Annotated in this window: 41 protein-coding genes; 16 read left to right on the plus strand and 25 right to left on the minus strand. The window is 50.8% G+C overall.

Annotation, left to right across the window (positions count from 1 at the left end; all coding sequences use genetic code 11):
* Positions 1-270: 270 nt before the first annotated feature.
* From ACN4EG_RS15040 to ACN4EG_RS15055, 4 genes are all read right to left on the minus strand, one after another.
* Positions 271-1158, minus strand: coding sequence for a transglutaminase family protein (locus tag ACN4EG_RS15040; protein ID WP_431630607.1), 888 nt, complete (start codon positions 1156-1158; stop codon positions 271-273).
* 262 nt (positions 1159-1420) lie between these two features.
* Entirely contained in the window at positions 1421-1603 is a 183-nt protein-coding gene (locus ACN4EG_RS15045) for a hypothetical protein (RefSeq protein ID WP_431630608.1), read from the minus strand.
* A gap of 99 nt (positions 1604-1702) precedes the next feature.
* Positions 1703-2653, minus strand: a complete 951-nt coding sequence (locus ACN4EG_RS15050; RefSeq protein WP_431630610.1) for an alpha-E domain-containing protein — start codon at positions 2651-2653, stop codon at positions 1703-1705.
* Positions 2654-3009: 356 nt separating this feature from the next.
* On the minus strand, positions 3010-4443 hold the full coding sequence (locus ACN4EG_RS15055; protein ID WP_431630611.1) for a circularly permuted type 2 ATP-grasp protein: 1434 nt from the start codon (positions 4441-4443) through the stop codon (positions 3010-3012).
* Positions 4444-5137: 694 nt separating this feature from the next.
* On the opposite strand from ACN4EG_RS15055, the gene ACN4EG_RS15060 reads away from it, so the two are divergent.
* The 4 genes from ACN4EG_RS15060 to ACN4EG_RS15075 all read left to right on the plus strand — a co-directional run bounded on the left by ACN4EG_RS15060 (position 5138) and on the right by ACN4EG_RS15075 (position 9950).
* On the plus strand, positions 5138-6214 hold the full coding sequence (locus tag ACN4EG_RS15060; protein ID WP_431630612.1) for a GDSL-type esterase/lipase family protein: 1077 nt from the start codon (positions 5138-5140) through the stop codon (positions 6212-6214).
* A 214-nt stretch (positions 6215-6428) separates the two neighbouring features.
* A complete protein-coding gene (locus tag ACN4EG_RS15065) occupies positions 6429-8060 on the plus strand; it encodes a 2-isopropylmalate synthase (RefSeq protein WP_431630613.1) in 1632 nt (543 codons plus the stop codon).
* A 189-nt stretch (positions 8061-8249) separates the two neighbouring features.
* Positions 8250-9050: a class I SAM-dependent methyltransferase gene (locus ACN4EG_RS15070; RefSeq protein WP_431630614.1), complete on the plus strand. Its 801-nt coding sequence runs from the start codon at positions 8250-8252 to the stop codon at positions 9048-9050.
* A 63-nt stretch (positions 9051-9113) separates the two neighbouring features.
* A complete protein-coding gene (locus tag ACN4EG_RS15075; RefSeq protein ID WP_431630615.1) occupies positions 9114-9950 on the plus strand; it encodes a carbohydrate ABC transporter permease in 837 nt (278 codons plus the stop codon).
* Between the two features lie 7 nt (positions 9951-9957).
* Here the strand turns inward: ACN4EG_RS15075 and hetR are convergent, their stop codons facing one another.
* The 4 genes from hetR to ACN4EG_RS15095 all read right to left on the minus strand — a co-directional run bounded on the left by hetR (position 9958) and on the right by ACN4EG_RS15095 (position 14510).
* On the minus strand, positions 9958-10857 hold the full coding sequence (gene hetR / locus ACN4EG_RS15080) for a heterocyst differentiation master regulator HetR (RefSeq protein ID WP_431630616.1): 900 nt from the start codon (positions 10855-10857) through the stop codon (positions 9958-9960).
* 640 nt (positions 10858-11497) lie between these two features.
* Positions 11498-11764 (minus strand): hypothetical protein, encoded by a 267-nt coding sequence (locus ACN4EG_RS15085; protein ID WP_431630617.1) that lies wholly within the window; start codon positions 11762-11764, stop codon positions 11498-11500.
* Between the two features lie 222 nt (positions 11765-11986).
* The gene (locus ACN4EG_RS15090) at positions 11987-13774 is read right to left on the minus strand and encodes an FAD-dependent oxidoreductase (RefSeq protein WP_431630618.1); all 1788 of its coding nucleotides are present in this window, start codon (positions 13772-13774) and stop codon (positions 11987-11989) included.
* Positions 13775-13838: 64 nt separating this feature from the next.
* Entirely contained in the window at positions 13839-14510 is a 672-nt protein-coding gene (locus ACN4EG_RS15095) for a GIY-YIG nuclease family protein (protein ID WP_431630619.1), read from the minus strand.
* 87 nt (positions 14511-14597) lie between these two features.
* Between ACN4EG_RS15095 and ACN4EG_RS15100 the strand changes: the two genes are divergently transcribed.
* Positions 14598-14825: a hypothetical protein gene (locus tag ACN4EG_RS15100; RefSeq protein ID WP_431630620.1), complete on the plus strand. Its 228-nt coding sequence runs from the start codon at positions 14598-14600 to the stop codon at positions 14823-14825.
* Positions 14826-15149: 324 nt separating this feature from the next.
* On the opposite strand, the gene ACN4EG_RS15105 is transcribed toward ACN4EG_RS15100, so the two are convergent.
* From ACN4EG_RS15105 to ACN4EG_RS15145, 9 genes are all read right to left on the minus strand, one after another.
* On the minus strand, positions 15150-16097 hold the full coding sequence (locus tag ACN4EG_RS15105; protein ID WP_431630622.1) for a F0F1 ATP synthase subunit gamma: 948 nt from the start codon (positions 16095-16097) through the stop codon (positions 15150-15152).
* 75 nt (positions 16098-16172) lie between these two features.
* Entirely contained in the window at positions 16173-17684 is a 1512-nt protein-coding gene (gene atpA / locus ACN4EG_RS15110) for a F0F1 ATP synthase subunit alpha (protein WP_431630623.1), read from the minus strand.
* 101 nt (positions 17685-17785) lie between these two features.
* The gene (atpH, locus tag ACN4EG_RS15115) at positions 17786-18343 is read right to left on the minus strand and encodes an ATP synthase F1 subunit delta (protein ID WP_431630625.1); all 558 of its coding nucleotides are present in this window, start codon (positions 18341-18343) and stop codon (positions 17786-17788) included.
* The gene (locus ACN4EG_RS15120; RefSeq protein WP_431630626.1) at positions 18344-18901 is read right to left on the minus strand and encodes a F0F1 ATP synthase subunit B; all 558 of its coding nucleotides are present in this window, start codon (positions 18899-18901) and stop codon (positions 18344-18346) included.
* A 106-nt stretch (positions 18902-19007) separates the two neighbouring features.
* Positions 19008-19430, minus strand: a complete 423-nt coding sequence (locus ACN4EG_RS15125) for a F0F1 ATP synthase subunit B' (protein ID WP_431630628.1) — start codon at positions 19428-19430, stop codon at positions 19008-19010.
* Positions 19431-19536: 106 nt separating this feature from the next.
* Entirely contained in the window at positions 19537-19776 is a 240-nt protein-coding gene (gene atpE, locus ACN4EG_RS15130) for an ATP synthase F0 subunit C (protein ID WP_190571775.1), read from the minus strand.
* A 157-nt stretch (positions 19777-19933) separates the two neighbouring features.
* Entirely contained in the window at positions 19934-20689 is a 756-nt protein-coding gene (gene atpB / locus ACN4EG_RS15135; RefSeq protein WP_190571777.1) for a F0F1 ATP synthase subunit A, read from the minus strand.
* Positions 20690-20755: 66 nt separating this feature from the next.
* A complete protein-coding gene (locus ACN4EG_RS15140; protein WP_431630629.1) occupies positions 20756-21196 on the minus strand; it encodes an ATP synthase subunit I in 441 nt (146 codons plus the stop codon).
* 226 nt (positions 21197-21422) lie between these two features.
* A complete protein-coding gene (locus ACN4EG_RS15145) occupies positions 21423-23177 on the minus strand; it encodes an aldehyde dehydrogenase family protein (protein WP_431630631.1) in 1755 nt (584 codons plus the stop codon).
* A 962-nt stretch (positions 23178-24139) separates the two neighbouring features.
* On the opposite strand from ACN4EG_RS15145, the gene ACN4EG_RS15150 reads away from it, so the two are divergent.
* Positions 24140-25288 carry a tetratricopeptide repeat protein gene (locus ACN4EG_RS15150; protein WP_431630632.1) on the plus strand — a complete coding sequence of 383 codons (1149 nt, stop codon included), beginning with the start codon at positions 24140-24142 and terminating at the stop codon, positions 25286-25288.
* Positions 25289-25290: 2 nt separating this feature from the next.
* Here the strand turns inward: ACN4EG_RS15150 and ACN4EG_RS15155 are convergent, their stop codons facing one another.
* Positions 25291-25482: a hypothetical protein gene (locus ACN4EG_RS15155; protein WP_431630634.1), complete on the minus strand. Its 192-nt coding sequence runs from the start codon at positions 25480-25482 to the stop codon at positions 25291-25293.
* Positions 25483-25525: 43 nt separating this feature from the next.
* Complete coding sequence (rpsD, locus tag ACN4EG_RS15160; protein ID WP_431630636.1) at positions 25526-26137, minus strand: 30S ribosomal protein S4; 612 nt, start codon at positions 26135-26137, stop codon at positions 25526-25528.
* A 193-nt stretch (positions 26138-26330) separates the two neighbouring features.
* On the opposite strand from rpsD, the gene ACN4EG_RS15165 reads away from it, so the two are divergent.
* Positions 26331-26588 (plus strand): CRR7 family NDH-1 assembly protein, encoded by a 258-nt coding sequence (locus ACN4EG_RS15165; RefSeq protein ID WP_431630637.1) that lies wholly within the window; start codon positions 26331-26333, stop codon positions 26586-26588.
* 148 nt (positions 26589-26736) lie between these two features.
* Here the strand turns inward: ACN4EG_RS15165 and ACN4EG_RS15170 are convergent, their stop codons facing one another.
* Positions 26737-27285, minus strand: coding sequence for a DUF2854 domain-containing protein (locus ACN4EG_RS15170; protein ID WP_431630639.1), 549 nt, complete (start codon positions 27283-27285; stop codon positions 26737-26739).
* A gap of 82 nt (positions 27286-27367) precedes the next feature.
* Between ACN4EG_RS15170 and ACN4EG_RS15175 the strand changes: the two genes are divergently transcribed.
* The 3 genes from ACN4EG_RS15175 (at position 27368) to ACN4EG_RS15185 (ending at position 28511) form a co-directional block, all read left to right on the plus strand.
* A complete protein-coding gene (locus ACN4EG_RS15175; RefSeq protein ID WP_431630641.1) occupies positions 27368-27529 on the plus strand; it encodes a hypothetical protein in 162 nt (53 codons plus the stop codon).
* Between the two features lie 342 nt (positions 27530-27871).
* Complete coding sequence (locus ACN4EG_RS15180) at positions 27872-28132, plus strand: hypothetical protein (protein WP_431630642.1); 261 nt, start codon at positions 27872-27874, stop codon at positions 28130-28132.
* 43 nt (positions 28133-28175) lie between these two features.
* Complete coding sequence (locus ACN4EG_RS15185) at positions 28176-28511, plus strand: thioredoxin family protein (protein WP_431630644.1); 336 nt, start codon at positions 28176-28178, stop codon at positions 28509-28511.
* A 78-nt stretch (positions 28512-28589) separates the two neighbouring features.
* Here ACN4EG_RS15185 and ACN4EG_RS15190 read toward each other — a convergent pair whose 3' ends face one another.
* A complete protein-coding gene (locus tag ACN4EG_RS15190; protein WP_431630645.1) occupies positions 28590-30833 on the minus strand; it encodes a S8 family serine peptidase in 2244 nt (747 codons plus the stop codon).
* A 114-nt stretch (positions 30834-30947) separates the two neighbouring features.
* On the opposite strand from ACN4EG_RS15190, the gene ACN4EG_RS15195 reads away from it, so the two are divergent.
* Entirely contained in the window at positions 30948-31763 is an 816-nt protein-coding gene (locus tag ACN4EG_RS15195; RefSeq protein WP_431630646.1) for a hypothetical protein, read from the plus strand.
* 103 nt (positions 31764-31866) lie between these two features.
* On the opposite strand, the gene hisC is transcribed toward ACN4EG_RS15195, so the two are convergent.
* Entirely contained in the window at positions 31867-32922 is a 1056-nt protein-coding gene (gene hisC, locus ACN4EG_RS15200; protein ID WP_431630649.1) for a histidinol-phosphate transaminase, read from the minus strand.
* 69 nt (positions 32923-32991) lie between these two features.
* Entirely contained in the window at positions 32992-34392 is a 1401-nt protein-coding gene (locus ACN4EG_RS15205; RefSeq protein WP_431630651.1) for an SPFH domain-containing protein, read from the minus strand.
* A gap of 248 nt (positions 34393-34640) precedes the next feature.
* Between ACN4EG_RS15205 and ACN4EG_RS15210 the strand changes: the two genes are divergently transcribed.
* On the plus strand, positions 34641-35150 hold the full coding sequence (locus ACN4EG_RS15210; RefSeq protein WP_431630652.1) for a DUF1648 domain-containing protein: 510 nt from the start codon (positions 34641-34643) through the stop codon (positions 35148-35150).
* Between the two features lie 45 nt (positions 35151-35195).
* On the opposite strand, the gene ACN4EG_RS15215 is transcribed toward ACN4EG_RS15210, so the two are convergent.
* Entirely contained in the window at positions 35196-36182 is a 987-nt protein-coding gene (locus ACN4EG_RS15215) for a glycosyltransferase family 2 protein (RefSeq protein WP_431630653.1), read from the minus strand.
* Positions 36183-36254: 72 nt separating this feature from the next.
* On the opposite strand from ACN4EG_RS15215, the gene ACN4EG_RS15220 reads away from it, so the two are divergent.
* The 3 genes from ACN4EG_RS15220 (at position 36255) to ACN4EG_RS15230 (ending at position 41292) form a co-directional block, all read left to right on the plus strand.
* Complete coding sequence (locus ACN4EG_RS15220; RefSeq protein ID WP_431630654.1) at positions 36255-37487, plus strand: glycosyltransferase family 4 protein; 1233 nt, start codon at positions 36255-36257, stop codon at positions 37485-37487.
* A gap of 27 nt (positions 37488-37514) precedes the next feature.
* Positions 37515-39386, plus strand: coding sequence for a hypothetical protein (locus tag ACN4EG_RS15225; protein ID WP_431630655.1), 1872 nt, complete (start codon positions 37515-37517; stop codon positions 39384-39386).
* 304 nt (positions 39387-39690) lie between these two features.
* Positions 39691-41292, plus strand: a complete 1602-nt coding sequence (locus ACN4EG_RS15230; protein ID WP_431630657.1) for a calcium-binding protein — start codon at positions 39691-39693, stop codon at positions 41290-41292.
* 566 nt (positions 41293-41858) lie between these two features.
* Here the strand turns inward: ACN4EG_RS15230 and ACN4EG_RS15235 are convergent.
* A complete protein-coding gene (locus tag ACN4EG_RS15235) occupies positions 41859-44234 on the minus strand; it encodes a vWA domain-containing protein (RefSeq protein ID WP_431630658.1) in 2376 nt (791 codons plus the stop codon).
* Positions 44235-44791: 557 nt separating this feature from the next.
* Between ACN4EG_RS15235 and hsdR the strand changes: the two genes are divergently transcribed.
* Positions 44792-48151: a type I restriction-modification system endonuclease gene (hsdR, locus tag ACN4EG_RS15240; RefSeq protein ID WP_431630659.1), complete on the plus strand. Its 3360-nt coding sequence runs from the start codon at positions 44792-44794 to the stop codon at positions 48149-48151.
* The last annotated feature ends 277 nt before the right edge of the window (positions 48152-48428 follow it).

Raw genomic sequence — 48428 nt, forward strand, 5'->3', positions numbered from 1 at the left:
CACCATCCGACAGCGACTCAAGGTCTTGGTAGCTCATCTTCTCTCCACAGAAATGTTGAGGGCAACATTCTTATTCTCCTACCTCCTGCTCTAACTGGCACATCACTCCACTATTCATGCAGGAGGTCTATTGGCGTGTGTGTATTGGCGTGTGTGTACTGGCGCTGTAGATGGTTGAAGTTATAGCACTTTATAGGCTAGCAAATAGGCTAGCCAATCTTTAGTCTTGCAGTCCTATCAGCATCGCAACCCTCTAAGCCTCAACATTCTTTACATTGCAAATCCCTGGGCGGTCTCGGCTACGTCAATCTTCAATTGGTAGGTCAACTCAGACTGAACGCCCCCCGCACAATGAACCCGTCCCGCCACTGGAGAAGTATAGGCCGGCAGGGCACTGGCTACCAAGGCGATGTGCCGATCGCTCACAACCAAGCCATGGGTGGGATCATAGCCCCGCCAGCCCGCACCGGGCAGATAAACCTCCGCCCAAGCATGGAGATGGCGATCGTTAGAATCTGGATCCCCTTCTTGGTAACCACTGACAAAGCGTGCGGCCAAACCGACCGATCGGCAAACTTCCATGAACAGCACCGCGAAATCTCGGCAGGAGCCTTTCTTTTCCCGCCACGTCACCCCTGCGGCAAAGGGATGCCCTGTTTCGCGAATGGTGTATTGGCATTCCGTGTAGATTCGCTGATTCAGTTCATTGAGAAACTGGACAATCTTCCCATTGCTCGTTTCATCAATTTCCTGGGCAAGTTCTACCGCGACGGGATCGAGACTTGCTTGGCCTTCAGCCCGTCCCAAATAGGGCTGCAATTGGCTCCAGAGGGATTTGGGGTAGTCAAAGGGCAGTTCGATCGCCCAGGGTTCCAACAAGTAAACAAAGGGATTGGCCTGATGGGTTTCTACGTGGGACTGGATTGCGATCGTCAACTGTTGCACCGCTTGCATTGGATCGAACCACAGTTTGATGAGTCCATTGCCATCCAGATCGGTGATGTAGGACTGGGCTTGTGGTTCCGGCGTGACGGTGATGGCAAAGCTCTGCAACGTTTGCCAACTATCCGATCGCGGTCGCAGCCTCAGCAGATGGGGCTGCAAGGTCACTGGTTGACTGTAATTGTAGACAGTCGTATGAGAAATTCTGTAGTGCATGGTGGTGTGAAGAGAGGAAACCAGCAAGCTCTAGGATAGTACGAGATTATCCAAGCCGATCAGCGTATTGCTCAGAACCCGATCGCAATGAGTTGCTGTTTTCCGGCAATTCATTCGCTGAACACCTAGGCCACAGCTAACCGTAGCGATCGGTTAAACAATCCGATCGTTGACAGATTGGTTAAGAGTTGCTCACCTGTTGCTCACCTAAGGACAGGGTGAGTCAGATGACGTGACGTGAGTTCGACCAGCAAAATTGTCCTTACACAAATCCCCCCTGCTTGGACGCAGAATTCCCTGGAGTGCCGGGGGAGTAGAGTCCCCTGACAGCAGCAGGCAAGGCAGTTGCCCTAACGCCATGCCAGAGAAAACTGCCTTGAGGGAAGACGGTCTCCGATCGCTGCTGCGCCGCAGTCCCGACATTCGATCCGTACCATGAATTCATCGAACTCACATATCAAACTCACATTAAGATTGGCGATTCCTATCCTATAGATCACCCTTGTCTAGGCCAACTGCAACTTGCTACACTGGCTGCAACTTTCTACACTGGCTGCAACGCAAAAAAGGTTTCGTAAATGCTGGTGTCCACGGCATTGGTGCGTGACTGGATACTATCTAGAAATTCATGCAACCCAGAATCAATCACTTCATCAATCACGAGGTAATCTAAATCCGCCCGTAGTTTCCCTAAAGTGCGTTCCACAGGACTATTCCAGGTGCCACGCGGGGTTCCGGTAATTTCCTGGAGCGATCGCTCCGCCTGTTGCACACAATAGCGAATCGATCGGGGAAAGGTGCGATCGAGCAGCAGAAACTCCGCAACGGAGGTGGGCGTAATACGGTGGGCACCCCGCTTTCGGTACATTTCATAGGCACTCGCTGACTTGAGCAACGCCATCCATTGCAACTCATCTAAGGCAGAACCCACATCCCGCAGCGATGGCAGCAGAATGAAATACTTCACATCAAGAATCCGCGAAGTTTTGTCCGCCCGTTCCAAGAAGCGACCAATTTGCCCAAAATGCCAGCCTTCATTGTGGGTCATCGTGGCATCAGCAATGCCAATAAACAAATGGCTGGCCGATTTTACTTCCTCAAAAAAGGCAAACCAATCCGCCACCGATCCAGCCTTTGCTGTGTCTTGCACAAGATGATAGAAGGCATTGATCTGTTGCCACATTTCCGAAGAAATAATTTCGCGCACCGATCGGGCATTTTCTCGCGCCAACTGCAAACAGGACAAAATCGAGTTGGAATATTCACGATCGAAGGTCAGAAATTGAATGACATTTTCTTCCGTGGCCTCACCATAACGCTCCCGAAATAACTTGGCATCTCCAGTCGTCGCAATAACCGGTTCCCACTGCTGAGTCATGCCAGCAGGCGAATCTAGCACTAGATTCAAATTCACATCAATAAATCGTGCAATATTTTCTGTGCGTTCAATGTAGCGATTGAGCCAGTAAATTGAATTTGCAACGCGACTTAACATAGGATTTGACTAATCAGTGAAGTGAATTAAACGATCGGGCAAACCAAGCACTAAAACCCCTAGCGATCCTTAAAAACCACTCGGTCAAAACCACTCGGTCAAAACCACTTGTAGATTTCTAGGGGTTATATCATTTCTGGGAACTGTCTGTTTTCTTAAACACATCCCTACGATAGTTTAGGGGGTGAATTCCCAATCCGCCAGCAATATTGCTTTAGTTAAATAAAATTAATAAAATTCCTCTCATTTAACTAGTCGGGCTCTAGACTGGAATCGACCTTGAGCTTAAAGCCACACCCCCAGAAGCTCTCCCAGACGCCCCAGCCACGGTTGAGCCCTCCTAGTCTAGGGATTACCTAATCACACACCACCCAAGTATCCTTACTACCTCCCCCTTGAGAGGAATTAACCACCAGAGAACCTTTTTTCAGCGCAACTCGAGTCAGGCCACCCGGATTCACATAAATCTCCTTGCCATAAAGAATGTAGGGACGTAGATCCACATGGCAGCCTTCAAACCTGTCCTCCACCAACGTCGGCACCCGTGAAAGGCTGAGGGTGGGCTGAGCAATGTAATTGCGAGGATTGGCTTTAATTTTTTCAGCAAAGGCTTCGCGTTCGGCGGGGGTCGCATGGGGCCCCACTAACATGCCATATCCTCCAGACTCGTTGGCCGCTTTCACCACAAGCTTGTCTAAATTGGCAAGCACATGTTGCTGCTGTTTGGGTTCCCAACAGAGGTAGGTGGGGACGTTCGATAAAATGGGATCTTCGTTCAGGTAGTAGCGGATCATCTCTGGCACAAAGGCATAAATGACCTTATCATCGGCAACTCCGGTTCCCAGCGCATTGGCCAATCCTAAGCGTCCATTGCGATAAACCTCCATGAGCCCCGGCACGCCCAACAGCGACTCTGGGCGAAAGGCTTGGGGATCAATAAAGTCATCATCTAAGCGTCGATAGAGTACATCTACACGCTTCAGTCCCTTCGTGGTTCGCATTTGCAAATAGCCATCGGCCACAACAAGATCCCGACCTTCCACCAATTCCACCCCCATTTGCTGAGCGAGGAAGGAGTGCTCAAAATAGGCTGAATTATAAATACCTGGGGTGAGCAACGCCACCGTGGGATCGGGCAAGTGTTCAGGGACTAGGTTGAGCAAAGTTTCCAGCAATTGACCGGGATATTCCTCCACAGGACAGATTTTCACCTTTTCAAATACCTGAGGAAAGGTGCTCTTCATCACTCGGCGATTTTCCAAGACATAGGAGACCCCAGAAGGGCAGCGCAGGTTATCTTCCAAAACGAACCAATGGCCATCCCGATCGCGCACCAGATCGGTTCCGGTGATATGGCACCAAATGCCTGCGGGTGGCTTAACACCCATGCAAACTGGATGAAAACCACTGGCAGATTCGATTAATTCCCGAGGAATAATGCCATCGTGAATGATTTTTTGGTCACTGTAGATATCTTGTAAAAAACAGTTGAGGGCGTAAATCCGTTGTTTTAAACCTCGTTCGAGAAAATTCCAGTCCTCCATGGCAATGATGCGAGGAATCATGTCAAAGGGGAAAATGCGCTCGGTGCCCTGGTTATCACTGTAGACGTTAAAGGTGACGCCCATTTTAAACAGCGTAATTTGGGCAGCGGTTTGACGACGCTGCAGTTCCTCCATCGGCAAGGAGTCAATGCGCTGAATCAATGGAATCGCTTCAGGACGAGGTTGCCCTTTTGCAACGAACAATTCATCATAAAAATTGCCTGGATCGTAATCTTCGAATTTCACAGCGGTAGACCAAAAGCGTGACAACAGGTTTTAACGGTCAGTCGTGACTGGGATAAATCGTGACTGGGATAAATCGTGACTGGGGTAAATCATGACTGGGGTAAATCGTGACTGGAATCAGTGATGGCTAGGATGAATGGGGGCTAGGGTCAATCGTGATGGTCAAACGGAATCGGGACGGAGCGATCGAACCGAACCGTGAGCGGTCATAGGGGGACCCAAAACGGAACCGAATCTAGAGGGGGCTTCATTTCTCGATACGCTTAATCTATTGATATAGTGTCAGCAAGCACTGACATTCTGTAACGGGTTTAACGAAGCAGATTTATCGCCTGACTCAGGAAAAATAAGTAGTCATAGAGCGCAGCGAATGTGGGCTGGGCAAGGCAATGAATCTATCAATTTCGTTGTGATTGATACAGCGTTTAACAAATGTGGTTGATACAGCGTTGCACGAAAACGATCGTCAGATGTAAGTAACTGGTGGGAAAGGGATGCGAGATAGGGTGGCAATTTTGCAATCCGGTTTCGCAGAGTTTTTCGGTTGGTTGGACTAGATAACGGACGGATTTGCAGAAGCCCAGGCAAACACCATAGAAAGCTCTATTCAAATTCTAATTTTTCCTGAAAAGCGACAAAAGTTGGGATAAGAGAAGGGTATTTGTCACATCCTGGTTTTGATGAGTGAGTTGCGATGAGTGATTTGTGTCTATTGGCAATTAGCCTAAGCCAAGCACCCGGCCAACGCACGGATTCTCCGATCGTGCCGCCGTCTACCTATCTCCAGTCTTCCCGACAAACGCCTCGACCCACATCTCAGAAAAAAATTGTCGTTCAGCCTAGGGTTCCGCACGAGTTGGCTCAAAAGCCTGAGTTTTCGCGATCGTCGGATTCTCCAATGAGATCTACTTCGGGACTGCCCACCAAAGCGACGCCCAAAGGCCCAACTGCTGCCAAACTAAAAACCGCGTCCCTCAAAACGACCTCGAAAAGAATCGCGATCGCCCCAAACCCCCAAACCCGGATCTCACCACGATCGGGCATTCAACTCTATCGGCAACGCTTAACCTCCCTGCGCCAGGGGCGACTCTATACCCGGTTGCCTGTGGATAGTTTTTATGAAGCTTGGCGATCGGCCCAGGGCCAGCCGACCTACCAACAATGGCGACGGTTGCTCAGCCTGGAAGCACGGGCTGTTTCCCGTCGGCAGGACAAGCGACCGTTGATGGTTATGGTCGGGGATTCCCTCAGCCAGTGGTACCCCAGTGATTATTTGCCCAGTCGGGATATTTGGCTCAATCAGGGCATTTCCGGTGATACCACCCGAGGCATTTTGCAGCGGCTAGATGATTTTGCGACAGCGCGCCCCGATCGCATTTACGTCATGGCGGGGGTGAATGATTTAAAACGGGGGGCGAGTGATCGGGAAATTCTGCAAAATTTGGCCAAAATCATCGCGCGGCTCCAGCGCCAGCATCCCCAGGCAGAAATTGTGGTGCAATCCATTTTGCCGACCCGCTCATCAATGATCCCCAACGATCGCATCGAAACCCTCAATCAGCAATTAGCACAACTCACCACTCGCCAAGGCGCAGCCTTTTTGGATCTTTACCGCGAATTTGTCGATCGGGATGGTTATCTCCAGCAACAATTGAGCACCGATGGAATTCACTTGAATTTACAAGGCTACCAGGTTTGGCAAACCGCCCTCAGCCAAGCAAAACCCGCGATCGCCTCGCTGGTTCGCAAACCCCAGGCCAAGAACGGATAAGTTACAATGTAATCTTGTATTACACCTTCAAGATCTCGTATTACAATAGAAGCAGCCTGTGATCGCAATGACCCATTGCTAGCAGGTTGCTTTTGTATTTGGGGTCATCTTCGACTGGTACAAGTTGCTTAGTGCGAGTTGCTTAGTGCGAGTTGCTGTACGAGACCACCCCAACCTTTAAGTTCACTATGAAATCTAAACGAGTAGTCGAGCCATGAAATTTTCTCCGAATGTTGACCGCATCATTATTTTCGATACCACTTTGCGGGATGGCGAACAGTCTCCCGGCGCTACGATGAACGTGGACGAAAAACTAGCGATCGCGCGTCAACTGGCTCGACTTGGCGTGGACGTGATTGAAGCGGGGTTTGCCTTTGCCAGTCCGGGGGACTTTGAAGCGGTTAATAAAATTGCCCAAACGGTCGGGACGGAAGACGGCCCCGTAATTTGTAGCCTTGCCCGCGCGACCCAAGGGGATATTAAGGCCGCTGCGGAAGCGATCGCCCCTGCTTGTTACCGCCGGATTCACACCTTCATTGCCACCTCCGACATTCACCTGCAATATAAATTGCGCAAAACCCGCCAGGAAGTCTTGGAAATTGCGCCGGAAATGGTGGCCTATGCCAAGTCTTTTGTGGATGATGTGGAATTTTCCCCGGAAGATGCTGGCCGATCGGATCCTGAATTTCTCTATCCGGTGTTGGAAGCGGTGATCGATGCTGGGGCAACGACGATTAATATTCCCGATACCGTGGGTTATACGACTCCGGCGGAATTTGGCGCGCTGATTAAAGGGATTAAGGAAAATGTCCGCAACATCGATCGGGCAATCATTTCCGTCCACGGTCACAACGACCTCGGCTTAGCGGTTGCCAACTTCCTGGAAGCGGTCAAAAATGGGGCGCGTCAGTTGGAATGCACGATTAACGGCATCGGTGAGCGGGCGGGTAATGCAGCATTGGAAGAATTGGTGATGGCGTTGCATGTGCGGCGGCAATATTTCAATCCCTTCCTGGGTCGGCCTGTGGATTCCGAAGCATCCTTGACCAATATCAATACCCGCGAAATTTATAAAACTTCCCGTCTAGTCTCCAATACTACGGGAATGTTTGTGCAGCCGAACAAGGCGATCGTAGGGGCTAATGCCTTTGCCCACGAATCCGGCATCCACCAAGACGGCGTCCTGAAAAATAAGCTGACCTATGAAATCATGGACGCTCAGTTAATCGGCTTGACGGATAACCAAATCGTTCTGGGCAAACACTCTGGCCGCAACGCCTTCCGGACTCGCTTGAGCGAACTGGGTTACGAATTGGCCGATCAGGAGTTGAACAAAGCCTTTGTCCGCTTCAAGGAACTGGCGGATAAGAAGAAAGAAATCACCGATTGGGATTTGGAGTCGATCGTTAATGATGAAACCCAGCAACCGCCGGAAATGTTCCGCCTGGAAATGGTGCAGGTGTCCTGTGGCAGCAATGCCCAACCCACCGCAACGGTGAAAGTCCGCAACCCCGATGGGACGGAACTGATGGATGCGGCGACCGGAACTGGCCCAGTGGATGCGGTTTATAAGGCCATTAATCGGGTCGTGAATGTGCCGAACCAGTTGATTGAGTTTTCGGTGCAATCGGTGACAGCAGGCATTGACGCGATCGGGGAAGTGACGATTCGCCTGAAGTACGAGGATCGGATTTTCTCCGGTCGATCGGCCAATACGGATATCATCGTTGCGTCAGCCCAGGCTTATATGAATGCCCTGAATCGGCTGTATAGCGTCTTGCAAGCGGGGGATATGCACAAAACCAATGCTCAACGGGAAGCGGGTCTGGAAGCAGCTAGCGTCTAGTTCCGTTGGGCGCGCTGCGGTAAGAAACGCCTAGATTCTGCCATGGTCTAATTCATCGACGATCGCCCCTTAGATTATCTCTAGGGGGTATTCTTTTGTTGGGAAGTAGTCCCATCCCGGCATAATAAAGCAAGGTTTTGCCACCCTTGTTCCGCAATCCCTATCTCGCAATCCCTATTTCGAACCACTATGCAAGACGATCTTCTCCAGCGCGAACAGCAATTCCACGACCAATGGGCGAGCACGATCGATGTGGATGGCATCCGGGTCGCGGACTACTTTGAAGCCTGTACTGCTCCGGAAAATCGCTTTATTCTGAAGCATTTAGGCGACGTACGCGGGAAGTTACTCCTTGATCTGGGCTGCGGGGCAGGGGAAAACAGTGTGTATTTTGCGAACTTAGGCGCGCATTGCGTGGCGTCGGATTATTCCCCTGGCATGGTGGAAGTGGCGCTGAAGCTGGCTGAGAAAAATGGTGTTCAGGTAGAGGGTCGGGTGATTAATGCCATGGCGATCGACTATCCGGATAACACGTTTGATATTGTCTACGCTGCGAACCTGTTGCACCACATTCCCGATCCCCTACAAACCATTCGAGAAATTCATCGAGTGCTGAAACCGGGGGGAAAGATGTGCTTTTGGGATCCCTTAAGACATAATCCTGTGATTAATGTCTATCGAAAAATGGCAACGGAAGTGCGAACAGAAGATGAAATGCCATTGCATATCAACATTGTGCGAGATGTGCGTCAACTGTTTTCGGCCACGAAGTTTGATACCTTTTGGATCGCAACGCTCTGGATCTTTTTGCAGTTTTACCTGATTGAAAAAGTCAATCCCAATCAAGAACGCTACTGGAAGAAGATTATCATCGAGCAGGATCGTCTCAAGCCGGTCTATAGCTTCCTGGAACGCTTGGATAAGTTTATTAAGAAACTTCCTTTGATGAAACGGATGGCCTGGAATCTTGCGATCGTAGCTACTAAATAACGACTGCTCCATCGCCCAATACCGTTACTCAAGAGAATCACTCAACTTGTTCTGCCGTGACCTATGCCTAAACTGCCTTGGAAAACGATCGTAACCTATCTCTTATTAGGCGCGATCGCGTTACTGATGCTGATTCCTCTAATTTGGCTGATTAGCACGTCTTTAAAATCTCCCACGGAGGATCTCTTTCAGTTTCCGCCACAGTTCATTCCCCAGCAGCCCACCCTCGTCAACTTTGTCAAAGCCTGGAACGTAGATCCCAATACTCCCTTCAGCCGCTATTTCATCAATAGCATCATTGTTTCAGTCTTAACCGTAGGATTAAATCTACTGTTTTGCTCCCTTGCGGCCTATCCTTTAGCTCGGTTAACCTTTAAGGGACAGAAAGCAATCTTTGCCGCGATAGTCGCAACGATTCTCATCCCATTTCAGATCGTGATGATTCCGTTGTTTGTTTTATCGAATCAGCTACATTTGCAAAATACCTATCTAGGCATTATTTTCCCTTCGATCGCCTCGGCCTTTGGGATTTTTCTGTTGCGGCAAGCGTTTCAAGGGGTTCCAAAGGAATTGGAGGAAGCTGCTCGAATGGATGGCTGCTCAGAATTGGGAATTTGGTGGAATGTCATGCTGCCGTCCGTGCGACCGGCTTTAACCACACTTGCGATTTTTGTATTTATTGGCGCTTGGGGCGATTTTCTCTGGCCATTAATCATCACCGATCGACCCGAGATGGCGACGTTGCCATTAGGCGTGGCCAAGTTAAATGGACTCACCGATAGCGACTTCCGCCTCATTGCAGCAGGATCGGTACTTTCAATCGCGCCGATTCTGGCGTTCTTTTTGGTGATGCAAAAATATATCGTGCCAACCGATGCAGGCAGCGGTGTCAAAGGCTAGTACAGGGCTAGTCTTCTCGAACACCTAAGGCCATCTGAACGATAAAAGGATTGCCCCCATCTTGATGGTAGCGATCGGCCCACTGCCGAATAATTTCATCTAGTTCTTCTAGGGCACGATCAACCTTTTCCGGCGGAATATCCAACGCTTCCAAGACCCGCATATACCGAGGTTGCCGATCGGCCCAACCCTTCAATAGCCGGAAAAAACGTGCGGTATCTTCCACCATGACATAGGTTCTTTCTTCCTCGTCATCGGGGGAATAGGACGCGCGGGTTAAGGCATAGAAGGGCATTCCCCAAGGTGACTCAATGCGAGTCACGGTGCCGGAATAGAGCAAACGCCGCTTGATATGTTCTGCCAAGGCTTCACTTAAGGGCATCCGTTGTTCCCGAGGCAATTCTTCCTGCGATCGAGAATGCAGGTATTCGATTAATTCTAAAAACTGAAATGAGTTGATCAGCTGTGCATCCGGCAAATGAGGCGGTAACTTTTGCTCTAGATGCTTCTTCTCGTCTGAAGTCAGACTACTGGAAGAAATCCGTGACCGACCGGGTTGCCAAGGGAAATTCTCCATCCAGACGTAGGGTAACTGGATCAGGTAGCGAGGTTCCTGGGAACCTAGCATTTTCAAGAGTTTGCCTTCCGTTAACGCTTGACCGACTTCTTCAACGATCGCTTTAACTCGCTTTGGCTCAATATGGTGCAGATGCCCCGTCATCCGGAGATTGCCATCTTGCTCCAAGTAAGTCATGTAGATCGCACATTTGGCCGCCGTTGCCGCCGCATCCAAAAATGCCCCGTGGCGATGGCCACCGGTACGCATCGCACTGAATGCTAGGTACAGCATGATCTGATCCATCGCACTTGGACTAAGTAGTTTGATCAGATCGAGGTCTTTAGTCATAGGTCAGCATCTACAACGTAACAGATTTACCAGGTTAACCAATCGAGCCGAGGACTCAGTCCATCATCTGAAAAGATAATGGACAAACTATACCACCGATTTTGCAATCCGTAGAGTTGAAACAGAACTCAACTTATACTAGCAACTGGCTGTGTTTCCATCTTTTACCTTGATGGAGACTTTAACATCCTTTTACTCGGCGTATCCCCTTAGCATACCCACTTATGTCAGGTTCGTAACATTCATCTAGGCTGAATGGGAAAAAATGATAGGAAAACGCATTTCCTGGAGTGGGAAAAGGGTTTTGTCGGCCTATGCATCATCGCTTTGACACTTTTTTGCTATGAGTGAGGTGGCTATGAATTAGAAGAACGCATCGCAATGAAGTGTGCTCAAAAATAAAACTTTGTGCGAGATCGCAGAACTCGTTGCATAGCAGTCTTGAGAGCAACGATCGAGCTCAGTAATTAGGAATAACTGATATCGACTGACTGATTCAGTCGTCTTACATCCGAGACCTAAACCTCATCACGGCAGAAACTTACAGTAGGCTGTATCCAGTTATCAAGAAGTTTCTCAAACTCTGCACGATCGAGGCTGACGGGGTAGAAGTGGTCTAGAGGAATTGCCAACTTTCTCCTTAGACAATTTCTACACGACCACTGCCCCGATGGGCAACTTCGACCCGTCCACTCCCCCGATAGTTAGGAGCTTCCATACGACCACTGCCCCGATGGGCAACTTCTTCAATGCGACCACTGCCACGGTAAGCAACTTCTATACGACCGCTTCCCCGATAGCTAGGAGCTTCAATGCGACCACTACCACGGTAGGCAACTTCTTCAATGCGACCACTGCCCCGATGGGCCATAATATCGCTGGAGCCTAAAGCACTTACAGAAACCATCGTACCGGTTAGCACCGTTGCTGTTATTAAAAGGACACCGGTGAGTCCAATTGAAAATTGAGAGCGCATAAGCTTGGTCTGTCTTGGTATGTATCTAATCACTCATACAAAGTCTCCGTAGACAGATCAGGAAAAGATTTCAGAAATGATGAACATTTTCTGCTTCGATCGCCCTCAACAACGAAATCATATTTTTATTTTTCTAGAGAAGTGTTTTTAAAGTCACAGGACTGATTCGATCGCTTGAACCCGAATCCATTGCCCAGCTAGGTTCTTCTCTCCCCAGACTTGTAGGGATTGACCGGGAATCAATTGATTAAGGAGAGCGTTAACTTCGGCGAGAAGCGTCACGAGTTGATAATCGTGCTCACCGACTTGAAAATGGTAGGTGTGTGATCCGCTCTGCGTGAAAATACCGATCCAACTTTCACCTTTGCCACGATCGAGGAGTAAAGGGGTTGCCGGTGCATAGCCGCTATTGGGATAGGCATCAGGACGATCGAGATAATAGGTTTGCCAGGTTAACCAATCAGGATGTTGTAGGGGGACATTAAAGAGAGGAATGACCGCAGCAGGCGCTTGGGCATCCGTTAGTAGGGCATTTTGTAACGTCCGAATGGGTAGATTTCTGGGTACACAATCCAGTTCTACACACAATGCAGCGGCCATGCCTGCGGCCTGTCCAATTCCCAACACTAAAGGTTGCAGGCGGGTGGCTCCATTGGCCATGTGGGTGACAGAAATATTTTTCTCACAGACTAGAAATCCATCGATCGTCTGGGGAACTAGAGCACCGTAGGGAATGGTGAACGGGGTACCTGTCCAGCGTCCGCCCCATTGGATGGATTTAGGCTTAAGGGGAATATCGCCACTGGGATAGTGATGATCGTTGGCGTAGTTCCCGATCGCGATGGCGGTACAAAGACTATCTACATTGGCACAGCCTTCGGCACAGACCTGCATGGGTAACGCCGCAACTTGGCCTCGGGCGATCGGTAGAATATCTTGTTCCCGTACCGTTACCATACCTTGCAGCCGCCGACTTTCCCGGAAATAGGGATGGAGGGCAAAGGCGGAATTGCGATCGACGGAGGTTGGAAGGGACGGGGGAAACGTGCCTTCAGCAAGCCCATAACGCTGACCGAGGGTTTGTTGAATAAAGTAGGCAAAGGCCCAACTATGGTTATAGGCTGCTTGGAAAAACGCTTGGCGAGCGGTTGTATTGCCTAAAAGCCGCTCTAAACCTTCACCGTAGTCATTGCCGTGAATCGGCCAGTTAATCATGAAGCGATTTCCCGGCAGGCGACCGTAGTTCAAAAATTTCTCGCCGCCGTACTGTTCCCACGCTTTGGTAAAGGGGGCTGGATTGTAGTTGGGCGGAATAGGAATCGCTGGGGCTGATTGATCTTCTCCATAGTCCTGCATCACCACGACCCAAGTGGGCGCTTGCACCGGATAGCGCTGCATCCAGTCAGCCATTTCCGCAGGGGCGCTGGGTTCCTGAAAGTCCTGGTGCAGTTCCCAGCCCCAGCGATGGGGAATGGCACCCAAGGCCAGTAAATCCCCTAATTCCGTACCGTCGATCGTGATTTGCGCGGTAATTTGATAATCCTGGAATTGCACGCCAGTGATGCGATCGCCCGTGCGGAGAACCGCGATCGGGGTTTGTCTAGTAATCCAAGTTAAGTTTGGCAGTGCCTTAACCCAATCGGCAAAAATTTCTGCGCCGATGCGAGCTTCGTAGGTAAAGAAGCTGACCCAGGCATGATCTAAGCCTTCAGGTTGCCGTGTTTGCAATTCCCGCAGAAATTGTCCCCAAATGCCGGTTTGCCAAGCCTGCAACTCATTCCCATCGGGAGCGGTGACGCCTGCACTGGTTAACATGCCCCCTAACCACTCAAATTCACTCACCAGAATCACCTGAGCACCCCGGCGGGCAGCTTGGATGGCGGCTGCGGTGCCCCCGGTTCCTCCACCGACGACTAGAATTTGAGTCTGCAATGTTTTCATGGGTGCTCTGCGCTTTCCAACTGATTGATGCTCTGCGGATTATGCTCGAAGAACTATTGACGAACTATTTATGCTCGACAAAGGGAGTGCCCCAAAAAGCCCAGTTTTCTTTGTTGAAGGGCGATCTCCATTTGTAGATTAGGGTAGACTCCATTTTCTGGCGCGATCGAGCTTGCTGAGGAGCATCCTGCCAGAAAGCAATGCCTAATTGGGTTGGTAAATTATTGTTGTAATGAGCTTGTTGGTAGTGTAGTAAATAGCGTTTGCAGTCATGTTCGCCTTTCCATCGCTGATTGGATTTCACAGTTTCACCCACATACAACAGGATAGGTAATGTGTAGTCAAATACAAAGTACAACGCTGAAACACCTAAATCTTCTGCTTTCCAGCGCCAGAATTGCGTATTTTGTTGCGGAAGCTCAAAGGGATTGAGCCGATCGGGATCGGTTGTTTGACTAGGCGGTGTCGAGAGGCCAAAGTCAAATAGAGATCCTTGGGCAATCGCGGGGATAATCTCGACTGCTGTTTGATACTCCAGGATGCGCTGTTTCCAGTCTGTCAGAGCAGTCGCATCCATTTCTAAGGTCTGAGATCGTTGGGTGAGGTAGGTACCTGCCAGTTCCTTGGCGGAAAAGAGGGATGGTTGTTCAATCTGTGGGGGAGTAGGCGTACTCTGAGCGATGGGAGAGGGCAAAGATGAATGATCCGAGTTTTGTGAAGTACGGTACTTGGGCATCGATCTTGCTCCTGCCTGTTAGTGAACAGAACGGAGTCAGGATAGCATAGAGAGAACCGTTTGCCCATGTACTTGACTCTCCTTCAAATGACTGATTTCTTGACGGATTTACAGGCCGCTTTTCTGAATCATTCCGGTTGGATAATTGCGATCGCAGGAATTTTACATCTTGTGATCGGTACGGTTGCGGCAGCGATCGCAGTTCAAAAAGGTCAATCCTGGCAACGCTGGCTTGTCATTGGCTGGATTGGTGGAACCCCTGCGTTGATTGCAGCTTTGCGCTTGCCCAAATTAGCGAATCAAGTCGATCGCTAAGCACACCCAAAGAGGCTAATCAAAAACGTGCGTTCGACAAGCGAAATAGTCCCTCACACATCCCTTGGGTGTCGGGGGAATAGAGTATGACATTGCAGGGGGACGGGGAGAAGTTCCCCGATCTTCACTGCGTAACAGCCCCCGACGATCGCGCCGCACCCCAAATTCATCGAACTCCCGTCACGTGCATAAAAATCAAGCTAACAAAAAGGACTCAACAGCTTTGTTGAGTCCTCACCAGAAGATTAAAAATGTACCTGTCAAACGATTGTCTGAATGGCATCTGGAATATCAAATGTATTCAGCCCAATTCGCTTAATCCAATTAGTTGAGAGCGCTGGCTCCAGCCACCACTTCCAACAGCTCTTGGGTAATTGCAGCTTGACGAGCTTTGTTGTAAGACAGCGTCAAGGTACCAATCAAGCTCTTAGCGTTGTCGCTCGCGTTATTCATTGCAGTCATCCGAGCTGCCAATTCACTAGCAGCCGCTTCTTGCAGTGCCCGCAGAAGTTGATTATTCAGATACAACGGCAACAAAGCATCCAAAATTTGCACAGGATCTTGCTCAAAAATCATATCCTGAGGCAAGTTCTGCAAAGGTGTTGTGACCTTTTCCCGTTCTACTTGGAAGTCTCCCCCGCGTACGGTGAGACGGAAGATTTCATCATCCTGCACTTCCAGACCTTGAGCATCTAGGGGTAGCAAGGTTTGTACCACCGGACGAGAGCTAATCAACGACACAAACTTGGTGTAGATCAACTCAACCCGATCGACATTTTCCGACAGGAAGGACGACAGAATAGCATCCGCAATTTCAGCAGCTTCTTTGGCGGTGGGGATTTGTTCTAAGCCAGTGTAGTTGGCATCGATCGTATAATCCCGGCGCTGGAAGTATTGAGTCGCTTTCCGACCCACTACAAACATCCGCACAGAAACGCCTTGAGCTTGCAGTTCCTTCGCCCGTTGCTCTGCCCGTTTGATCACATTAGCGTTGTAACCGCCGCAAAGACCGCGATCTCCGGAAATAACCAATAGACCAACGGACTGCACTTGACGTTTTTTCAGCAGCGGCAAATTGGCTTCTTCAAACTTCAAGCGGCTTTGCAGACCGTGCAGTACCTGGGCCAAACGATCGGCAAAGGGACGAGTGGCCGTCACTTGCTCTTGGGCGCGACGAACCTTGGCCGCTGCCACCAAGCGCATAGCTTCCGTAATTTTTTTGGTGTTTTTGACCGACTGAATCCGGTCACGAATGGCTTTTAGGTTTGGCATCTTTTTGTTCCTCTAATCGGGTGAACGATCGTTCACCCGACATAAACCTCACTGATTTGACTTAAGTGACTTAACTTAAGCGGCGAAGTTCTTCTTGAACTCAGCGATGCCTTCCTTCAGCAGCGCTTCAGCTTCATCATCCAGGACTTTGTTGCCTTGAACGATTTCCACATAGCGGGGCTTGCTGGTCTTCAGGTACTCGCGCAGACCCTTGTTGAAGTCCACCACTTTCTCAGCCGCCAAGTCATCCAAGTAGCCGTTAATCCCAGCGTAGATGATGGCAACCTGCTCGTTCAGCAGCAGTGGGCTGAACTGAGGCTGCTTGAGGATTTCCCGAAGGCGCTTACCACGAGCCAATTGGTTTTGGGTGGCTTTATCCAAGTCAGACGCGAACTGAGCAAATGCTTCCAATTCTGCAAACTGAGCCAGTTCCAGCTTCACCTTACCAGCAACCTTCTTCATGGCCTTGGTTTGAGCAGCGGAACCAACCCGAGATACGGAGATCCCTGCGTTCACCGCCGGACGGAGACCGGAGTTAAACAGGTCAGTGGAGAGGAAGATCTGACCGTCGGTAATGGAAATAACGTTGGTGGGAATGTATGCAGAAACGTCACCGGCTTGGGTTTCGACGATCGGCAGTGCTGTCATGCTACCACCACCCAGCGCATCGCTGAGTTTTGCAGCCCGCTCCAGCAAACGGCTGTGGAGATAGAACACATCCCCAGGATAAGCTTCACGACCGGGCGGACGACGCAGCAACAGCGACATTTGACGGTAGGCCTGAGCTTGCTTGGACAGGTCATCATAGACCACCAAGGTCGCTTTGCCCTTGTACATAAAGTACTCAGCTAGGGCTGCACCGGTGTAGGGAGCCAGGAATTGTAGAGAGGCGGGATCGTTGGCGTTAGCAGCCACGACGATCGTGTATTCCATAGCACCGCGCTCTTGCAGCACTTGCACCACGTTCGCGACGGTGGAAGCCTTTTGACCCACGGCAACGTAGACGCAAACCACATCTTCACCTTTCTGGTTCAGGATGGTGTCCACAGCCACGGAAGTTTTCCCGGTTTGACGGTCACCGATGATCAGTTCCCGCTGGCCCCGACCGATGGGGATCATGGAGTCGATCGCAGTAATTCCGGTTTGCATCGGTTCACACACGGACTTCCGGGCGATGATCCCAGGAGCCATGGATTCAATCAGGCGGGATTCATTGGTGGCGATGTCACCTTTACCGTCGATCGGGCGGGCCAGGGAATCGACCACACGGCCAATCATGGCATCACCCACAGGAATCTGGGCAATCCGACCGGTGGCGGTCACCGTGGAACCTTCGGAGATGGAGCGGCCATCGCTCATCAACACCACCCCGACGTTATCTTCTTCCAAGTTGAAGGAGATACCAACGGAGCCATCTTCAAACTCCAGCAGTTCTCCGGCCATTGCCTGTTCCAAACCATAGACGCGGGCGATACCATCACCCACTTGCAGTACGGTACCGACGTTGGAAACCTTTACGTCTTGGTTGTACTGCTCGATCTGTTGGCGAATAATGCTACTAATTTCGTCAGGTCTAATCGCTGCCATGGGATTGCTCTCTTTACAACGTTACGGATGAGGGAAGACTTACAAGAAAAGCGTTGCGGGTATCGAACGCAGGCTTTGGTTCAATGCAGGCTTTGGTTCAACTAATTCGCACCGGCAAGGCGGTAGGAAATTCGGCGCAGTTGTCCCCGTAGGCTTGCATCAATGACTTGGGAACCCACCTTGATGATGACACCACCAATTAGGCTGCTATCAACGGTGGTTGCCATATCGACCTGGCGAGCACCAGTCATCGCGATTACCCGATCGCGAATCGCTTGCTTTTGACCATCATTGAGTTCAACCGCAGAGGTGACTTCTGCCAGTACGGCTTGATTCAACTTACGAACCAGAGCCTGAAATTCCTTGCAGATGCCAGCCAAAAAGGCAATGCGACGTCGATCGATCAGCACTTGCAGAAAATTCTGCGTAAAGGGATTGATCTTGCCGCCAAACAGGCTAGCAACAACGCCCTTTTTAGCTTCATCTTTGATAAAGGGGTTTTCAAAGAACTGAGCCAATTCGTCCGCATCTGTGATGGTTTCTAAAATCAGGTTGATATCGTTACTGATGTCACCAACCAAATTATTCGATTGACCCAGGGATAGCAGAGCTTGGGCGTAGGGTTCGTACACTTTAGAAGTCAGCAGACCACCTTTCATTTACTGACCTCCTAAGAGTGCAATACTGCGATCGACCAACCGTTGTTGGGCATCGTCATTCAACCGACCGGGCAACTGAGCTTCTGCCTGCTGCATAGCCATCTCAGCAATGCGCACCCGTAATTCATTGAGAATACGAGCTTGCTCAACACTGAAGTTGGCTGCGGCTTCTTGCTTCATACGAGCCACTTCTTCGGCTGCGTTGGCCAAAATGGCTTCCCGCGCCCGTTGGGCATCGCCTTCTGCCTTGGCCACAATTGCCGCTGCTTCTGCTTGGGCATTCTTGAGCTTTTCCTGTTCCGCAGCCAGTAACTTCGCGGTTTCCGCACGACGCCGTTCTGCTTCGGAAAGGGCTTGTTCGATCGCCGATGAGCGTTCACCCAGGGTTTTGCTTAAGAAACCACGACCAAAATAAACCAATATACCGATCACAATGGCGAGGTTGACTAAATTGGCTTCAATAATATCGAAATTGAAACCAAAGCCTCCCTCAGCCGCTTCCGCCATTTCTGAGGCTATCAAAGAAGCCCCACTGGCGAGTTGTAAAAAAATATCCATGACACCAACTCACAACTGCGCCGAAAACATTTCGTAGAAATAGACAAAACAATCTAAAAACCAGAATCAAGAGCGCTTTCTGAATTTCAGATCCGAATTTCTATCACTACACTCCAACTAAAAGCTTGTTTAGAATCTCTTGGCTCAGGGCATCAACTTGCTGTTCCAGCGCTGCCATTGCAGTCGCCTTTTCAGCATCTAGCGCCTTCGTGGCTTGTTCTCGTTGGGCGATCGCTTCAGCCTGGGCAGCCGCAATTTGATCATCTGCAATCTTTTGTGCTTCAGCTTGCGCCTTTGCAATGATTGCTTGATACTGACGACGGCTATCTGCCAACTCCTTCTCGTATTGTTGAGTAATGGCGTTGACCTTCTCTAACCCTTCCTTTGCGCCTGTTTGACTGGTACGGATCAGCTCCGCACGGTCTTCAACCACCTTGGTCAAGGGTTTGAAGAAGATGGCGTTCAGGATCACCATCAGGAGAATAAATTGAACTGCCATCAGCGGCAGTGTCGCATCAAAATCAAACATGATTGATTGGCTCGTGGGCTAGGACTGCAAGACATGGGCAATGGGTCACGGGCTTACTGAGAGAAACTCCTTCGACCATGACCCACCCCACAACCAAACTCAAACCTTATCTGAAGGGGTTTGCGAACAGCAGTACAAGCGCGATCACCAGACCGTAGATGGTCAGGGACTCCATGAACGCCAGGGTCAGCAGCAGGGTACCGCGAATTTTGCCTTCAGCTTCAGGCTGACGAGCAATCCCTTCAACGGCGCTACCAGACGCATTACCTTGACCAATACCAGGGCCGATCGCAGCCAAACCGATTGCCAGAGCCGCAGCTAGAACGGAAGCGGAAGAAACATCCATGGTGACTTTACCTTTAACGTAAACAAACGACAATTTCAAGTCAAATGAACGTGAACAGTATCACGCGCCGCGATACAGCGTATCACGTTAAGGGATCGACATATCAATCCGGGGTTCAACGCTTGATTAAATCAAATTCAATCAAGGATAAACAGGTTTAAGCATGCTCTTCATGCTCATCGCCGTGCCCTTCCAGTGCTTCATGAATGTAAGCACCAGCCAGGGTTGCAAATACCAAGGCCTGAATTGCACTGGTAAACAGTCCCAGCAGCATCACCGGCAGAGGTACAAACAACGGCACCAGAAGCACCAGCACACCCACAACGAGTTCATCCGCCAAGATGTTTCCAAATAGACGGAAGCTCAGGGAGAGGGGTTTGGTAAAGTCTTCTAAGATTGCGATGGGGAGCAGGACGGGAGTTGGTTGCACGTACTTTCCAAAGTAGCCCAAGCCTTTTTTCTTGAAGCCAGCATAGAAGTAGGCGATCGAAACCAATAATGCCAGAGCAACTGTGGTGTTGATGTCGTTCGTGGGGGCAGCCAGTTCACCTTCCGGCAACTTAATGAGCTTCCAGGGCACCAGCGCACCCGACCAGTTCGCTACGAAAATGAATAGGAACAGGGTTCCAATAAAGGGCACCCAAGGCCGATATTCTTTTTCACCCAACTGGTTACGAGCTAAATCACGCACAAACTCCAGCGCATATTCCATCAGGTTTTGCGCCCCTTTAGGCACCTTTTGGATATTCCGAGTCGCCAGCAACGAGGCAATGATCAACAATGCCGCGACGAACCAAGTCGTCAAGAAAACCTGCCCGTGAACCTCGAGATTGCCGATATGCCAATAAAAATGCTGACCCACCTCCAAGCTGGCGAGGGGCGCAATATTGAGCGTGTCTAAGAAATTAAGCATCTCAGTTCAAGCGGCTTTTCCCAAAGGTTGTGGGATGGATGATCCCAAATCGTTACCAATCACTCGTTACGAATTCGCAGAACGATCGGGAACGAAGAGAATACGCAGGGTGTAAATAATCAAGGTTGCTTTGTACGTCAGGAACCCTAAAAAGATTGGTAGGATACTGAGTTGCTTCAGCTGCGAGGCGATAATCATCACGCCCACAAAAACCGCAATTTGCGATTTTCCGACCGCGCTGGCTCCTTGACCTAGCTTCTCGACATTTTTACCCAGTAACCTCAGATAAATGACTCCTGTAAATGCGCCCATCAAATAATTGAGAGCAACATTCAAGCCATAAGAGAACCACACCGCTGGAAAGATAATCCCCATAAGAACAAGGGTTGTCACGATTAGCTCACGCTGTAGGGCATAGTACTCGTCCATAGAACCGGAAGATTGCTGTTCCTCTTCCATGGGAGATTCTGCGATCGCGTCAACACTGGTTTGAGGGGTCTCCTCCATAGCAAAAATGGTAAAACTGAAGTTTGCGATTGTTCGCCAGATCCGGCTCGAATGCAGTACACACGGCTTTTTCGTGGCAAAACTAAACCACTGGTGATCATATCATGAGGGGGTAACAATACTTAAACATCGGAAATTGAGGATTTGGGAAATTGATTCCCGATCGCACTGAGGGCAGGGGGCAAGCGATGTCTGCCCATGGGATGGACAATCTTAGGACAGGAATTTAGCCTTGCAATCCGACGATCGCGACTTGCAAAAAACGCAACCAACTCGGATCCACTGTGAGTTTCAGAAAGGCTTGAGCGGTGGCTTTGAGGGTGCGGTGATCGACGAACCAGGTGGGCAAGGCAAGGGGACGAAAGGGCAGTCTCAGCACAGATTTTTGGGGATGATCCAACAAATAAGTATTGTGGACAAAGCCCTGGCCGGACTGGATCTGGTGTAGGGAGTTACCGGGGAATGCGCCCCAGGCCAATCCTGCAAAGATAAAGGCTGCCCCGGCCCAAGCGTTGATGCCAATGACGCCGTATTGGAGGGTGGCGATCGCGGCTTCTAATTCCGCTGAGGATTGCCGTTGGGTACGCGGGTCAATTAAGACCATGCAGCCCAGGTTACCTGCCACATGGTGATTGACAAAGTCCACGGCGGCGGAGAGAAATTCGGCGGCGGTGCGGGCGGCGATCGTGACTTCGGCGAGGACGCCACAGAAGGCTTCTTGGGTCAGGGCATATTCTCCGGCTTGGGCGGGGATGTTGGGCAAGATCGTCCAGGGTAGGTGATCGGGGGGGGGTTGCGGCGCGGTTGGATCGCTGAGGACTTGGTGCTGGGGATAGGCGGCGCAGAAGGCTTGGTGGCGTGCTTGGGCACCGGGGTAGTAGGCTTTGCGGGTGGGGGTTTGGGCGAGGGTTTGGTGGAGGAGGGTTAAAAATTCTTCCCGTTGGGGCCAGTCTTGGGCGAGGACGAGGACTTTGCCTGCGACGCAATCAAAGCTGCCATTGTGGGCGACCATGCTGGCGATGTGTCGCGCTTGAAATTGCAGATCCGATCGCGACCAGTGACCGGGAACGACCAGGATGGGGGTGACGCCGCCGAGTTCGGAGGAGATGGGTTTGTTGAGTTTGGGTTGACCTGTGGCTTTTTGCTGTTCGGGGTGTTCGCCCCAAACAATTTTGTCGTGGGTGGTTTCGGACCCGGTGATGTGGATGGTGTCGATCGCGGGGTGTTGGCAGAGGTAGGCTCCGGTTTCTGCGCCGCCGTAGACGATCGCGAGGAAACCATCGGTAATGAGGGGGGCGAAGACCTGCTCTAGAAATGGCCCGATGTAGGCGTTGACCGGGTTCATTTTCAGCAGGACGGTATGGTTTTCGGCAAAGAGTTGATGGATGGCGTCGAGGGGGGCGATGCAGGAGAGGTTACCTGCGCCGAGAACTAAGCAGAGTTGGCCGCTGGCTGGGGGCCGGTTGTCTGATGGGGTTTGGCTACCTAATTGTTCGGGGGTGGAGGGTTGCCGATAGATTTTGCCTTGGCTGGGGGGACGATCGGGGTCTAGCCAGACTTCGCCACGATAGCCCAGCAGCAGCAAGCGTTCCATGGAGTTTTCTGGGAAGACTTGGGCGATCGCTTGGCCTTGGTATTGGCGCAGGCAGGGCGATCGGGGTTGGCCGGATTGCCAAGTTTGCAGGGTGGTGATCAGCGATCGAAGGCCCATGGCGGTTCCAAGGGGGCCAGCAATCCATTCTTCTCCGGCGATCGCGGCGTTGGGGTCGAGTCCTTTGGCTTGGCAGGAGGCGGTGGCCCAGGATTCGGCAATGCGATCGAGGGTGGCTAGGCATTGCTTAAGGTAAGTAATCCGTTGGGAGATCGAGATGTTTAACCAATCCTGTTTGTGTTGCGTTAATTGATGAAGAGTGCGATCTAGAACATCGGGGGCGGTGGGTTGGGGCTGGGGTGATGAGAATTCCATAGATGGAACAAGCATGGCGTTTACAGGGGGTATTCCAACTTTATGTGAACGTTAGGGATTACGTCCAATTGGGCTGAATGGATCGCCGTCCTGAATTGGCTCAAATGTTCAAAGCGATTTCTCCTTCCCCGATCGCGGGTGTTTCATCCTTCTAAATCCCACTTAATAAGGGAGGCTTTGAGAGAATTTTTGATTTTTCAGCTCATATTATCAATATTCAATTTTACGTTAGTCACATATTGCTTGCAGCATTCTTTTTAACGTCGATCGTGCGTGTTCGATACCCCTAGATCCCCCTGTTGAAGGGGGACTTTGAGAGAATTTTTGATTTTTCAGCTTTACGTTAGTCGCGTATTTCTTGCAGCATTAGTCGTAACGTCGATCTCGGGTGTTTGCCCCCCTAAATCCCCCTACCCTGCGGGAAGCATAGCTACAAAAGGGGACTTTGAGAGAATCAGACTAAAAGTAGAGATTTTACCAACTCTCCTCCAATTTCCTCCCACTTTCTCCTGTTCCCCCTTTATTTCTAGCGTTAGCGGCGCGTAGCGCGGGGGCTAGGGGGGATCCTCACCCCCTAGGGAAAACTGCTCGATTTCACTGGCCCCAACGCCCGATCGTGCATCATCATGCCCACGTATCACCAATCAGAACCCGGCACCGACATCAGCAACCCCCAGTGAATCCAATGGAGAAGCCTCTGCATAGCAGAATCGCTAAACCGAACAACTCAGACAGAGTCTACCATCTACGATCGGCAAAATATCGGCTGATAATCCGCCGCCGCCTGTATCAATCTGCTCCTAGGCAAGCTCCAATTGTTCACCACCTCAATTCCACATCAATTTATTCGCTTTGAGGGCCTTTCCTATCCACTCAAACCTTAAAAAAACTTGTTACACGAATGCTTACCTGTTTTTCTGCATAACCTCTTGAGGGGCGAACTTTAAACCTAAACAGGAGATTCATCTGAGAAAATCATGAAACGTCAAGTAAAGCGCAAGCTGATCTACGCTCTCTTAATGCTCGGTTTAACAACAGGGTTCACCCTCGGTTTACAAAGTTCAACACCTGCTCAAACTCAAGTTAGTCTTATCCCCACTCAGAAAGCTGCAACAGAAGGGCTTATCAATGATTTGAATCGGAAAACCGCTCAACTTGTTGTTCAGAAAAAATATGCAGAAGCGATCGCCACAGCTCAACATGCCCTCGAAGTGGGTGAACCCATTTTAGGAGATCATCCTGCGATCGCCACAGCACTCAACAATCTTGCAATGGCGTATCGTTTCTTGGGTCAAAACGATAAAATAGAACCTCTGCTAATCCGCGCCATTCGCATCAATGAAGCAACGATCGGCAAAGAGAATCCTGATATAGCTTTTAGCCTCAATAACTTAGCTGATTTTTACCGAGAACAGCAGCAACATCAGAAGGCAGAAGCCTTATTTCTGCGGGCGATTCATTTGCTGGAAGCTAAGCCTGACAAAGCCGATCTTAATTTATTAGGCTCTACGCTCCAGAATGTGGCAAGACTGTATTGGGAACAGCAACAATGGAATCAGGCAGTTCCGTTTGATCTGCGGGCGCTCAAAATCCTGGAAGCTAGGTTGGGCAAGAGTGCAGCTGAGTTACTTCCTTCGTTGGAGAGAATAGCAGCAACCTACCATTCTCAAAAACAGTATGCTCAAGCAGAACCCCTTTATCTCCGTATTCTTGCCATTCGAGAAGCGGCTTATGGCAAGAATAACCAGAATCTTTCTAATGTTTTGAATGCTTTGGGATCAACTTACACAACTCAAGGACAATTTACTAAAGCAGAACCCCTGTTGAAGCGTGCCCTCGCACTTGACGAAGCAAATTTGGCGAAAGACGATCCAAACCTAGCGGCAACGCTTTGGAATCTAGGGGCCAACTATTATTTTCAAAAGCAATATGCTCAAGCAGAACCCCTTTTAGCCCGATCGCTGAATATCCAAGAAAAGAAATTAGGAGCAACACACCCCAATACAATTTCAGCGATCGAGGTATTAGCGAATCTCTACAAAGCCACGGGTCAGAATTCTTTGGCTCAGCAATACGCTCAACGTGCAGCGATGCTTCGACAGCAAAGCAAAACTTCTAATCGCTAATTCTAATCGCTAAGTTGAGGGGGAGGCGGTCTACCACTACTCTGAAAATACCAACCGTCTCCTGAAGATACAAGGGTGAGGGTTGCACAAGTGGGATGCACCAATACCCGATCGTACTGATTCCACAGCCCGATCGCACTCCATCCAAAAAATGCAAAAAACCCCTTGGCTGACGGACCAAGAGGCTGAAACAATCTTCGAGTTTGCCGCGGAAAGTTCTCGATAAAACGTAAAGTTCTAGACCAGTCGAGAGTAATACTCAACCACTAGGAGTTCATTCACTTGCAGTGCAACCCACTCCCGCTCAATCACCCCATTCACCTTTCCGGTCAGTTTGTTCTTATCAAACTCTAGGTGGCTGGGAAGATTTGAAAGACCAGGATATTGCAGGTTCGCTTCCACCAACTTCCGGGAAGCAGCCTTATCCCGCACCGAAATCACTTCACCGGGACGGCACTGGTAAGAAGCAATGTCCACCACTTTGCCATTCACTGTAACGTGACCATGGTTCACCAATTGGCGTGCCCCTGGAATCGTCGGAGCCATGCCCATGCGGAACACGGTGTTATCCAGACGCATTTCCAGCAGTTGCAGCAGCACCAATCCGGTTGAACCCGCTGCACGACGAGCCTTTTGGACGTAACGACGCAATTGCTTTTCGCTCAAACCGTAGTTAAAACGCAGCTTTTGCTTTTCTTCCAGACGAATCGCATATTCAGACTTTTTCTTACGCGCCTGACCATGCTGACCGGGGGGGTAAGCCCGACGAGCTTGTTTACGGGTCAAACCGGGTAGCTCACCACCCAAACGGCGTGTAATTCTTAAACGTGGCCCACGATAACGCGACATGGAACTTCCTTGTTTACTCGAAAATAATCACAGTCTTTCAGTATAGCCGAGTTTTGGAATAAATGATGCGATCGTGGAAAATTTTGTGGCACGATCGCGGCCCTAGGAGTTCAATCGTCCCGATCGTTGAGTTGTTTTCCTAGCAAATCCGTTTTGAGTTAAGGTCTTGTTAGTCCCGATGCCCCTAACAGCTATGTCCCAATCCTTGATGTATCAACAGGATCACTATGTTGTCCTGGAAACTAATCAGCCCGAACAGTTTCTAACTGCAGCAGAAATGTTGGAAAAACTGCAACAGGTGATTCAAACCCATCCCGATGTTTTGGATCCAGATGTGCAAGCCCTCCCATCGATCGAGGTCCAGGCACAATACTTACTGGACACCGTCTGCGAACTGAAACCCGAACCCGGCCAGTATTTGCAGTGGTACGCGATTCGATTGGAAAAGTGACGCGATCGACAGGCTAGTCGATCGCGTCACTTTTTCGCAAGGATCCGCCGAGAAATGATCCCTTACCCAGCATGCTAGAGAGCGTGCCAGAGATTGATCCAAATATTGCTAGCTAGCATTCATCCCACCATGAATGATCCCGTATCAATTATCCCGGCATTGCAATCAACGATAGCTTCACCTTATTCTCCACAGGGCTGTCTAATTGCACTCGGATACCAGGCCCAAAATAAGTTGTAATTTTCTCCTGTTTTTCCTGCCAGGTGGCCAAGGGAATCATCGGAGAATCAAATTCCAACCCTAGGGCATAGGCACCCTCCACCGCCATTTCGTCAACCCCCGTGAGGACTGGCCGTTCTTCATCCGTCGGACTCAGCCCCAGGTAGGTCAAAGAACTATCCAAATGGGCTTTTTGTCCATAGCGGTACCGCGTCACATCTTTCAAAATTGTGGATTGCGTCGGGGTAGCCTGTTGTTTACGTAGGCGTAATACATCAGCAGACGTGGGTTGAGTCAGGGGTACGGGCTTTAGCTCGGCAGCTTTGAGCGCGAGTCCCCCCAATAAGCCTGGAATACCATAGAAAAAGCCAGCCAAATTCAGGGTGGCGTTATCGGTTGCATATGCATAAAATCCAACGACGGTGAGCAGACCACCGATTACCAATAACAGAAGGGCTAGGGGAACTTGCCGAAACATAGTAAGTAGAGCTATCAATGTAGTATCACGCTTCTACTATTATCTGTGGGATCGGTATATCTGGGGGAGCGATGACCCTGATATGGGGAATCTTGCACGATGGAAATCTTGCACGGTGGAAATCTTGCACGGTGGAAATCTTGCACGGTGTAACGGGGCGATCGTTCCCTTTAGTGAGGATCCCGAACAGTTTGACGAGGTGCTCATTATTGGTTTAACCCAGGGTTCTTTAATCCAGGGTTGAATGTCAGGGGTTCCGTTAACCTGCGATCAACGAATCCAGGGGTTTTCAATCCGTGGTCTATTTTGTTTATCCCGATCGTCCAAACAGATGGATCAAAGGAAGGTTCCCATTAAAGAATATGGGAGAATACGATCGTCGGATTGGTTGAAATATCCTCCAGTTGATTTCAAGACAGTCTCATTGATTTCAAAACAATCTCAGGTTATTTGAATCAATAATGTGTTTCCCAACAGTCTGAATTTTTCAAATCTGCGTTTGGATGTAAACGCTTGGCTCTTTTCAAAAGTCTTGCGCTTGCGTCCAGAATTTTCAGCCCAGAGCCTTAACATTGGAGCTTGAGATATGTTGTCTAATCACGATCGCCGCCGAGCCGCTGATGATGATGATGTTTTGGAACAAATCGACTCTCTGCGTCGTGAGGATGAAACGTTATATAACATTTTGGCGGTGGATGTTTGGGCTTTGGCAAAAACGATGGATGAATTTCAGCCCGGTTTTTGGTCAGAGTTCATGAAAAATCGCGAGCAAGCCCTGCGCCGATTTATGAGCGAAATTGTCAAGTCGAAACCGCTTGATTTGCGGCGTCCACCGTTTTTACGCTAGGTTCTACGGTAGTATCGGTGAACTTGTTATAGAAGGTGAATGTATGGGGGACGATCGGGCCGTCATTAAATTTTCTTCTGAAGACTGTGGCATTTGTCACAAAATGTCCTTTTATGACCAGAAAGTGACCGAAGAATTGGGGTTGCGATTTATTGACGTCAAAATGCAGGACACCGCTACCTATCGAAAGTATCGTCAGGTGTTGTTGACCCAGTATCCCGATAAATCGGCCATGGGTTGGCCCACCTATCTAGTGTGTGAGGCCCCTGAAGGCGAGTTTCAGATTCTAGGAGAAGTTAAAGGGGGGCACCCCAAGGGCGAATTTCGCAGTCGGCTTCAGGCCATCTTGGAACTGGCAACGATCGAACCCAGTTCCTAGACCAACCCAGTTCCTAAGACAGATGAGTGGCCATTCCAGCCCTTGTTCGGGACTCAAATTCCAGTCCTAGCGAAGAAACTAATTTTTTCGGGGCAATTTGGGTTTAGCGAGGGCTTTTTCCTGGGCATTTTTATCGCGAGAATTCTGGTCATGAGAACTCTTTTCGCGAGAATTCTCTTTATGAGAACTCTTTTTGCGAGAACTCTTTTCACGGAAACTCTTTTCTCGAGAATTCTTGTCGCGGGGACTCTTTTCATGGAGAGGCCGCTTGCGCCGATCGTCAGCGCGACTACGGAACCGGAAGAACCCTTGAATGGGAGCCATGATTTCTTGGAAACGGTTCCAGCGTTGCCGGACAGCAATCCGAGGATCTAACCCTTGCAGAAATTGCTCCCTGGGTAGCCGCAGCAAGCGGGCTAAGTTGTAGCACAGGAGCGCATTGACAACTAGATATCCCTGGGCCATGCGGCGATCGGGAATGCCAAGTAACTCTGGGGAAACCACTGCATCCACTAACAGCGCTGCCGTCATTCCCAGACTCAAACCAATACCTAAATTGCGCCAGCCAAGACCTGCACCACTGGGTTGCCCAGGGGAAGCCGTCGCCGTCGCAGCCGCTGGCGTGGCCCACCCCCATGGACGGAACCGAGTACCGATCAGAGCCACGATCGTCGGAATCAAACAACTAGCGGTCAGGGGATTGAGTAGCGCAGTCTCCTGAAAGAGATTGCCCCACTCCGAGACGGAGCTGCCTACCATGTGCAGCGGTAGTTGTGACCAGTCAAACACATAGACATTCCGCAACAGAAAGAGACCACAACTGCCAAACAAAAGACCCGGCAGCAACCACCAACGGAACTGACCTGCTTGCCAACAACCGAGCCACAGGGTCAAGAAGAAGGCCAGCCCGAACATGACTAATTTCGGAACGATCGGAATGGCTTTTTCATCCAACCAAAATTGTGCGGGAATGCGCCCTTGATCCCGCCAACGATCGAACACATTCACCTGCGGTAATTCCTCAGCCCGATCTAGGGACTGAGATAGGTTCAGGGCTGCAGCGGCATCTAATTTTCCGGCTCCGTAATAATTTTTGGGATCGCTGGAGGCGGGCTGGGCCGATCGGGTCAGAATTGTGGCTAGGGTATCCGGATCAGTAATACCCGCGGTATGCAGCAATGCCGCCACGCCGGAGACATGGGCAGCGGCCAAACTGGTTCCTTGATAGGGTGCAAAAATGGAAATTTGCATTCGCCGATCGAAGGTGTTTTGGATAATGCCGCCAGTGGGATCTTCACCGCGAATGAAGCCACCGGGAGCCGCCAGATCGACCCCTGCCCCGTAACTGGAATAGGGCGCATGGTTCATTTCTGCATTCAGTGCAGACACCCCAATCACATAGCGATAGCGGGCCGGAAAGGAAACCGAATCTTGGCTGTTGTTCCCCGCAGCGGCAATGATGACGGCACCTTTGCGGTGAGCATAGTCGATCGCCTTTTGCAGCAGCCGACTGTTGCCATCCCCCACCATACTCAGATTAATCACACTGGCGCTTTTATCCGCCGCAAAGCGCACCGCTTCAGCAATGTCCGCCACGGTGCCACTCCCTCCCACGCTGAGGACTTTAATCGGTAGGAGGGTCGCTTCTGGGGCTATGCCCGCTGCCCCGTAGCCATTGTTCGTGGATTGGGCGATCGTTCCGGCCAGGTGGGTGCCGTGGCCGTGGTCGTCGGTGGCGTCGGTGTTGTCGTTGATAAAGTCGTAACCGGAGAGAAAATTGGTTTGAGCGAAGTCGGAGACGCGGCTGATTCCGGTGTCAATGACGGCGACGATCGTCCCCTTTCCTTTGCTGATTTGCCATGCGGTCTCTACATTGATGCGATGCAAGTTCCACTGGCGGGGGTAGATAGGATCGTTGGGCGTGCGACCTTTTTCCGGTTTTTCGGCGGGCAGAGGCAATCGGACTTGGCTAGCTTCTGGCACGCTGTAGAGGTAATTGGGTTCGATCGCTTCAGTGTAGTTGGCGAGTTCTGACTGCCGAAGTTGTTTGAGAAGCTTTTTGCCGCCCTGTACGATGTAGATATGATCGGCTTCAGAAAATTCGCTGTTGAGGCGAGGATTGAGGTTGAACTGTTTGGCAGCGGCTTCCAGTTGAGCCATGATCGCCCCGTCACCCACATCCTCCCGAAAGTCCAGGATGATGCTTTGGTAGGTACCGCGCTGAGCCAGTCCTAGGGATTTCAGCAGGGACGATGGCCCATGCAAGGCGATCGCTGCCCCAAGACCAATCACAAAACAAATCAGTAGGATCCACCGTTTCATCGCTAGCCGTCCAGGTCACGATAGCCTAACACCTTACCAGGGGAATTGAAAATTGAGAATGGGAAAGGAAGAATAATAGCAAGTTAGGAGAGGTGGCTCAGGAGTTTACGCAAAATGGCTTATTTAACCCAAGCGGTGGATCTGTCCCCAGACGCCGATCGCTACCAAATGGCATTACTGCGACAGAAAACACCAGCGGAACGCTATGCGATCGGGGCCGGGATGATTCGTTGCGGGAAACAGATCGCCCTCCAGCAAGAACGCCGACGCAGGAAAACGCAGGCGACCCGATATTTTTTACGCTCAATTTTACCGAGATTCCACGGCCTGGAGAACCTGATGCCACCCCTAGCGGACAACCCAGATCATTGGATTCAAGATCCAGCCACGATCGCCCAGATTTTACATGGAACGCTGGAATCCTTGGGCATTCCCTATTTCATTTCTGGGGGAGTTGCCACGATTGTCCATGGGCAACCCCGGTACACGCTGGACTTAGACTTGGTGGTGGAAATTGCTAGGACGAACCTACCCAGCTTAGTGACTGCCCTAGAAGCTCAACGGTTCTACTGTCCACCGGGCGCGGTAGAAAAGTTGCAAGCAGGCCAAGGTTCTATCCTTAATGTGGTGCAGATGGATTTGGCGCTGGCGGCGGATATTTCGCTAGCGGGGGTTACCGACTTTGACCAAGCTAAAATGCAGCGACGGCAGTTGATTGATTTTGCTGAAACGCAAGCCTGGTTTATCTCACCGGAAGATTTAATTCTGTCTAAGCTGCTTTGGAAAGCGGATTCAGAGAAACAGCAGCGAGATGTTTTAGGGGTGATGAAGGTGCAAGAAGATCTCCTGGATGTGGACTATTTACGATCGTGGGCCGATCGTCTGGGATTGGCTGAACTGCTCGATCGATTGCTCCAATCATCTCGTTAGAAAACTGATTAAGTTATAAAACTGATTAAGACAATCGAGATAATAGCGAGTGAGCCATCCCAGACAATCGAATCAATAGGAATCAATGGCTGAATTGCAAGCGCTAATTCATCAAACTAATCAACGCTTCTAGCAACGTCTGATTTTGTTCATCGGTACCGACGGTAATGCGGAGTTTGTCATCTAACCCCGGTTGTTTGAAGTAACGCACCAGAATGCCCCGGTCTTTGAGTGCAAGGTAGAGATCTGCCGCCGCAGAACCCGCCGGAGGCGTTGCCAGCACGAAATTTCCGTGGGAATCCAGCACAGTGAAACCCAGCTTTTTCAGATCGATCGCCAATTGGGCACGGGAGGTTTTTACCTTCTCAGCACAGGCGTTTTTGTAGGCTTGGTCGCGCATGGCAGCGGCTCCCACCAAAGTTGCGATCGCGTCGATGTTGTAGCTATCTTTGACCTTAAATAAGCCTTCCAGCAGTTTAGGATTAGCAATCCCAAACCCCATCCGCAGACCCGCCAAGGAATAGCCCTTAGACAACGTACGCAGAATAATCACATTGTCGAATTCCTGCACCAAGGGCAGCGCGGAAAATTCGGCAAAATCGACATAGGCTTCATCCACGGCCACCACGCCGGAAACCCGCCGCGCCAGTTCCCGAATGTCATCCAGCGGAATGGAATGGCCGGAGGGGCTGTTGGGGGAAGCGAGGAAGGTAATGGCTCCGTTGGCCGCCACCAGTTCCTCGATCGGGAGTTTGAAATCAGCGGGATAGGGAATTTCCAGCACTTCAGCAGGCTGCATCTCCGACAGGGTGCGGTAGAGAACGTAGGTGGGCATGGGGTAGACGACTTTGCGATCGTGGCCTTCGGCACAGGCTCGGACGAGGATATTCAGCACATCGTCGCTACCGTTACCAACGATGATCCAGTCGCTCGGCACCCCCAGGGCATCGCTCACCGCCTGACAAAATTCGCGGGCAAAGGGGTCGGGGTAGCGACGCAGCCATTCCCCATCCAGCTTGTGCAGGACTTCCATGGCCTGGGGCGAGGGAGGGTAGGGATTTTCGTTGGTGTTGAGCTTAATGATGCGGGTGCCGGGTTTGGGTTGCTCTCCGGGCACATAGCCGGTCATGGCATCAACGGCGGGACGGAAGTAACTCATAGATCCTCAAAGGCGCGATCGCGCAGTAATTCCAAGATCGTCCATTTTAAATCAGATGGATGGGAAACACTATTTCGGCTCTGCTGCATCCTGAGAACGCGCAAACGCATCCCGCGTCACGTTCGACAACCCGGCTAAAAAGCCGAGGAGCGGATTGAATAGACTTTCCTGAGCATCCGATGTGATGATCGTTGTGCGTTGTTCCTGGGGTGTGGGCAAGTTTTTGGCAATGGTGGGCAACTGCGCAATCAACTGGGATTGGATCAAGCGATCGGACACCTCATTTTCAATTTCCCGCCGTTTCCGGTCTAAATTCAGTTGGCGATCGTGCTGAATATGATCGGCTTGGTTCCGCAATTCTGCCACCTCCAGACTGGCTGTAACATCCGCCACGGTTTTCTGAGCCTGTACAGCATCCAGTTGCATTTGCTGCTGCACTTTTTCCATTTCGGCGGCGATGCGTTGTTTTTCCAACTCCAATTCCTGCAAAACCAACTCTAATTGAGCCTGGTTCCGAGCTTGGGCGGTGCGGTTTTGTTCCGCTAAAATTTGCCGTTCGGCCTCTTCTTCCACCTGGTTGCGGCGTAACTTTTCGACCTGCTCACGATCGTAGGCCACTCGGGTTTGTTCTGCCCGCAGTTGGTCAATTTCGCTGGCTACATTCAGCTCATCCCGCTCACCACTAAGTCGATTGGCGAGTTCTCGGGCGGTAATTTCCCGATCACTTTCCAATTGTGCCAGCCGTGCCAGTTTTTCCCGTTCTGCCCGAAAGGGTGCCTGAAGGTTTTGCCAGAGTTGCGTCGAACTAACGATCGCTTCCTTAATCTGCACGGTTACAATTTTCAGTCCCAGTCCTGCTTCACTGCCGCTGCCTTCTGCAACCGTCTGTAAGCGGAGGGTTAATTCCTCGATAATGGGCTGTTTGTCGCTTAAAACTTCGTCAATGCTGAGGGTCGCTACTTTATCTTTGATGGCCGCTTCTGCCTGTTCCCGTAATTGTAAATTAACGATGCCCATGGGATCTTCTAAATCAGAAAAATCTAATTTCCAATAGGCGGTGGAAATATCATTAATGATCCATTGCACGTAAGCTTGTACCACCAGTCCCTGACGCTCAGTACAAATGCAATTGGCATTAATTAAAATCGTTTGCACCGCCGCCGGAATGATGAGGAAGGAATCGGTCAGAGGATTGAAGCGAAAGGAAATCCCTTTGCCAATATGTAATGGGTCACGATGGCCCCGTCGGGTATGCACAATGTAAACATTGGGGGGGACAATGACACTTTTCCAAATCCAGAATCCGGTAATGCGGTAATCGATCGCGCGGCTGGCGGGTGGCGCAATTCCGCCAGGGGTGGGAGCTGCGGGAGCCATCCGAGGCCGACTGCTGCTGAGTTTACGATCGACTTCAGCTTTTTCTTGCAAAACCTGTTGGAGATAGGCATTTTCTCCCGGTTGATTACTCATCGTGTTTACGGTGGGGATAGCGACGGCATAGCTCCTCCATTAGTAGCCTATGGAACTGCCCAATCGCAGGTTTTACAAACTTTTCTAAATTAAAATTTATTTTGCATTGATATTTTTGCCCGAACTCTAGGACGTAGGGAGAGGACACGGAATAAACTTTTGGGTTAAAGTTGCGATGAGATGAGTTTCTCTGAGTCCGATCGTGGCACCTGTCGGAAAAGACAGTTATAAAAACAATACAAAAAATCATGAAAAAGAATCTTCCAATCACGTTATTTGTAATTGCTGAATTATCAGTCTTAACTTTTATTTTGACTACAGCAAGCTCACTCCCAGCCGTTGTCGCATCACACTTTGATGCAGCAGGAGTGCCAAATGGATACATGTCTAGAACGTTTTATCTCTGGTTTATGTTGGGATTTACGGTGATGATTCCCAGCATTGTTGCTGCAAGTCTGGTATTCGTTGACCGTATTCCAGCCCAGTACATTAACCTACCCAACAAGCAGATCTGGCTTTCAGAACCCTACCGGAAATCTACGTTTGCCTATCTCAAGGCCCATGGGCTAGGCATGGGTGCATTGATTGCAGGGTTTATGGGGTATGTCCATTGGCTAGTCATCCAAGCCAATCGTGCTGTGCCCGCGCAACTGTCTAGTGGAGCCATCATCGGGGGTCTGGTTGTCTTTGTGGGGGCCGCGATCGGGTGGAGTATCCTGCTACCCCTCAAATTTATGCAGTTACCCAAGACGAGATAATAAGTTCGTGATTGCCAAATTTGTGATTACCAAGTTTGTTATCGCCTATTTCGCACGGCGCAATGTGTTGACTAAGCTTTTACGTACAGGTTGCGGCAAATAGGAGAGTGTTAACCCAACCATTGCTTTGGTGTTCGATCTCACAACGGCACGGAGATTCGATCGTACCGACGATCGCGCCAAACTCGCCTGTACCAAATTCCGCCCTTTAGCAATTTCCCCGGTTTCGATCAAATACCAGCCCAGTTGTAACTGCGTTTCGGCCAAGCGCGATCGACGGATTTCTTCTAGCTCGCCCTGGAATTCGTAGGACTGCAAATACTGCACCTTATCGCTCAGGTAGGGAATGGCCCGGTGGATGCCCTGCTGTTCCGGATGGAAGCGATATTCCATCAACCGTTCCGGCAGGTAATAGGCCGAATACCCCGCCAAGGCCAAGCGGACAAACAAGTCATTATCCTCACAATTTTGCCAATCCCGCCGCATGTAATCCACTACCTGCAAAGCCGATCGCCGAAACAGCGTCGCCCCAATCTGCAAACTCTGGCGCACAAATACCACCGTCAGCAAATCCGAGATCGACCCTTCGGGTAAACTCGATCGGCCCCAGCGTTGGGAATTCTGATCCGACCAATCCTGCCGCCGCTGGTTCTGCTCGTCAATCACCCAATGATCCGTGCCCACGAACCCGATCTCCGGTTGCTGATCTAAAATTTGACTCGTTTTTGCCAAAAAATCCGGAGTCAGCCGATCGTCATCGTCAAACTTAATAAAGTACTCCCCCGTCGCGGCCTCATAGCCCGATCGCATGTTGTTACTCTTACCAATGTTGCGATCGTGGCGCAGGTAGCGAATCCGAGGGTCGGTATAGCCTGCCATAACCGCTGGAGTGTCATCCGTCGAGCCGTCATCGCAGACGATCAACTCCCAATCGGATTCCGTTTGAGCCAAGACACTCCCGATCGCAAAGGGCAACAGATGGGCACGATTAAAAGTGGGAATGCAAACCGTAATCTTGGGCATGGGAGCCATCACAACGCTTCCCCCTCAGTTTGCCCCATCTCTGCCGTTCTACCCCATCCCCTACCGTTATTGATCTCTACCATGCGCATTCTGCTACTGTCGGCCACCTTTCCCTATCCACCCACCCAAGGGGGAACCCAGGTACGCACGTTTAACCTGCTGCGCTACCTCCAGCAACGCCATGACGTAACGCTGGCGACGCTGAGAACGCCGGAGGTAAAGGAAAGCGAGATTGCTGCCCTGCGGGAATTTGTCACAGATTTGGTGATCTTCGATCGGCCTGCCAATCCCCCCGTGAATCCAGTCACGAAACTGCTGCGCTTGGGACAGTTCATGGCCACGGGCCAACCGTCGGGGGTGAGATCGAGCTATTCGCCGGAACTGCAAGCCTGGGTCGATCGGGCGGTGGCCGACGGAAAATTTGAGGTGATTACCTGCGAACACAGCGTCAACGAAGCCTACATCCGGCCCCAATTCCACCGCACAGTCCGAACGATCGTCAATGTCCATAGCTCCGTCTATGCCTCCTGCCGCAACCAGTTACAGACCGGAACCGCTGAAAACCCCCTGCGCGATCGGATTTATTTACACCTTCTGAAACGCTACGAACAACAGTTCAGCCAAAAATTTAGCCACATTGTCGTCACCACGATCGACGATCAGCGGGAATTTCAGACCTTCGCACCGCAAACCCCGGTTAGCGTCATCCCCAATGGCGTCGATTTTTCCACCTTTCCCCTACGCAGCCACGATCCCGGTGGCCAACAATTGATCTTCATTGGGGCGATGGATAACTTAGCCAACATTGACGCGGCCCGTTACCTCGCCCGTGAGATTTTCCCCCAGGTGCGACAACGCTATCCGGAGGCCACCCTCGCCCTCGTTGGATCGCGGCCTGTACCAGAGGTGCAGGAACTCGCCCAGCTTCCCGGCGTCACGGTAACGGGACAGGTTCCCTCCATGGCAGCATATCTCCACGACGCGACCGTCTGCGTGATTCCCATGCGTACCGGGTATGGGATCAAAAACAAAACCCTGGAGGCCATGGCAGCGGGCGTACCCGTCGTGGCCAGCGATCGGGGCTTGGAAGGCTTACAGGTCGATCGGGAAGGCACCGCTGATCACGGTGACAATCTTCCCCTGCGGGCATTGCGAGCCAACGAAGTTACAGAATATGTTGAGTCAATTTCCCAGCTTTTGGATAACATTTCACTGAGGCAACGTCTTTCCCAGGCGGCTCGAGCTTACATTGAAGCGGAATTTACCTGGGAAGGTGCTGGTCAGCGCTATGAACAAGTACTGACTAGACTCTAGCTGAATCCTCCATTGGATACCCTCGCCATGCGCCGTAATAGCCGCCCTGATGATGACCGCTCTCTCCCGAACCGTGCGCAACGCTCGCAACGGCGACAATGGATTGAAAGGCGAATTGAAAAACGAATCGAAAAACGCACCGAACAGCGATCGGAGCAGCGCCAGGAAAAACGGCCAGAAAAACCGCAAACGGGCCAGTCGTCGTTGGTGAAGCTGCCCTTTGCCAAGCTGTTTGCTAAAAAGCCAGATATTCAGCCAGATGCCCAGCCAAATGTTCAGCAAGACTCCCAGCAACGATCGGAATCTTCGTCGGAATTAGCCCCGATCGCGTCACAAGCATCCGTTCGATCTCCCTCCCAATCGACCTCGCCCACAAACCCTCGATCGAACGCTCGATCGGGCAATCGGTGGCAACAGTTTGCGATCGGATTTTGGCGATTTTTCAAGGGATTGTTGCCGTTGGCGTTGCTGCTGGGCATTGGCAGTTTGGTAGTGGGCGCAGGAGTGCTCAGTGCCCAGTTTATTGTGCAGCCAAAATCGGTGGTCTGGGTGAATCGCTATCTACCGGAAGCGTGGCAAATTCCGGTACCGGATTGGGATGCGCCCCAGACCTTGGCGGAAATCAAAACGGATGTGAAAAACGCAAGATACCGCTTAGGCGACGCGATCGCATTGTCGGGCAAGGATGTGTTGTATCCCGTGTTGGATGAAACCTTTAACTGTTCAGCAAAGTGCGATCGCATTGTGGAATTGCGCGTGTATCGCCCTGCCCAGCACCCAGGCCGCAGTTCCCGCGAACCCCATTACCAACTGGTCAGTCAAATTAGTCTCGCGGGACTTGAAGAGTGGTTTGTCCTGGAACCCATGGCAAATCTGCAAATCATAGCCCATGGATCTTCGACGGTGTTGGGACTGGATCATATCGAAAAAATCGAGGGGCCGGATGGGAAGTCGGGCATTTGGTTGAATGCGATCGGGGAAAAGAATGCGGGCGAAAATAGGGTGAAATTTGGCCGGGTGGTGCAGTATGACCCGAAGCGGGGGCAATTGCAGGCGTTGATTTCCTGGACAAGTCCGACGGGGGAATTACCCTACTGGCAGCAGGTGACGGGCAGTTCGCAGCCGGAGTTGGTGGTGAATCAAACGGTGGGGTTAGAGCCACAGTTGCAGATCTATCAACTGAGTCAAGGCAGCCAAGGACTGCGGTTAAAGGAGATTTCTCTGCTAAAGCCAGCACTGAAAGCGGCGGACTATGGGGATGCATTGCAACTCGCACGGAGCGGTTTATGGTCGATCGCCCTGGAACGGCTGAAGGGCATTAAAAAGCAGGAACCCAAATGGTCAGCCCAGGCGCAGGCGCAGTTAGATTTGATTCAACGCCATGCCAACTTGACTCAAGCCCAGGCAAAACAGTCTTCGACCAATCCCAGTCAACAAATCCTAACGCAGTTGATTGATGGGCAATGGAAGTCGGCGATCGAGGTATTTCGATCAGCGAAGGATGATCGGGAGAGTCTGCTGGAAAATATTCGGTTGGATGCGGGGCGAGTCTGGCGACGGGTCATGACGGCAGTGGAACTCGATCCGGGGAATCCCTATGCCCAGGTTTGGGGAGCAATTTTGATGGACGATCGGGAAGGTCGCAAGTCTACCCAAAAATGGTTACAACGGTTAGGCCGGAGTGAAACACGCGATCGAACGATCGCCCAAATGGTGCCGGGGTTAATTCCAAGTGCAGCACCCAAACCCAAAAAGCAGCAGATCGCGACCCAGCCCAATGGGACTCTTAATAACGGGACGCTGAATCCGATCGACTGGAATAATGCCACACCCCCGATCTCGCCAATCCCCGAGGCAAATCAACCAGCCAATACAGATCCCAGTCCACCTCCCTTCTAATCTCAATATGAATTCTTGATGATCATGATTACGATCTCAATGGAGATTCTAGAAGATTTCATTGACTAATATCTATATCTAACTCACCTACACGGGTGAGTTTTTTAATTTATTAACACTAGCATTCTCAATTCTAGAGTCGCTATAACTTTTTTACTTTATTTTGCATTTGCCGTTCTGTAATTGCATAAGTTAAGCTGCACCATGAATACAGACTATCCAGTAAATGAACGCAGACCCGATCGCAGGATTGTATTGGGTGTTTTTCGTTCGTTTACGATTTGTTGTGTAAGAGACAAGTAGCATGATTATTAACGGTACTAGTAATAATGACACCCTCAATGGCAGTGTTGAAAATGACATTTTGTCTGGATTGAAGGGTAACGATATCTTGGACGGGAAGGCTGGTGCAGATACCTATCTATTCAACCGGGGCGATGGCCAAGATACGCTGGCTGACAGCAGTAACGATACCAACATTGACCAGTTAGTCTTCTCTGGTAGTGGATTGACTTCAACGAACGTGATTGTGACGCGGGTTGGCACTAGCCGAGATCTCAAAGTTGCCTTTGGCGGTGGCATCACCGATTCTGTCCTTTTGAAAGATCAAGTCTATGGTTCGGGTAATAGCTTGAACTATGGTGTGGAGAGCGTCAAATTCAGCGATGGTGTTGTTTGGAACGAAGAACAACTCTGGGCTGCTTACCTGAAGCAGGGAGCCGCAACCAACGATCGCTTAGAAGGCACCAAGCAAAACAATATCCTTCGAGGCGGTTTGGGTAGTGATTTCTTAGATGGTAACGCTGGCGCAGATACCTATCTGTTCAACCGGGGCGATGGTCAAGACACCCTCGCTGACAGCAGTAACGATACCAGCATTGACCAGTTGGTCTTTTCGGGAACGGGACTCACTTCCACAAACGTTATCGTGACGCGGGTTGGCACTAGCCGAGATCTCAAAGTTGCCTTTGGCGGCGGCATCACCGATTCTGTCCTTTTGAAAGATCAAGTCTATGGTTCGGGTAATAGCTTGAACTATGGTGTGGAGAGCGTCAAATTCAGCGATGGCGTTGTTTGGAACGAAGAACAACTCTGGGCTGCTTACCTGAAGCAGGGAGCCGCAACCAACGATCACTTAGAAGGCACCAGAGCCAATAACACGATTCGGGGTGGTCTGGGTAGTGATTTCTTGGATGGTAACGCTGGCGCAGATACCTATCTGTTTAATCGGGGCGATGGCCAAGATACGCTGGCTGACAGCAGTAACGATACCAGCATTGACCAGTTGGTCTTTTCGGGAACGGGACTCACTTCCACAAACGTTATCGTGACGCGGGTTGGCACCAGCCGAGATCTCAAAGTTGCCTTTGGCGGCGGCATCACCGATTCTGTCCTTATCAAGGATCAAGTCTATGGTTCGGGTAACAGCTTGAACTATGGTGTGGAGAGCGTCAAATTCAGCGATGGCGTTGTTTGGAATGAAGAAAAGCTGTGGGCTGCCTATCTCAAGCAGGGAGCAATGACCAACGATCGCTTAGAAGGGACCAATGCAAATAACACGATTCGCGGTGGCCTAGGTAATGATTTCTTAGATGGCAAAGCGGGTGCTGATACCTATTTATTTAATCTGGGAGATGGCAACGATACGCTCTCTGACAGCAGCAATGATGCAAATGTCGATACGTTAGTTTTATCGGGTGCGGGCCTGACTTCAAGCAATGTGCGAGTCACCCGAGTCGGTACAAGCAATGATGTGCAGCTTTCCTTTGGCGGCGGCATCTCAGATACTATTTTGCTGAAAGACCAGCTCTATGGAGGAATTTCAGGCCGTTATGGGATTGAGAGCATCAAGTTTAGCAATGGAACAACTTGGAGTGAAAGTCAACTCTGGGGTGCCATTAAATAGTTAGAGACTGAGCGATCGGGGTGTAACAGTACACACGCATTGTCTACTGCGTGGTTCATCATCTACTAAGTCAAGTTCGATCGTGACAGTCCCCCTAGATTCTGGTCCTTGCATTCTAGTTCTTAAGATATTTAGGAATAGAATCGTTTGACGGGATCAGGGGGATATTAAAATTAATAAATCATCTAAAAATCACAAAAATGAAGTTACGGCGATTGCTAAATTGCTTAGAAAAATCATTTTTCATTATATATAGTTTCGATTTTCCTGATAAAAAGGAGCAACATATCAAAAAGCATGATCTGCATCATACAGTCCTTTGCTTAACTAATCGATACAGCAGACCACAGATGATCATTCACGCGATCGAATAAGATTCCCAAAGATCGCACGGTGTTCTCGAGGGTTATAAAAAACGAGATGTGGGCAAGACTCCGGTTTCAGCCCAGAAGCTCTTGCCCACCAATCGCCTACTCAAATCGAGAGTCTCTTCTCAAAACCTGAACGGTCGTTTCGATCGTTCCTGACAACCGATTTTGCTCATTCCCACGATCGACCCCTTGGGTCTATGGATTCTTAGTCTTGGCGATGCCTTGGTACTGCTCCACCAGTTGCACAAATTCCTGGCGGTAGCCTTCTGGATCATCCCCCTGCGATCGCTTCGCTAAGGTCAAAACATCTTGAATCGAGGCTTTCCCTTTGAACTCTGAATCCCGCAGAACCAACCCAAACATTGCCACAGAAGTTGCAAACTGCATGTCTAATGACGTTGCTTCGATCGGGGTTGATTGTGCCATAATCGGCTGGCTAATCAATTGGCTTGCGGAATCCGTGGGTTGTTTATAACGCAACTTCACTTGCATTAGTTCCGATGAATTGCTAACTGTACTATCTGCCTTGGGCGTCTGGTATTTCAAATCGTCGATCGAAGGGACTTTCACATCCAATTCCACCCCCGTGGGAATCACTTCATAGAGCGCAGTTACCGTGTGTCCTGCCCCAATTTCGCCTGCATCCTTGCGATCGTCATTGAAATCCTGATCCCGCAACGCCCGATTTTCATAGCCAATTAATCGATACGCTTGCACCTTAGCCGGATTGAACTCTACTTGAATTTTGACATCCTTTGCGATCGTAAACAGCGTTCCCCGCAGATCCGTTCCCAGGACTTTCTTGGCTTCGTTGTAGGTGTCAATGTAGGCATAATTGCCATTCCCTTTGTCGGCCAGTTGCTCCATTTTGGAATCTTTGTAATTGCCAGTACCAAATCCAAGAACAGTTAAGAAAATGCCTTTATCCCGTTTCTGTTCAATTAAGCGAACCAATTCAGCATCGCTAGACGCACCGACATTAAAATCGCCATCCGTCGCTAAAATGACGCGATTGTTGCCGCCTTTGATGAAGCTTTCCTGGGCTTTTTTGTAAGCCAGTTCAATGCCTTGGCCCCCAGCAGTGGAACCTCCTGCTTCCAGTTGTTCGATCGCCGCCATGATTTTCTGCTTTTGATCCCCCGGTGTGGGCGGCAGCACCAATCCTGCATTACCTGCATAGACCACTAGCGTAACCCGATCTCGTCCCGTTAACTGCCGTGTTAACAAACAGAGCGATCGCTGCACCAACGGTAACTTATTCGGCGAACCCATGGAACCGGAAACATCAATCAAAAAGACTAAGTTGCTGGGTGGTACTTCCTGCAATTGTTTCCCTTTCAAACCAATCCGCACCAGTTGATGCTTGGGATTCCACGGGGCTTGACTCACTTCAGTCGTGACGGAAAAAGGTCGATCGCCCTGGGGTTGTGGGTAACGGTAGGGGAAATAGTTAATCAATTCCTCAATCCGCACTGCATCCTTGGGCGGCACCTGCCCACTGGTGATAAAGCGACGGGTATTGCTGTAGGATGCCGTATCTACATCGATTGAGAAGGTAGACAAAGGCACAGTGGTAGACCGTTGGAAGGGATTTTCTTCGATCGGGTTGTAGTTTTCCGTATTGCCCGTTCCTGGTTTGTGAATGCGATCGCGATCGCTAAAGCGACCGGGTTCCGGCGCAGGAACTCCCGTAGGGGGCGCGGCGGGCAAAGGCGCAAGAACAGTTTTAGGCACACTGAGTTTCGGGGAAGTTGCTGCACCCGGTCGAACACGGACGTTGGCCATGTTGCCATTCAAACGGGTATGTAGTTGATCCTTGCCAGTGAACAAGACTTCTCCAGAAAGCTGCGTAGTTGTAGAGAATTGCTGGGTCTGGAGAGTGGCGACTCTAGCTTCTAGACGTTCATCCTGACCAGGTTGCTGCGCCAATTCGGGAGAATAGTTGCTTTCCAATTGTTGAATAATCGCGAGTTCTGGATTGCTGGGACGGGGAGCTTTTTTATCTGCGGCCAGCTTCTTATACAACTGGGTCAGAAAATCTCCTAAAGCTTTCGCAAAAACTGGGCGAGTGGGGTTGTTGGGCAGGGTGATTTCTGAAGTTTGAGGCGCGTATTTTTGCAATAACGATCGCAACTGGGCGACTTCCTGAACCGTGGGAGCCATGAAAAATCGGGGTTCGATCGGATAACGGCCTGCGGCTTGTAACTCCCGGCCAAAGGCTTGCTGAAGTTGTTCGATCGTGGTGATGTCTGCACTGACCACCGTCACGGAACCCTTCAGGGATTTCTGAAAGAGTTCGTTAACAATACGTCCCAGTTCTTGACCAAATTCAATCCGTTCTAGGGTCTTGGCTTGGAGCAACGGTGCGGCAATGCCATAGCGTTGGGCTAGCCGTCGCAGGGCTTGCACATTGCCATCAGTTTGGCTGAGGGGTTCAATATTCGTGCAGATGCCGCTGGGCGGTTCAGGGCGCAAATCTGCATAGGCAGGTGCGATCGACAGCGCAGGAAGCAGGGTTGCCAACGCGATCGCGCTTGCTCGACGCAACAAAGTCAGTTTTAGGAACATCATCCCCAAATCTCCTCACAACAACACATGAAAACAATCCACTCAAAACCATTCCAGCGATGGCAACCCTGAGCAGGATTGGCATCTTTATATCTCGAAGGTTGACCACTTATGCAGGTCATCTTTCACACAATCTATAGAGAGATCCCATCATGAAACAAAGGTTCAACATTTGTAACTTTGAATGTAACTTTGAACATTAGGCTAGACTGAAGGGCGGCAGACTGACCTAATACAAGCCGATCGCTCCATAGCTCAATACTTTAACGGTAGACAAAATTTCCTAGAAAAGGAGTCTGGTTACAGATTCAGTAACTGTAGATTCTAGACGCTTTGTCCTAGACACCTTGCTCACTGTACTTGGGCAATACAGGGTACTCAGGAAGCTGAACCCCGCAAAGAATCACACCATCTTCCCAGGAATTTGCATTTAATTTTGCATTTAATAATGGCAAGATAAATTTCTGGTGAATCGGTTACAGAACGACTAATTTGCGTTAAAACCGGATCGGGAGCGGGGAACTGAGCAAAAACGACGACTATCCCCCGATCGAGTGACTATGCCCTCGCCTAATTTTGAGTTTCTCAAAATCCATGATCCTCAATTAGTGAGGCTGGGGAGTTTGGCAGAGCGGTATTTTTTCGATGACCCCAATACTTGTTTGATTAAGCTGCGGCAGTTTGGGGAGGTATTGGCGCAATTGGTTGCGGCCAATGTGGGGCTGTATGCCGATCCGGAGGAGAAACAAGTTGATTTGCTGCGGCGACTGCGCGATCGCGGCGTGCTCAAGGATGACGTCGATCGACTCTTCCATGAACTGCGCAAACTGGGCAACAGTGCCACCCATGGACTCTCCGGCAGCCAACGCACGGCCTTAAGTGGCTTGAAATATGCGCGGCTGTTGGGGATTTGGTTCCATCGCGTCTTCCTGCCCGATCGCGGCTTTGATCCAGGGCCGTTCATTCCCCCCGCAGATCCCACGATCGCCGCTGTAGAACTGCAAACCGAACTGGCCCAACTGCGGCAGGAAGTCCAAGCCAGCCTCTCCCAGACCGCAGCAGCCCAAGCCCTGGCGGAAGCCGAAGCCCAACGGCGGCTAGCCGCAGAAACCCTCGCCCAGGAAACAGAGGCCAAATTCCAGGAATTGCAGGCCCACCTCCACCAAATTCAGCAACAGGCCGCCAGTACGTCTCAGCAGACCCTCCAGCAGACGATCGAACAGGCCCAGTCAGCGGCGGGGCAAGTCCAGCTTGATGAACGCGAAACTCGACGGCTGATTGATGCCCAACTGCGATCGGCGGGCTGGGAGGTGGATTCGGAGGAACTGACCTATGGCAAAGGGGCACGCCCCCAGAAGGGAAAAAATCTCGCGATCGCGGAGTGGCCCACAGCGTCCGGAAAAGCAGACTATGTGCTATCTGTGGGGCTGCAAGTGGTGGCGGTGGTGGAGGCCAAGCGTCAGACCCTGGATGTGGCTGAAGGGGCTTTGAATCAAGCGAAACGCTACAGCCGTAGCTACCAGATCAAGGGGAACGAAAGCTTGCCCGGAGGCCCCTGGGGACAGTACAAAGTCCCGTTTGTCTTTGCCACCAATGGCCGATCGCTGCTGCAACAGTTACAAACCAAGAGCGGCATTTGGTTTTGTGATCTGCGGCATCCGGAGAACGTGCGGCGTTCCCTCCAGGCTTGGTACACCCCCCAAGGCTTGGTGGAGCTACTGGCCCAAAACCTAGAGCAGGCCCACCGCCAACTGGAGCAGGAACCCTTTCACTATGGCTTAGAACTGCGGGACTACCAAATTCGAGCCATTCGATCGGTGGAGCAAGCCTTAGCCACCGGGCAACGATCGCTGCTGTTGGCGATGGCGACGGGCACCGGAAAAACGAAAACCTGTATTGCGTTAGTCTATCGATTGCTCAAGGCGAAACGATTTCGGCGGATTTTATTTCTGGTCGATCGCACGGCCTTGGGGGAGCAGACGGCCAATGCCTTTAAAGAGTCCCGCATGGAGAGTCTGCAAACCTTTGCGGACATTTTTGAAATCCAGGAGATGGATAAACCCACCCCCAACCCTGAAACCAAGGTGCATATTTCGACGGTGCAGGGGTTGGTGAAACGGATTCTCTATCCGGCGGACAGGGCAGCGGTACCCACGGCGGATCAATACGACTGCATTGTGGTGGATGAGTGCCATCGGGGCTATTTGCTCGATCGGGAGTTGAGTGAAACGGAATTGACCTTTCGGGACTTTGGGGACTATGTGTCGAAGTATCGGCGGGTGTTGGAACAGTTCGACGCGGTGAAGATTGGTTTAACGGCGACGCCTGCTTTGCATACAACGCAAATTTTTGGCGAACCCGTGTTTACCTACAGTTATCGCGAGGCGGTGATGGACGGTTGGCTGATCGATCATGAACCGCCCTACCAGATTGTGACAGCCCTAGCGGAAGATGGGATGACTTGGAATTCTGGGGAGGCGATCGAGTTTTTTGATCCGCAGTCGGGGCAGTTGGATCTGGTGCATACACCGGATGAAGTGCACATTGAGGTGGAGCAGTTTAATCGGCGGGTGGTGACGGAGGAATTTAACCGGGTGGTGTGTGAGGAGATCGCCAAGCATCTCGATCCATCGGTGCCGGAGTTGGGCAAAACGCTGATTTTTTGTGCGACGGATACCCATGCGGATATTGTGGTGAATCAGTTACGCAAAGCCTTTGCGGATTGCTACGGCAGTGTGGAGGATGACGCGATCGCAAAAATTACGGGAACGGCGGATAAGCCCTTGCAGTTAATTCGGCAGTTTCGCAATGAGGTCAATCCGAGGGTGGCGGTGACGGTTGATTTGCTCACGACGGGCATTGACGTGCCGGAGATTTGCAACTTGGTGTTTATTCGGCGGGTGAATTCGCGGATTCTCTATGAGCAAATGTTGGGACGGGCGACGCGGCGCTGTGATGGGATCGGCAAGGAAGTATTTCGGGTTTTTGATGCGGTGCGGCTTTATGAAGTACTGGCCAAAGTTTCGACCATGAAGCCCGTGGTGGTCAATCCTAAGCTTTCCTTTGCGCAGTTGGTGCGTGAGTTGCAAACGGTAACGGAGCAGGCGGCGATCGAGGAGATTGTGAGTCAGTTTGTGGCGAAACTTCAGCGGAAACGGCAGCAGCTTACGGGCGATCGCTTGGCGCAGGTGGAGCAGTTTGCGGGGATGGCTCTACCGGAGTTGATGCAGTTTTTGCGACAGCGTGACCCCGTGGCGGTGCAGGCTTGGCTGCGCGATCGGGGGGGCATTGCCCAGTTACTCGATCGGCAGGAGGGGAGCCAGCAATCGCTGATGATTTCCTACCATGCTGATGAGTTACGGCGGGTGGAGCGGGGCTATGGGGTGGCGGAGACGGGGCAACCCTACGGCAAACCGGAGGATTATTTAGACAGTTTTAGGCGGTTTTTGCAGACGAATCAGAATGAGATTGCGGCGTTGATGGTGGTGATGCAGCGGCCTCGGGATTTGACGCGCCAGCAGTTGAAGGAATTAAAGCTGTTGTTGGATCAACAGGGCTATTCGGAAACGATGCTGCGATCGGCGTGGCGGGATGCGACGAATGAGGATATTGCGGCGTCGATTATTGGCTTTATTCGCCAGGCAGCCTTGGGGGATGCGCTGATTCCCTATGGCGATCGGGTCGATCGGGCCCTGAAAAAGATTCTGGCAAGCCAATCCTGGACGCCCCCGCAGCGGAAGTGGTTGGAACGCATTGGCAAGCAGTTGAAGGTAGAAGTTGTGGTCGATCGGGCGGCCTTGGATCAGGGGGAGTTTAAAACGCAGGGAGGCGGCTTCGATCGACTCAATAAGGTGTTTAACGGTCAGCTAGAGGCAATTTTGCTGGAGATTCGCGATCGGCTTTGGCAGGATATGGGGTGATATTTTTTGATCTAGAGGAGGAGCAGACAGATTCAAAGTTCCATAACAGTATTATCAGTTATATAGACGAAGATTCACTTTAGTTAAATATTGGATGTGATCGATTCTATTTCAGGAATCATGACAGTTTACAATCATAGGCTGAATACCAAATTGATTAATCAATGCGACAGATCCGATCCCCCCTTGTATCTTAAGAGTAGTGGTAGACCGATCCCCCCTGGATTGAGAAAATCGCGGGCTAGCCAGGGTCGCCACTACTTTGCACTAGGGCCAA

It is taken from the genome of Alkalinema pantanalense CENA528, assembly GCF_050753345.1.
GTDB lineage: Bacteria > Cyanobacteriota > Cyanobacteriia > Leptolyngbyales > Leptolyngbyaceae > Alkalinema > Alkalinema pantanalense.

Coding starts and splice junctions, on each gene's coding strand:
- ACN4EG_RS15050 (WP_431630610.1), bottom strand. CDS start 2,653: ATGTTAAGTCGCGTTGCAAATTCAATTTACTGGCTCAATCGCTACATT.
- ACN4EG_RS15185 (WP_431630644.1), top strand. CDS start 28,176: ATGGGGGACGATCGGGCCGTCATTAAATTTTCTTCTGAAGACTGTGGC.
- ACN4EG_RS15170 (WP_431630639.1), bottom strand. CDS start 27,285: ATGTTTCGGCAAGTTCCCCTAGCCCTTCTGTTATTGGTAATCGGTGGT.
- ACN4EG_RS15060 (WP_431630612.1), top strand. CDS start 5,138: ATGAGTGATTTGTGTCTATTGGCAATTAGCCTAAGCCAAGCACCCGGC.
- ACN4EG_RS15225 (WP_431630655.1), top strand. CDS start 37,515: ATGCGCCGTAATAGCCGCCCTGATGATGACCGCTCTCTCCCGAACCGT.
- ACN4EG_RS15120 (WP_431630626.1), bottom strand. CDS start 18,901: ATGGATATTTTTTTACAACTCGCCAGTGGGGCTTCTTTGATAGCCTCA.
- atpE (WP_190571775.1), bottom strand. CDS start 19,776: ATGGATGTTTCTTCCGCTTCCGTTCTAGCTGCGGCTCTGGCAATCGGT.
- atpB (WP_190571777.1), bottom strand. CDS start 20,689: ATGCTTAATTTCTTAGACACGCTCAATATTGCGCCCCTCGCCAGCTTG.
- ACN4EG_RS15105 (WP_431630622.1), bottom strand. CDS start 16,097: ATGCCAAACCTAAAAGCCATTCGTGACCGGATTCAGTCGGTCAAAAAC.
- ACN4EG_RS15085 (WP_431630617.1), bottom strand. CDS start 11,764: ATGGTTTCTGTAAGTGCTTTAGGCTCCAGCGATATTATGGCCCATCGG.
- ACN4EG_RS15215 (WP_431630653.1), bottom strand. CDS start 36,182: ATGGCTCCCATGCCCAAGATTACGGTTTGCATTCCCACTTTTAATCGT.
- ACN4EG_RS15175 (WP_431630641.1), top strand. CDS start 27,368: ATGGGGAATCTTGCACGATGGAAATCTTGCACGGTGGAAATCTTGCAC.
- ACN4EG_RS15230 (WP_431630657.1), top strand. CDS start 39,691: ATGATTATTAACGGTACTAGTAATAATGACACCCTCAATGGCAGTGTT.
- ACN4EG_RS15100 (WP_431630620.1), top strand. CDS start 14,598: ATGACTGATTTCTTGACGGATTTACAGGCCGCTTTTCTGAATCATTCC.
- ACN4EG_RS15040 (WP_431630607.1), bottom strand. CDS start 1,158: ATGCACTACAGAATTTCTCATACGACTGTCTACAATTACAGTCAACCA.
- ACN4EG_RS15205 (WP_431630651.1), bottom strand. CDS start 34,392: ATGAGTAATCAACCGGGAGAAAATGCCTATCTCCAACAGGTTTTGCAA.
- ACN4EG_RS15145 (WP_431630631.1), bottom strand. CDS start 23,177: ATGCTTGTTCCATCTATGGAATTCTCATCACCCCAGCCCCAACCCACC.
- atpA (WP_431630623.1), bottom strand. CDS start 17,684: ATGGCAGCGATTAGACCTGACGAAATTAGTAGCATTATTCGCCAACAG.
- ACN4EG_RS15125 (WP_431630628.1), bottom strand. CDS start 19,430: ATGTTTGATTTTGATGCGACACTGCCGCTGATGGCAGTTCAATTTATT.
- hetR (WP_431630616.1), bottom strand. CDS start 10,857: ATGACTAAAGACCTCGATCTGATCAAACTACTTAGTCCAAGTGCGATG.
- ACN4EG_RS15235 (WP_431630658.1), bottom strand. CDS start 44,234: ATGATGTTCCTAAAACTGACTTTGTTGCGTCGAGCAAGCGCGATCGCG.
- ACN4EG_RS15210 (WP_431630652.1), top strand. CDS start 34,641: ATGAAAAAGAATCTTCCAATCACGTTATTTGTAATTGCTGAATTATCA.
- ACN4EG_RS15195 (WP_431630646.1), top strand. CDS start 30,948: ATGGCTTATTTAACCCAAGCGGTGGATCTGTCCCCAGACGCCGATCGC.
- ACN4EG_RS15165 (WP_431630637.1), top strand. CDS start 26,331: ATGTCCCAATCCTTGATGTATCAACAGGATCACTATGTTGTCCTGGAA.
- ACN4EG_RS15140 (WP_431630629.1), bottom strand. CDS start 21,196: ATGGAGGAGACCCCTCAAACCAGTGTTGACGCGATCGCAGAATCTCCC.
- hisC (WP_431630649.1), bottom strand. CDS start 32,922: ATGAGTTACTTCCGTCCCGCCGTTGATGCCATGACCGGCTATGTGCCC.
- ACN4EG_RS15095 (WP_431630619.1), bottom strand. CDS start 14,510: ATGCCCAAGTACCGTACTTCACAAAACTCGGATCATTCATCTTTGCCC.
- rpsD (WP_431630636.1), bottom strand. CDS start 26,137: ATGTCGCGTTATCGTGGGCCACGTTTAAGAATTACACGCCGTTTGGGT.
- ACN4EG_RS15045 (WP_431630608.1), bottom strand. CDS start 1,603: ATGAATTCATGGTACGGATCGAATGTCGGGACTGCGGCGCAGCAGCGA.
- ACN4EG_RS15070 (WP_431630614.1), top strand. CDS start 8,250: ATGCAAGACGATCTTCTCCAGCGCGAACAGCAATTCCACGACCAATGG.
- hsdR (WP_431630659.1), top strand. CDS start 44,792: ATGCCCTCGCCTAATTTTGAGTTTCTCAAAATCCATGATCCTCAATTA.
- ACN4EG_RS15220 (WP_431630654.1), top strand. CDS start 36,255: ATGCGCATTCTGCTACTGTCGGCCACCTTTCCCTATCCACCCACCCAA.
- atpH (WP_431630625.1), bottom strand. CDS start 18,343: ATGAAAGGTGGTCTGCTGACTTCTAAAGTGTACGAACCCTACGCCCAA.
- ACN4EG_RS15090 (WP_431630618.1), bottom strand. CDS start 13,774: ATGAAAACATTGCAGACTCAAATTCTAGTCGTCGGTGGAGGAACCGGG.
- ACN4EG_RS15065 (WP_431630613.1), top strand. CDS start 6,429: ATGAAATTTTCTCCGAATGTTGACCGCATCATTATTTTCGATACCACT.
- ACN4EG_RS15190 (WP_431630645.1), bottom strand. CDS start 30,833: ATGAAACGGTGGATCCTACTGATTTGTTTTGTGATTGGTCTTGGGGCA.
- ACN4EG_RS15075 (WP_431630615.1), top strand. CDS start 9,114: ATGCCTAAACTGCCTTGGAAAACGATCGTAACCTATCTCTTATTAGGC.
- ACN4EG_RS15150 (WP_431630632.1), top strand. CDS start 24,140: ATGAAACGTCAAGTAAAGCGCAAGCTGATCTACGCTCTCTTAATGCTC.
- ACN4EG_RS15180 (WP_431630642.1), top strand. CDS start 27,872: ATGTTGTCTAATCACGATCGCCGCCGAGCCGCTGATGATGATGATGTT.